A 57,671-nucleotide genomic window follows, 5' to 3' on the forward strand; every position below is an offset into this window, starting at 1 on the left:
GAGAATTGAGAACAGCGTGTACCATTTGGCGAGTAGAGGCTTCCCCTCCTAAATCATAGGTCACAATTTTTCCAGAACGAATAACCTGATCAATACTCTCAGACAATTGCCGTGCCGCATCCTGAAAACCTAAATGGTCTAACAATAAAGCCATGGTATAAAGCATGGCAGACGGATTTGCTTTATTCTGTCCTGCAATGCGCGGTGCACTTCCATGAACAGGCTCAAAATAAGCAATATCGCTTCCTACGTTTGCACTAGGCGCAAGTCCTAATCCTCCCATAACTCCAGCGGAAAGATCAGAGAGAATATCACCAAACATATTTTCAGCAACAATTACGCCAAACTGCTCTGGCTTTGTTGCAATCCATAAAGCAATTGCATCAACATTATGAATATCTGCTGTAATTTCAGAATAATTCTGTGCAACTTTCTCAAAGATTTCTTGAGCAAACTGACCACTTTCCCGCATAACATTTGGCTTATCCGCAAAAGTAACCCGCTTCAACCCATGTATCCGTGCATAAGAAAAAGCATATTCAAACAACCGCTCTAAACCAAAACGTGTTTGCAAACGTACCGTCCAGGCTGCCTCTTCAAGACCATATTTTTCCAAATTTGGGTGTCTTAACCATGCAGCCTTTTCAGGAGTTATTCCACAAAAATCCAATCCCGCATACAGACCTTCACTATTTTCTCTGATAACACAAAAATGAAACGGCTTTTTCGGACCAACAATATATCTGATCGGTCGTATATTCGCAAAGAGACCTAATCTTTGGCGAAGCTGGATAACAGGGGAAACATACGTAGGTTTACGCTCTCTCAAATGTGGTGCAAGTTCTTCTAAAGCAGTTTCTTTTCCTTTACTGGTTACAGCTCCAAGTAAAATGGCGTCACTCTGCGTGATTTTTTGCCAAGTTTCCTGAGGGACAGGATCTCCAATCTGTTTCCAACATTCCCAGCCAATATCGCCATAAGTGAATTCTATTGGCAATTTAAATTGCTCTAAAACCATCAGTGCTGCATCACAAACCTCTGGTCCTACCCCGTCACCAGGCAACACAAGAACTTTTTTCTTTTTCATAACCCATTCATCCATTCATCGATAATTGCATTTGTCATAACAGGATTATCATCCCATAGACGCATACCAGCATCAGGGATAACCTTATATTCATGGTGAATACAATGACTTCTCGTTTGATTGTCTATAGTTGCAAGTTGTGACTTTTCACCAATTAGCGCTAAAAACTTTCCACTATATTTGATAATCTCATTTCTAGCATCCATCTCTAGCAAGAATTGAAATCCTCTCGTCATACGTTCAATTGCCATGTTCCTCTGCGCATCAGGGATCTTCAATAAAGTTCTTTTTTTAATTGCCCCAATAGGTTGCACGAACATATCTAATATTTCCAGAGCACTTGATAAATCACCACCCTTCAATAAAGTAAGAAGATATCCAAGTCGCCGTTGTAAAAGCTCATCTGGATAGCCTGGTGCATTTACAACAAGCACAGCCCGAACATTTGGAAGTCTTGCTGCCAACATTTGTACCAATGTCCCAGCCATAGCAAAACCCACAAGAATAAAAGGCTCCCGAAAGCGATCTTTTAGCTCTGCTGTAAGTGAAGGAATAACTTCACTTGTAGAGTTACTAGAAAAAAGAGATAACGTGTCTAACAGTGTAACCCTAAATCCTCTTTCTAAAAATAGATTTTTAAGTGGAGAACAAAAGATTCCTTTGTCCCACACTGGCATTACAGGCGCAAGAATAACACTATGAAAACTCATATCGTTTTTAAATCCTCTACGCTTTTTGTTTTAAATTTTGTATAGTAACTAGCATCTCTTCTATACCTAAAGGTATTTTAGCTTCTAACAAAGCTTGATATTCAACGCTTAAGTTATTTAGTGCCAAAAGAAAATCAACAGAGCTTCTATACACCGATGAAAAAAAGGGTTGGCTCTTTAGCTTTTCTGTCTGTTGTAAAACTTGATCCACATTGTAATATGCTTCCTTTTTACGTAAGTTTAAAAGTGCTAACCATAGCTCCAAAGTAAGATTTCCTGCTCCTTTGCCCATTCCCAGTAACGAACTATCAATAAAATTTGCACCCGCGTCTACAGCTGCTATACTATTTGCCATAGCCATACCTAAATTATCGTGCGCGTGAAAACCAATCTCTAAAGGTGAGATATCTTTTATTTTTTGCACGAAATGCGTTACAGTTTCAGGTAAAAGACTTCCATTAGAATCAGCTAAATACAAAATATTAGCTCCACAATTAACTGCTTCTATTGCTATGCTCTGTAAATAATTTTCATCTATTTGGCTTACCCTCGTAATATTAATACTAGTAGATAACCCTAAAGAACTAGCATAATGGCAAAGCACAAATGTAGACTCAATATCATTTTTATTGAGACATAATCGTAAGAGTGTAATCCCTAAATTCTTTAGTTCCCAAATATCCGACTGGTCAATATTATGTGGATGCGCAATAATGACGAGCTTAGCATCTGGAATAGCATCATGTAATAGCTTAATATAATCATTAGAGCACAAAGCAGTTTGACCAACGTTATCCATCGGCTTAAACGAACCCTTACGATAACCGATCTCAATATATTCAACTTGAGCCTTTGTCAGACTTTTAATGTGCTCAATAATATAATCTAGTGAAAAAGAAAATTGATTCCGATATCCCCCATCACGCAAAGTAACATCAAGATTTTTAAGCATAGCCCCCCCAATTTGGTTATTTAACTTAATTTGTTTCCAATTTCATAAAATAATTTGATTTCCGAATGTAAATTATAAAACCCACCACACAGCATGCCGCTAATAAAATGGCAACACACCATGGATTATGTCCAGATATTTTCCCTATAACGGCAGCACTCAGCGCAGCACTCCCTAATTGCAAGCTCCCCATAACACCAGATGCCGCCCCAGCAGCTTGTGGATGTGATGAGATTGCCAACGCTGTTCCTAATGGCAACAAAAAACCATTGCCAAAAGTAAGAAAAGAGATGGCTATTAAACTCGTTACAAGTGGCCATGGACTTACATACATTTGTAAAGCAAACAATATACCCCCTATAACAAAAATAATGTATCCACGCCGAACAGTATGTTCCATAGATTCTCGCTTAAGCAACCTTCTTGCTACCAAGTTACCTAGGACATAGGTTAAAGAAACACCAATGTAACTATAACCAATATATAAAGATGATAATCCCAAAGCTGTGAGAAAAAAAGGCGATTCCACTATGTAAGCAAAGTAGGTTGCATATGCAAAACATGGGATTAAGGCGTAAAATATAAATTGTTTATTTCTAAGAACCCCTAAACTGCTCTTAATAACCCCCGCAGGAGAAAAAGATTGGCGCTTTATAGGAGAAAGAGTCTCTGTTAATACAAAATAACAGAGTAGAATTGTAAGAAATATAAAAAGGCTTAAAAATATAAAGGTAGCTTGCCAATTAAAAACCTGCAATAAGATTCCCCCAATTAATGGAGCAAGTGCTGGTGATGTACCAACAAAAGGGAAAATAACCAAATAAAGCCTTCCTGCCGCCTTTTTATCCATTAAATCATTAATAATAGCGCGACTTAAAACAATACCCGAACAAGCCCCAAGCCCCTGTAAAAAACGCAGTATGAAAAAAGCTTGAATATTGACTGTATAAACTATACCTAATGTAGTAAAAAGCCATAAAAATAAACCAAATAGAAGCGTTTTTTTACGCCCAAAATTATCACTGAGCGGTCCATAAATCAGTTGTCCAACAGCTAATGCAAGTAAAAAAACTGCTACTGCATTTTGAATTTGAGATTCCGTTACTTGGTAGTATTGGCGCATGTCTCCAAGTGCCGGTAAAAAGATATCAGTAGAAATCAAACCTCCAACTGATAAACAGATAATAAGTAGCACAAATAATAGTGTAGGTTTATAAAACACACCAAGACTCTTTTAATAAAATTCTATCTAATAAAAATAAATTTATGCTATTTTAAAAACATATTTTTCTATATTTTAACTTTATCCACAGCTTAATGTAGTGCATATTTTATTAAACATCTTCTGTATACAATAATTACTTTCTTACATCATTAAATTAAAAACAGCTTTCAATATAATAATTTTTAAATATACTTCTCACCTTAGTAAAGATATTCTTTTATCATCATATAATATCTTCTAACTTCTCAAACCTATTTAATTAATAATTTCAAAGCTTACAATTTAAGCTATATCGAAATCTTAAAATATTTTAAACGAATTCTTATGTTTTTCATAAATATGGGATTGTATTCTATGTATATCTTGCTGGCATAATACGTGTATCTTTTTTTTGATGTTTTAGCTTAAAAAACTTTTTTAAAATCCACTCCCAAAGATGCATCAAGATGCATCGCTTTGGGCAATTTTTCAAGACAACTGCGTGAATGTGCAATACAATGATACCTATTTTATATGAGGGACGTGACCTCTTTCAATTTTGTCATAAATCATGATTTGAATATTCTGTTTAACTTCATATGTCTACACTTGAGTGTCGTGTATAAGAAAATTGCAAATAGATAGAGATAATATTCTTATTTTAAAATATGAATGCAGTTTATATTACCGTATTGAAAAAAATATGTTATGGTGCTTATAAAATAATACATTGCCATCCCTTGATTATTTATCTTAATCAACAAAATTATAGGATCTATAAAACTCAGTGCATATGTAAAGCACTCTTTCATCCGTCCCTTGTTTTTACTTTTTTATCTCGTTAGTTGTTATGATTTTTACTGCTGCTTATCGTGCTTTACAGCGTCTTATCACCCCGCAATATCGTATTATGATATTAAAAGCCTTGGGAATTACTTTTGTTGTTCTCGCCATTCTATGGTTAGGTGTACGCCAACTTTTTATATCCTATTTTTGGCCTTGGGTTGCTGATTTTCTTCCTGGATTACCTAGTTGGGCCGGATGGATAGGATTGGGTATGCTCATTATTTTTAATATTGGTTTAGCTATGCTGATGGCTTTTTTTATTGCCCCAATCACTGCTATGATTGGTGGTTTTTTCATTGATTCTGCTGCTGAAATTATTGAAAAAGAAGATTATCCAAACGAACCTGTTGGACATGCTCTGCCGTTTGGGCGCTCTCTGATTCTCTCCTTGAAATTTCTTCTTTTGAGTCTTCTTGGTAATGGAATTGCTTTTATTTTGTTTTTCGTACCAGGTGTCAATTTGATTGCCTTTTATGTTATTAATGGCTTTTTGCTTGGTCGTGAATATTTTGTGTTTGCCGCCTACCGTTTTCGCTCAGAACAAGAAGCACACGCCTTTTTACACACCCATTACCTAACAGTTTTTGGTGCGGGTTTGTTAATCGCACTTTTTGTTTCAATTCCCATTCTTAATTTAACAACACCGCTCTTCGCAGCTGCCTTTATGACATACTTACACAAAATGCTTTCGCAAAAAACCACCGCACCTGTTTGGCAGAAATAATAGCACTTCCTGAAAACCCAAACAAAATTCATGCGGAAAGAGTATAAGCAATAGTTATATGCTTTTAAATGAGTGCTTTTATTTCTCTCATCCAAGAAATCTCTTGAAAAAAATCTTGCTCTGATGTTGGCGTTTCGATAACATAATGTTATCGTACCCGTCATTTTTATAGACTATTATAGTCCTGTGGGTATTTTATAAAGCTTCTTTGCTTCAAAGGCATTGGTGTTAATGGTTCATTGAATATGCGTTTTCATCAGAAGCAAATGAAAAATTTGCCAACCAGTGTAAGAAATGGATTTTGATATCAAAACAAAATAAATAACCTTAGTTATTAAAACTGTTGAGAGACTTGTTGTAAGGAATACTCTTAATGGAGAAAGTTGCTATGATATTAGAAAAAAGGACAGTAGAGTGGGAGCTATGCATATACTGGTAAAGATATTAAAGAAACTGGTTTATTCAGCTGGCAAAGTGAGTCTGAGATCTTAAGTTCTATATTCTTTGAAATCATGTAAAAACTGTATCATATTTAAAGAAAGGCTATACAGATGAACTGGATTACAAATTATGTTCGCCCTAAAATTAATTCTATATTGGGACGCCGTGAAATTCCAGATAATCTATGGATAAAAGATCCCACCAGCGGTGAAATGGTCTTTCATAAAGATTTGGAGATGAATCAATATGTCATTCCAAGTTCTGGTTATCACATGCGCATCAGCGCTAAAAATCGTCTTATGCATTTTTTTGATGATGGTGTTTATACGCCTCTGGAAAATCCAAAAGTTGTAACAGATCCTTTAAAGTTTCGTGATGAAAAACGCTATATTGATCGGTTAAAAGATTATCGTTCTAAACTTGGAGTTGATGACAATATTTTAAGCGCACGTGGTACTATTGAAGGCTTATCAATTATAGCTATCGTCCAAGACTTCGCCTTCATGGGTGGATCCCTTGGTATGGCTTCAGGAGAAGCCATCATCAAAGCTTTTGATACCGCCATTGCCGAAAAATGTCCGTTGGTTCTTTTTGCCGCTTCTGGTGGTGCACGCATGCAAGAAGGAACACTCTCCTTGATGCAAATGCCTCGTACAACTGTAGCCATTGAAATGCTCAAAGAAGCAAAACTTCCTTATATTGTGGTTCTTACCAATCCAACTACCGGTGGTGTTACTGCTTCTTATGCCATGCTTGGTGATGTTCACATTGCTGAACCCGGTGCTATGATTGGTTTCGCCGGACCACGTGTGATTCAACAAACTATACGTGAGACTTTACCAGAAGGTTTTCAGAGCAGCGAATATCTGCTCGAACATGGTATGATTGATATGGTCGTATCGCGTTTGGAAATGAAAACAACCATTGCACGACTTCTCCGCTTAATGATGAAACATCCTGCAGCTGTTAACCCTTCCAATCCATCTCCAACAGATTCTCATCCCTCGCTTTCTACAACAAAAGCGGCTTAACTTCATGAAAAAAAAACAAGTACAAAGGATGATCAATGAGTTACTGAAAAATTATCCCAAAAAGTTTGATCTCTCTTTAGAACGTATTCTTTACCTTTTAGAATACCTTGGTAATCCACATTTAAAACTCGCTCCTGTTATTCATATTGCTGGAACAAATGGTAAAGGCTCGGCCTGTGCAATTTGTCGTGCTCTTTTAGAAAGTGCAGGTTACCGCGTTCATGTATACAGCTCACCTCATTTGGTCAACTGGAATGAACGCTTCCGTATAGGACAAAAAGGAGGTGGTCAACTTGTTACAGAGAGCCAACTGGCTGAGACAATTCGTGAAATTATAAAGGTGTATCGTCAAAAACCAATTACTATTTTTGAAATTCTCACAGCTGCTGCTTTTATGCTTTTTAGTACACATCCAGCTGATGTCGTGATTTTAGAAGTTGGTTTAGGAGGACGTTTTGATGCTACTAATGTGATTAATAAACCAGCTGTCTCTCTTATTATGCCTATTGATTATGATCATGAGACTTTTCTTGGCAACACAATTGCACAAATCGCTTTTCAAAAAGGGGGAATTATCAAACCTGCTGTTCCAGTGGTTATTAGTAAGCAAGATCATGATGAAACGCTTTCTGTGTTAACGACACTTGCTGATAAAAACAAAGCACCATATTCTCTCTTTTGTCAAGATTATCAGAGCTATACAGAACATGGACGTATGGTCTTTCAAAATAATCAAGGTCTTATGGATCTTCCGCTCCCTAACCTTATTGGAACCCACCAAATTGCTAATGCTGGAGCTGCTCTTGAAGCTGTGCATCAAGCAGGTTTCAGGCTTTCAGAACACGCAATAAGTTATGCTTTACGAAAGATTTACTGGCCAGCACGGATGCAACATCTTACCCATGGATATTTGGTTGATCAGCTGTCTCCTCATATTGATTTATGGCTCGATGGTGGTCACAATCCTGCTGCTGGAAAAGCTGTTGCAGCAGAACTTACCAAGTGGAGAAAAAAAACAAACCGTCCTTTTATTATGATTGCTGGTATGCTCAATACCAAAGATGCTGTTGGTTATTTTCGTCCGTTAGCAAACCTCGTAGATAAAGTTTACACAATCCCATTAACTGAAAGTACTGCCGGTATTTGTCCAACGATTTTAGCTGAATCAGCACGAAAAGCAGGGATTTTTTCCACTCCACAACCACATCTAAAAGATACCTTACAGAAAATTAAGACAGAGCATCAAGATGCAATTGTCCTTATTGCTGGTTCCCTTTATCTTGCAGGTGATATTTTACGTGACAATAAAACACCACCATGTTAAAAATTGATTATTCATGGAGCTTTGAAAGATAGATTTTTAAATCATGCAACTCGATTATGCACTTTATCAACATCCTAAACTTATCACTGTTTTTGGTGGCTCTGGTTTTGTCGGACGGCATGTCGTGGAAACTTTAACCAAGCGGGGTTATCGTGTTCGTATTGCTGTTCGTCATCCGCAAAAAGCTTATTATATGCTCCAAATAGGAGAAGTAGGGCAAACCCAAATGCTGAAAACCAATATCAAGCATCGCGCCTCTGTTGCACGCGCATTGCTTGGAGCAGACGGTGCTGTCTTTCTTCCTGGTAGCTTAACACAAGCAAATCAATCAAATTTTCAAAATACACAAATTGATGGTGCAAAAAATGTCGCTGAATTAACAGCTCAAGCTGGCATTCCACTTATCTACATGTCTGCGCTTGTAGCCAATCAAAACGCTAAATTCCTTTATGCACGCGTTAAATTTATGAGTGAACAAATCGTCCAGAACACGCATCCTCAAGCAATTATTATGCGCCCATCCGTTATCTTTGGACCAGAGGATTGTTTTTTTAACACCTTAGCAAACTTGTCGTGTTTTTTACCAATCATGCCCCTTTTTGGTGGTGGACAAAGTAAATTACAGCCCGTATATGTTGGGGACATCGCTGAATTTGTCGTTCGTGCTTTAGAAGGACAAGTAATCTCTGGAAAAAGTTATGATCTTGGTGGTCCACAAATTATTACGTTCCGAAATGCCCTTGAAAATATATTAAAAATCATTCATCGTAAGAAAACCATTTTGTCTATGCCTCTTTCTGTAGGGCTATTGATGGGAAGCTTTTGGGGAATGATCGGTAAATTGCCTTTCTTGCCAACACTTGTGACAACTAACCAGATACACTTCTTACAAATGGATAATATTGTTTCTCAAGAAGCTATCAAAAATGGGTATACTTTAGAAGGTGCTGGTATTACCCCCAGAGCAATGGCTGCTCTCTTGCCAAGTTATCTCTGGCGATTTCGCCCACACGGTCAATTTTCCAAAAATTTACCAGCCTAGTGCATATTCTAGCAAGAATTAATCAACATATTGATTTTTAATTATTTGTTTCTTTCTTGAGATAGCAACGTATTGATTTATATAGATAATCTAGCGTTATTCATATTAAATGAGAATCTTGAATATCCTAAGACTCTCTCATTTAAAATCTCTCCCATGTTGAATCAATCAAAACCATTCGTTTGCACGTTACAAATGGGATGAGCGTATGGATAAAAACTATTAAGAAAGGAGTAAAATGGCTCTTATGAATCGTCTTAGATGTCAAGGTCTATAACAACATTGGGGGGTGGCAAGTATAATAATGGTACCGGCTTATTACTAAGCGTAAAGATAGAAGTGTTTAATTGAAACAGAGATATCAAAGAACGTTATATTTTCTCACTTTACTCTCCTCTCACGCAGAATCATAAAAAGGCTTGTACTTGCGCATCACATAAAAACTAGATATGTGAAGAAAAATCGTTCGAAAATGAATTAAATACATCTGAATTGTCTTCATGCAAGAACGGGAAAAATATTGAAGATAAAAAAATATCATTATGGTTTTGCTTAATTACCTTATAACCATAAGGATGCTAGTATCCTATAAATTTTGTATTACTGTACTATTCATAGGTAGTATTGCAAACGTGAAATGAGAAGAAAAATAAAATATTCCTTTAAAATAAATATACGAATAAGCAATACAATAAGGTATCGTTCTTTATAAACATGTATTTTTTTGTCATTTCATTCACTTGTCGTCTCTCGAAAGAAAAAGAGAAGCCTATTGATGAAATTTATATGTCTTAGTTTTTTTATAATATAATTTCGTCACAGTCTTTTTTTACTCTCCTGTTCTCACCACTTTAAAACAATAAATATTGATAAATTTTGCTTGCTCAATAAAATTTATGAGTCCCTTTATATTCTGTTTGTTACATTCATTGTTTCGATAGATAAAAGTGTCTTTATTGAACAAATTTATGGGGATTTTAATAAAGGATTTTTTACATAAAGAAGTCTTGCTATTGGCTTGCATTTTTTTTTAATTTCTCCTACCGTCTGGGGAAAAATGATTTTAAAGGAATAAAGAATGGCAACTCCAGATTATGTTGTCAAAGATATCGATCTTGCTGCTTATGGCCGTAAAGAACTGGATATCGCTGAGACAGAAATGCCTGGTTTAATGGCGTGTCGTAAAGAGTTTTCTTCTCTTCAACCTTTGCGTGGAGCACGCATTTCTGGTTCATTGCATATGACGATTCAAACAGCTGTTTTAATTGAAACATTAACAGCTATCGGAGCTGATGTGCGGTGGAGTTCTAGCAATATTTTTTCTACACAAGATCACGCAGCAGCGGCTATTGCAGCCACTGGTATCCCTGTTTTTGCAGTTAAGGGGGAAACATTGCAAGAATATTGGACTTATATAGATGCCATTTTCCAATGGCCAGATGGCAATCCTTCAAATCTTATTTTAGATGATGGAGCTGATGCTACAAATTATATTTTGATGGGATGCCGTGCGGAAGAAAATAAAGATATTCTCTCTCATCCTAAAACAGAAGAAGAAGGATTCTTTTTCAAACAAATCCAAAAGCGTATGGAGACTACACCAGGTTTTTTCACACGACAGCGCGCAGCAATCAAAGGTGTGAGCGAAGAAACCACAACAGGTGTAAACCGTCTTTATCAATTACAAAAGGAAGGGCTTTTGCCTTTTCCTGCCATTAATGTCAATGATAGTGTCACAAAATCAAAATTTGATAATAAATACGGATGTCGAGAATCACTCGTAGACGGTATTCGGCGCGCAACAGATGTTATGATAGCTGGTAAAACAGCCATTGTCTGTGGATATGGAGATGTAGGTAAAGGTTCAGCAGCCTCTCTTTCAGGTGCTGGAGCACGCGTTAAAGTGACAGAAATTGATCCAATCTGCGCCCTTCAAGCAGCTATGGATGGTTATGAAGTTGTGAATCTAGATGATGATGCTTCTAGTGCCGATATTATCATCACCACAACAGGCAATAAAGATATTGTCCGTTTAGACCATATGCGACAGTTAAAAGATATGTGTATCCTTGGAAATATTGGGCACTTTGATAATGAAATCCAAGTATCAGCTCTTAGAAATTTGCCATGGACGAATATTAAACCACAAGTCGATATGATTACCTTTCCCGATGGAAAACGCATCATTTTGCTTTCTGAGGGGCGTTTACTTAACCTTGGTAATGCTACGGGACATCCCTCTTTTGTCATGTCGGCCTCATTTACGAACCAAGTTTTAGCGCAAATCGAACTCTTTACCCGTTCAGTCCACTACAAAAATGAAGTGGCTGTTTTGCCGAAACATCTTGATGAAAAAGTTGCCCGCCTTCATCTTAATCGGCTAGGAATAAAACTAACCACTTTATCAGAAGAACAAGCGGCCTATATTGGAGTTACACCACAAGGACCTTATAAACCAAATCATTATCGTTACTAAAATGTTTTCTTGGGTTAAAAGAAAAAAGGAAAAGGCGCCGTGCTCCGCTGTGGTGATTATGTCCCTCTAAAAAAAGCTCAAAAAATGATGCGAATTTTCGCGTATATTTTTTGTCTTCTTTTCCTTTTTTTTCCAAAATGTGTTGTTGCTCAACCATTGGAAAGGCTTCTACCATTTACTTTTCCAGATGGTCCATGGCTCCTTTTAGCACTGTGTGGAGGAATCTTTTCCGCCTCACTTTTTATGTGTATAGCTGTTATTACGCGTGCAAAAAAAGCTGCATGGCAGCCTCTGCAAGCAACTCAAGTAGAGCTTTTTGAAAAACTTAAATATTATGAATGGCTTTTAAAAGAAACAGGACAATCTCTCCTTATTTGGGAAAACCCAAGCGCTTTACCTCGTGTTGTTGGTAACATTCCTGCATTACAAAATTTAGGAATTGATCAGAAAGATTTTCAGTGTTTTGAGCTCTGGCTTGAAGAAAATTCACGCCGAGAACTTGACTATGCATTAACACAATTACGTTACAAATCTCACCCTTTTGAATTGTCTATCACCACGATAAATAATACGCTATTACAAGTTACAGGGGTAATTGCTGGAACAGTAGCCATTGCACGCTTTCAAGATATTTCAACACAGCAGAGCGAAAATGCGCGCTTAAAAAAAGATATCTCTAAAATCCTTATCGAACTGAGAATGCAGCGTAATCTTCTTGATCGTATTCAAGAACCGGTATGGATACGAGATTGTGAAGGAAGAGTTTGTTTTGTTAATCGTGCCTTTAGAGAAATGACCGGCTTTCGAGAAGATAGTCATGAAATAGATGATCTTTTCAATGAAACAACACAACGGAAAACCGATGAGGTCGAAACAATTTTTCAAGAGCATGTTCATACGGTTATTGATGGAGAACGGCATTGTTTTCATCTCACACGAATTACAACAACCGAAGGAATGGCAGCTTTTGCACATGATGACAGCCCCTATGAAAATCTTGCCAATGAACTCAAACGTGTTCTGCAAAGCCATTGTGAAACACTTGATCAAATTTCAACAGCTGTCGCTATTTTTGATAGCAACCAAAAGTTAAAATTCTGCAATCATGCTTTTAAAATTTTATGGCCATTGGAAAGTACTTTTTTAGAAAGTGGACCAAGCCATACATTGCTTCTTGAACGTCTGCGTGAAAAAGGGCTCATTGCGGAACATCCTGATTGGCGCACATGGAAAGAAGAACTTTTTAAAGCCTATCAACAAACGGAAGCCAATCAACAAATTTGGAATCTTCCAGATGGACGCACAGTGCATGTTATTTCCAGCCCTCATCCACAAGGAGGAGTCACTTGGCTTTATGAAAATCTTACAGAAAAAATTGATCTTGAACGACGCTACAATACACTCATTAAAATACAAGGCGAAACGCTTGATAAACTTTCAGAAGGTGTGGTGGTTTTTGGCACGGATGGACGACTTCGTTTATCAAATCCTGTTTTATCAAAATTATGGTCTCTCCCTTATAACTTATTGGTAGAAGGTACCCATATTACCCAATTGCAAAGCCATTGTTCAACTTTAACCATGGGAAGAGAATGGGATCAATTTACCCAGTTTATTACAGGTTTTGCTGAAAAACGCGATATATATTCAGGTCGTATGGACCTTAAAAATGGCATGATCATTGACTATAAATTGGTACCGCTTCCTGATGGACAAACAATGCTTAATTTCGTTAATGTTACAGATACTGTTCATGTAGCACGTGCTCTTCAAGAAAAAAATGATGCCTTAGAAAGTGCTGATCGTTTGCGTAATGAGTTTGTTCAACATGTTTCCTATGAGCTGCGTACACCTCTCACCAATATTATTGGATTTTCTGATATTTTACGCGATCAAATTTTTGGCCCTCTTAATGAACGCCAAAAAGAATATCTTGGGCACATTCATTCAGAATCAGGCACCCTTTTAAATATTGTTAATGACATCCTTGACCTTGCAACTCTTGATGCAGGCATTATGGAGCTAGACGTACAACCAGTGAATATTGCCGATGCCATGATACAAGCAATCACACGTGTCGAAGAACGCCTTAATGAGCGCCATATCACGCTTTTACAACAAATTTCTCCTTCTTTAAATTGTATCTCTGCTGATGCAACACGTTTGCATCAAATTTTTGTTAATGTTCTCAGCAACGCCATTAATTTTGCACCAGAAGCAAGCACAATTGAATTTTGTGTTGATGAACAAGATGATAATATTATCTTTAGTGTTCACAACGAGGGCTCTGATATTCCAGAAGATATCTTAGATCGCATTTTCAAACGTTTTTCTTCGCATTCACATCATGGTGGGCGTGCGGGAGCAGGTCTTGGTCTGTCCCTTGTTAAAAGCTTTGTCGAACTCCACGGTGGACATGTTGAAATTCTTACCGGTATGGGAAAAGGAACAACAGTTAAATGTTTTTTCCCGATTTCCAAAGGAGATAAAGTTTTTTAATCTCGTCTTTTATTATTACAATTTTTTTTACCCATGGCATGGAATTGTTCATGAATTTTCGTTTTTTTCTTGAAAATGAAGAAGCAACTAGGCTTTTCGCGCAAGACTTAGCCCTTGCTTTAAAACCAGGTGATCTGGTGACGCTGCAAGGTGATCTTGGAGCAGGAAAATCAACTATTGCACGGACAATTATCCACACACTTGCCAACGACACAACTCTAGATGTTCCAAGCCCTACTTTCACTCTCGCCCAAAATTATCAACTTCCACAATTGGAAATTGTTCATGCAGACTTTTACCGCCTTTCTATGGCAGAAGAAATTGATGAATTAGGGCTTTATGAAGCACGTGAAAGCAGCGTTTTACTCATCGAATGGCCAGAAAAAGGTGCTGATCTTTTAGGACCAATTACCTTCGCACTTACTTTACAACATGAAGGTTGTGGGCGTCATGTGACTCTCATATCTGCACAAAATTCTCTTGAGCGTCTCCAGCGCTCTTTTGCAATTCGCACATTTTTAACAGCCCATGGGCGCGGTCAAGTTCATCGTCATTTTTTGGCTGGAGATGCCTCTGCACGCACCTATGAACTTCTGGATGATGGACAACACAGTGAAGTTCTCATGGATGCGCCAACCATGCAAAGGGAACAGAATTCTGATCTCTCTTACATAACAAGTGCACAACTTGCACAAGATATCCGCCAATTTGTCGGAATTAATCAGCTTCTTTTAGAGAATGGATTTTCTGCTCCCCATATCTTTGTCGAAGACTTTGAAAAAGGTCTTTTGATTCTAGAAAATTTAGGGTGTGATGGAATTTTAGATCAAAACCGTTATCCTTTAGAAGAACGCTATATCGCCTGTAGCGAATTGCTGGCTACCTTTCATCAAAAATCGTGGCCTGCAGAGAAGCAATTTGCAACATTTTTGTTGCAAATTGCCTCCTATGATTGCCAAGCACTACAAGCAGAACTTTCTTTATTGCTAGACTGGTATGTACCCTTTCAAACACAAAAAACTTTAGATCAAGAACAGCGTGAAACTTTTTTTGCTTGTTGGCAACCCTATCTCGATAGTCTTGCTCAAGGTGAAAAAACCTTCGTTATGCGTGATTATCATTCACCCAATATTCTTTGGTGTGCACAAAAAAAAGGAATGGATCGCATTGGTCTGATTGATTTTCAGGATGGCTTAATAGGTCCAACAGCCTATGACCTTGTTTCTTTAGGGCAAGATGCACGTGTGTTTATTTCCCCAACACTGGAGACAAAAATTCTCGATGCCTATTGCAATGCACGCTATCAAGCCCCACGCTCTTTTGATGAAAGCGAATTCCGCAAGCTTTATGCTTTTGCTGGTGCCCAGCGCGCTTCGAAAATTCTAGGGATTTTTATACGCCTCCATCAGCGTGATGGAAAATCATCTTATCTTAAATATCTCCCTTACGTGCAAAATTATCTTGTTCGCAATCTTTCAAACCCCATACTTGCACCTTTACAAAATTTTTATCAAGAATTGGGACTCCTTTCAAAAGTAGAATAGGTACAGGTACCCTTAACTTTTGTAAAAACACTTTCTCCTCCTATCATCCATTTTGACTGTAGAATATAAAACTACACATTCTTTTTTATTTTTTTTTCAAAATTTTCTATGAAAATTAACAAATATTCTCTGCAAAACTGATTTGTTAAAGTCTTACAAGGTTATAGGAAAAATTTTTTCAAAATAATATCATCTATAAGCAGTACTTTCATATTGCACCATATAATCTAGTACGCAACGTTTCTTATTTATGCTATGCAATGAATTACCAATATCCTTGCAAAGCAAAAGTTTTTTTAAATTTAACCGTTGCTCTTTATAGCGCCTGTTTGGATTCGATACTGAATCCTAATGCATTCTTTGTGCAAAAATTATGTGAAAAGTTCTTTATCTTCTTGCGCAAAAACTTAAACCATATGATCTATTACGATTTTTTATAGGATGAAACTCAAAATCTCCTGTAAAAAATGTAGCTTTTCGGTTTTTACCTTCATAAAAATTGTATAGAGTAGAAACAATACAAATAATCAATAAGATGGAATATTTCCACGCATTCTAAATGAGATCACATGACTTATAAACCACGTGTCTTTTCTATTTCTCCGGGAACATCTTTTCTACCGCATTTTGTCGATGCACTATTTTCTCACACTCTTATTGATAATTTTGCAACAAATGGGGATATCCAAACAGCTCTTGCGGATACCCTTATTTATGTACCAACGCGCCGTGCTGCTCGTGCTTTGCGTACAGCCTTTGTTGAAAGAAGTGAGACAAAATCAACCTTCTTACCAACTATTCGCGCTCTAGGAGACGTGGATGAGGAAAGCTTTCTTTTTGATGACAATCATATCCACATGCTAAATCCTCCCATTGGAGAAAGTGAACGTCTCCTGCTTCTCGCACGTCTCATTCGTCCATGGCGTGAAAATTTACCAGATCATTTGCGTGCCATGTTTGGTACAGAAGACGTGCTTATTCCTGCTCATACAGCTGATGCAATTTGGCTTGCTCAAGATTTAGCGCAGTTGATGGATGAAATGGAAACAGAAGCAGCAGATTGGTCAAAACTTAAAGAAATTGCTCCCGATATGGTTGCCGAATGGTGGCAAATAACGCTCAATTTCCTCACCATTGTTACAAAAAGTTGGCCACAAATCTTACAAGAGAGAGGGCAAAGTAACCCAGCTGCATGGCGCAATCAAGCACTCCAAATGCACACTGAAACTTTACGGCGGGCTTGGCCTGATAAGCCTATCATCGCCGCTGGTATATCAGGTTCTATTCCCGCAGTCTCTCATCTTTTAAAAGTCATTTCTTCTCTGCCAAAAGGCGCTGTTGTTCTTCCTGGACTTGATCTTTATATGGATGAAGGACAATGGGAGGCATTAGGCACAACTTATAGCGAAAAAACAACTGGTGATGTTTTCGATCATGCAACAAACGTTTTTAGCCATCCTCAATATCACTTAAAAAAACTTCTCTCTCTGATGGGGTGCCACCGCATTGATGTGCGCGAAATTGGTCAACAAAGCGCAATACAAAAAAGACGTGCTGCTCTTTTATCAGAAGCACTGCGACCAGCCTCAACAACAGAGCGATGGGTGCAAATTGTCCGCGATGATTATGAAAACCTTTGTGCAAATTGGTCATTCATTGAAGCTATAAATGAGCGTCAAGAAGCACTCGCTATTGCTGTTGCTTTACGTAATGCTATTGAAGAGCCTCAAAAAACTGCAGCTCTTATTACCAATGATCGCAATCTTGCACGCCGTGTCACAGCTGAATTACAGCGTTTTGGCATTGAAGCAAATGATTCAGGTGGAATACCACTTGCACAAACATTACCTGCAACCCTGTTACGACTTATTTTAGAAAATGTCTTACAATCTCATGATCCTATTGCTTTTCTTTCCCTTCTCAAACATCCTCTCACAACACTAGGACAAAACCGTCACCACTTACGTGAAATAGCAGAAAATTTTGAACTCTTTGTTCTTCGAGGAAATACGAGCTGTATTCATCTTTGCGAATGCGACCAATTCCTTGAAAAATGGATAGAAATATATTCCCATCATATTTTTGAAAACAACATTCTTGATCAACAAAACTATGAAGAAGCACGCCTGCTTTGTGATCTTTTGGTTAAAGCTGTGGAGCCTTTAGCATCTCTCATGACACAAGAGAGGGAATGTACCATCAGTGAGGCAGCGGTAGCAACAGTTGAAGTTTTTGAAAATTTTGGGCGTGATGAAAACGATTCTCTTGTGCATCTTTATCAACATGAAGCAGGACAAGCTCTTTTGGCTTTTTTGCGTGAATTGGTGAGTGATCAATCAGGATTAACATTCTCTCTTTGCGAATGGCCAGCTATATTTTCAGCCCTGATTGCAACGCGCTCTGTCACCCCTCCACCTGGAGGACATCCACGTTTATTCATCTGGGGCACTTTGGAATCACGTTTGCAAACCGTTGATACCGTGATTATAGGCGGACTTAATGAAGGATCATGGCCTATTACAACCCGCAATGATGCTTTTTTATCGCGACCAATGAAAATGATGTTAACGCTTGAACCCCCAGAACAACGTATTGGTCTTTCTGCCCATGACTTTCAGTGGGCTATGGGAATGAATAACGTGGTGATGAGCCGAGCAATACGAGTTAATCATACCCCTTCACTTCCTTCACGTTGGCTACAGCGCTTAGAAACAGTTATAGGAAAACAGGTTTGGCAACAAATTCGTGCACGTGGTGAAATATTCCTTCATTGGGCGACAATGCTTGATCATACAAAGAGCATTGCCGGTGCGACACGTCCTTGTCCTGTTCCCCCTCTTGAGGCGCGCCCACGCCATTTTTCCGTCACTGAAATCGCAACATTGCGCTATGATCCTTATGCTATTTATGCCAAAAAAATCTTGCGTCTCAAACCGCTTAAAGCACTCATTAATGCTCCTAGCGCTGCTGAGCGTGGAATGCTTTATCACGCTATTCTTGCTGCTTTTTGCACAAAAATAAAAAATCCAAATGCTGCAAATGCACTCGATGTACTCCTCAATATCGGACGTCAAGAATTTGATAAATTCAATTTGCCTGCCGATATTGAAGCAATCTGGTGGAACAATTTTGAAAATCTTGCTCCGTTTTTACTGCAATGGGAGCAAAGTTTAGGACCTCGAGAACGATATGCTGAAGTGGTATCGCAAAAAATACCTATAGGTACAACAGGTGTAACCCTTTCAGGGCGCGCTGATCGTATTGATGTCTTACCAAATAAAATGGTTGAAATACTTGATTTTAAAACCAGTACACCTCCCTCATCAAAACAAGTACGCGATTTATTGTTTCCACAATTGGCATTGGAAACAGCTTTGCTCATGCAAAGTGCTTTTACAAATTTTCAAAATCTTATCCCTGTCAATTTATTTTACATCGCTCTCAATAAAAAAGGCAAAATCACTTCCCAATCGATTCTTCTAAAGAGAGAAGAAAAAGAGCATCAAAGCGTAATTCATCTTGGTGAAAAAGCATGGGAACACCTTATCGCATTAATAAACCATTATCAAAATCCACAACAAGGCTATCTTTCACATGCCGTCCCCATAGCAACACGATATGAAGGGGACTATGACCATCTGGCACGCTTATGGGAATGGTCAAGTGGACTTCAAAAAGCGGATCAATCATGACTTTTTTTTCTATTCCTGAAACAGCCCTTGATGCACAATCAACAGCGACACATCCAAAAACAAATGTATGGGTTTCTGCAAATGCAGGATCTGGAAAAACCCACGTTTTAAGTGAACGTGTCATTCGTTTGCTTTTAAACGGTACCCCTCCTGCACGTATTTTATGCCTTACTTATACAAAAGCTGCTGCTGCTGTTATGCAATCGCGAATTTTTCGCACACTTTCCAGTTGGAATGAATTGGACGACACACAGCTACAACAAACCTTATCACAGCTTGAAAAGAAGCCCATCAATGCGCAAAAATTGACCTATGCACGTCAACTTTTTGCTCGTGCCTTAGAGACTCCAGGGGGCTTAAAAATTCAAACTATTCACGCATTTTGTGAATCTCTTTTGCATCAATTTATGCTAGAAGCAAATATCGCCGGACATTTCGAACTACTTGATGATATCAGTCGCAAAAAACTCCTCGAAGAATCCCGTCGCCAGCTTTTGGAGCATAAAGATGCACAAGCTTCTTTGAAACAGCTCCTTAAAGTTATCAGTGAGCACACTTTTAACCAATTGTTGTATGAAGCAACTGAAAAACAACATAAATTGTCTGGTTTTTTGACCTCTATTCTATCTGAAAATGGTGAGGAAAAATTGCGTGCGCTCTTTCAGTTAGCACCCAATGAAACAAATGAACAATTATTAGAAAACATTCAACAAACTGCCTGCTTACCTCTTTATGCTCTTACACATTGCCAAACCTATGGCAATAAGAGCCTTAAAGATATGATCGCGAAATTTTCCCAATTAAAAGACACTTGTGATGAAACAAATATTATCGATATTATTTCTGATATTTACTTTAAAACAACAGGAGAACCGCGCAATTTTTCACGTTTATCTTGTAAAAAAGCAGATGAAATCTGGCCTTTTATTCAACAAATGATTGCAGATAAACAAAGCAAACTTTCTGTTCTTTTAGAAAAATATCAATGTGTGAAAATCGCCACACTTAATAGAACTGCTTTTCATATTTGTGCTCTATATCTTAAAATCACCGCAAATCTTAAAAAAGCCAATGGCCTCTTAGATTTTGATGACCTCATTGAGCGCACACTCCATTTGTTAAAGCGTAAAGGTGCAAGCCAATGGGTGCACTATAAACTTGACAATGGTCTCGATCATATTTTGCTTGATGAAGCACAAGATACCAACCCTGAGCAATGGCAAATTATTCAGCTTTTGGTGCAAGAATTTTTCACAGGACATGGTCAACGTACAAATATCCGTACTCTTTTTGCTGTCGGAGATGAAAAGCAATCAATCTATTCTTTTCAAGGCGCGGCTCCAGAAAACTTTGCTGAAAATGGACGAATAATTCAAAAAAAAGTGCAGCAAGTCAATCAGAAATTTGAAAAAATACAACTCAATTATTCTTTTCGCTCTACAGCTGATGTCCTTAAAAGCGTTGACCTTGTTTTTGAAACACCAGAAAATTACAAAGGGCTTTCAGCAGAAAATACAAAGACAGTGCATGAAGCCATTCGTGTTCACAGCCCAGGTGATGTGACTGTATGGGATGCTTTCTCTAAAGAAAAAAATGAACTTCCTGATAAGTGGCATTTAAGCGTTGAGCATTTCGACACACCTGAAAGACGTTTGGCAGAAAAAATTGCTGAAACAATTGCCGACTGGTTGCACAATGGAGAAATACTACCAGCAAAAGGACGCTTTATGCGTGCCAGTGATATTATGGTCTTGGTACGCAAACGTGATCATTTTGTTTCTGCTCTCTCCCGCGCCCTTAAACAACGCAATATTCCTGTAGCGGGTGCTGATCGGTTACAACTCACCAATCATATGAGTGTGCGTGATTTAATGGCGCTGGCACGTTTTGTTTTGCAACCAAAAGATGATCTTTCTCTTGCTTGTGTTTTAAAAAGTCCACTTTTTGCTCTTAGCGAGGAGGAACTTTTTCAGCTTGCCGCTCATCGTCAAGACTCCCTTTGGCAAAGCCTTTGTATGCACGCTTCATCACAGGCATCTTTAAAAGATGCTTTTGAAAATTTGAATCACTATCGTACTCTCGTGGATAAAATACCGGTTTTTGAATTTTATAGCCATATTTTAAATAACGATAAGGGACGGCAGAAAATCTTAGCCCGCTTAGGAGTGGAAGCAAATGATGTACTTGATGCCTTTATGGATTATACACTCACTATTCAAAAAACTGGTTTACCAGGATTGCAAGCTTTTTTGGAAACACTTACTGCAAATGATCCAGAAATTAAACGCGAGTTTGATCAAAATCACGAAGAAATTCGTATTATGACTGTTCATGCCGCAAAAGGCTTAGAAGCTGCTGTAGTCTTTCTGGTTGATCCAGGAAGCACTATTTGGCATCCTCAACACGCACCTCATTTGCTTAAAGTGCCTTCAAGTCATAGGCAAGGTCGTGATCAACAAGCGTTTATTTGGCGTCCTAATGAAAAATTTGATACAAAACTCTCTAAACAAGCACTGTCATGCTTAAAAGAACGCGCTGAAGAAGAATATCGGCGTCTGCTCTATGTAGGAATGACACGTGCTGAAGATCGATTGTTCGTTTGTGGATATCGTGGTGAAAAAACCTCCCCTCAGACATGGTTACAATTGGTAAAAAATGCTCTTAAACCCCATGCCGTTGCTATAGAAGGTCCAGCAAAAGATATTGAGGCTTGGCGTTATTGCATTACACCTTCTTCTCCCTCTATAAATCAGGAAAGACCTTGTGCCGAGTGCCAAACACTCCCATCTTTGCCTGCTTTTTTTTCTCATACAGTTCCAGCAGAACCAGTTCTACCCAAACCGTTGAGACCCTCTGTTGCTAGCCTTTCTATTGAAGCTGATCCTGAGATTTCCTCTCATCCCAAATATCTTAGTATTTCACCTGTCTTAGGAGAAAAAAATACCAACAGAGCTTTTTTCATTGAATATGGTAATATTGTTCACCGATTGCTGCAACACTTGCCCAATTGCCCCCCTCAAAAACGTCGCGATTATGCCCAACACTATCTCAATAGCAAAGTCTCTCATTGGCAGGAAACACAAAGAGAAAAGGCACTTTGTCATGTTTGGAAAATTTTAGATCATGCCTATCTTGCCCCCCTCTTCTCTGAACATTCACGTGCTGAAGTTCCTTTAATGGGTATTGTCAAAATTCGTGGAAAAGAACAAGCAATTTCCGGACAAATTGACCGTCTCTATATCACAGAAAAGAGCATAATTTTTGCGGATTTTAAAACAGGCGCTCCACCTGAAAATGAAGCTGCTATCCCTCCACACCATTTGTTGCAAATAGCTCTTTACCACAAATTGCTGCAAGCTATTCATCCACACAAAGATATCCAAGCTCTTCTTGTTTACAGTAAAGAGGTGAAAGTTTTTAAGCTTCTTCCGGAAAAACTCGAGGTGCTTCTTGATGAGATTGCATGATAAACTAAAAAAACTTTTTCACAAAGCTCCTTATCATTTATCTTTGCAATAACTTGATATGAAGCGTTATCGTACCAATCTATAAAAGTGAATATAAAGGACAAATCAATGACATGTATAAAAGTTGATAAGAGCAGTTTTGAAAATGAAGTTCTGACCTCCTCTACCCCTGTTGTGGTTGATTTTTGGGCAGAGTGGTGTGGTCCTTGCAAAATGATTGCTCCGATTTTAGATGAAATTTCAATGGAAATGCAAAATCAAGTCAAAATTGCCAAAGTGAATATCGATGAAAATCCAGAACTAGCTACCCAATATGGAGTACGCTCGATTCCTACCTTATTGATGTTCAAAGGTGGAAATGTTGCATCAAATATGGTTGGTGCTGCTGCCAAAGGACGCATTTCTGAATGGATCAAAGGACTTCTTTAAATCTTCTTACAGGGATTTTTCTATAAAAAGGAGAGAGCGTATCTCTCCTTTTTCTATGATTTTTGAGAACAGTTTTTTCTTCTTTTAAAACTTATCTGTTAAAAAAACATCTCTTAAAAGAGCTTAAATCCATTTCCCGACAGTGTCCATGAATGATATCATGATAAAGCCTCTTGACTCGCCATCTTTACACTTATGAAAGGCAAATTGGCATTATACTCTTTTCTAGCTCACAATGTTTCTATAGCCCTTGGCACCTAAGGCGGTTCATAAGAAGTATTTTTATTTCTTGCTTATGTCATTTACCTACACGCCAGCCCCATCTGTGACGTGCAAGTGAACGGCTTTGATTGATTCTCCATGAGAGAGATTTGAAATGAGATAATTGTGGGAGATGGGGGGCCTTTATTCAAGATGAATAACGATTAATTATCTTTATAAATCAATTTATTGTAGTTTACTCAGAACGTATTTGATAATCCTTAAAAGCAGCAAATTTTATTTTCGGTGCTCGCTCTGTTTCATAATTTAGTGAAAAATGGTTTTCTGCTAAAAAAACCGGAGCACCTTCTAGATCATGGGCAATGGCAGAACGGTGATTGTTAAGAAACTTTTGCAGCTCATCTTTACTCTCTGCTGAAATCCAACGGCATATATTAAAACGTGCTGGTTCAAAATTTACTGGCAAGCCATATTCTATTTTAAGCCGTTCTTTGAGAACATCAATCTGCAAAGCACCAATCACACCAATGAGAGAAGGTGAACCATCATCAGGGATAAATAATTGCACAACCCCTTCTTCCGCCATTTGTTGTAAAGCTTCTTTCAATTTTTTTGCTTTCATTGGATCACCCAAACAAACACGACGCAAAATTTCCGGTGCAAAATTGGGCACACCTTTAAAGAGGATATCTTCTCCTTCTGTCAAGGTATCACCAATACGCAATGTTCCATGATTAGGAATTCCTACAATATCACCGGCATAAGCTTGATCAGCAATTTGCCGCGAACGCGCAAAGAAAAATTGTGGTGCTGAAAGTGTTATCGGTTTTCCTGTTCGGACTAATTTTGTCTTCATGCCACGTTCCAGTGTTCCCGAACATACCCGAAAGAATGCAATACGATCACGGTGATTAGGATCCATATTCGCTTGTATTTTAAACACAAACCCCGTCATTTTAGATTCTGTTGCAACAATATTGCGTTTATCTGCACTCTGATCACGAGGACTTTGACCAAAATCAACGAGCGCATTAATCAAATCACGAACGCCAAAATTTCGTAAAGCCGAACCAAAATAAACCGGTGTCATATGGCCTTCACGAAAAGCTTGAAGATCAAAATTTTTGCAAGCACTACGTGCAAGTTCTACGCCTTCCATAAAATTCAAGCGTTGATATTCAGGAAGCAAATTTGCAACCTCATCAAGCTTAGAAACTGTCTGTTGTGTTACCTCATCATCTTTTTGACGAAATCGATTATGATGAAGATCAAATGTTCCTACAAAATCTTTACCTGTACCAATCGGCCAAGTTATTGGTACAGTATCAAGGGCGAGCTTTTCTTCAATCTCATCTAAAAGCTCTATAGGATCACGTGCTTCACGATCCATTTTGTTGATAAAAGTAACGATAGGAATATCTCGCATTCGACACACTTCAAATAATTTTAGTGTTCTAGGCTCAATTCCACGTGCACCATCTAGCACCATAATAGCACTATCAACAGCGGTGAGAGTGCGATAGGTATCATCAGCAAAATCCTCATGCCCTGGAGTGTCCAGAAGATTAAAAATGTGATTTGCATATTCAAATGTCATCACGGATGTTACAACTGAAATACCACGGTCCCGTTCAATATGCATCCAATCGGAACGGGTTTGAATACGATCTTTTTTCGCTTTTACCTCACCAGCAAGCTGAATAGCACCACCGAATAATAACAGTTTTTCCGTTAGCGTTGTTTTTCCCGCATCTGGATGGGCGATAATTGCAAATGTGCGACGCCGTTTTACTTCTTGCACGCGCTTTTCCATCATTCCCCCACAGGTCGCGCAAGCGCTTCAGCAATCAGTGCACGCATTTCATCAATCCCGTATAAGGCAATAAATGATCCCAACCGTGGTCCTCGTTCTTGCCCTAAAAGAACTTCATACAACATTTGAAAAAAGACATTTGAAACACCAGGCCCCCCTTCAGGACTTTTTTTGCTATGATCTTGGTAGCGTTCCGTTAAACGTGCAACATCAAGAAGTGCATTTTGAATCGTGTTTCCATCAACAGCTTCAGGCAAACTGGCTAATTTTGCATCAATTCGCCTTAATGTTGCCCGTTCACTGTCATCTGCTGGTCGAAATTTTTTATTGGGTTTAACAAAAACATCAAAATATTTCAGGGCAAATTGCACCAATTGATCAAGTTCTGGATAAGTTTGTGCATTTGCTCCTTTAGCATAGCGAGAAATAAAACCCCAAAGAACCTCTTTATTCTCTGCATTTGAAGCGCTTACCAAATTGAGTAACAGAGCAAAGGGTACAGGCAAATCAACCAGTGGAGGACAACCATTATGGATATGCCATACCGGATTATTAAGCCGCTCTTTCCATTGTTGGCGACCATAAGCCGAAAGATGCGCATAATATTCATCAACGGCTTTGGGAATAACATCAAAATAAAGTCGTTTTGCTGTTTTGGGCTTTGCAAACATATAAAGCCCAAGACTCTCCGTTGGAGCATATGTTAACCACTCATCAATGGTTAAGCCATTTCCTTTGGATTTGGAAATTTTCTGACCCTTCTCATCCAAAAAAAGCTCATAATTAAATCCTTCTGGTGGTTTTCCACCAAGTACTTTACAAATCTTAGAAGAAAGGTTCGTGGAATCGATAAGATCTTTGCCTGCCATTTCATAATCCACACCAAGCGCTGTCCAGCGCATTGCCCAATCTACCTTCCACTGACATTTAACTTTTCCCCCCGTTACTTCCGTTTCAATGGTCTCTCCTGTTTCAGGCTCAATATAGGTGACCGTGCCTTTTTCAACATTACGAGCAATCATTGGCACCTGTAATACTTTTCCAGAAAATGGAGAAATCGGTAAAAAGAGTGAATAAGTAGCGCGCCTTTCTTCACCCAAAGTAGGCAAAACAATTGCCATCACCTTGTCATAACAAGCAAGAATTTTTAAGAGTGTTTCATCAAAACGACCGGAACTATAATAATCGGTAGCACTGGCAAATTCATAATCAAAACCAAAACGATCAAGAAAAGTGCGCAAACGCGCATTATTTGCTGCTCCAAAAGAAGGATAAATATCACCAAAAGGATCTGGGACGCGACTAAGCGGTTGACCAAGATAGCTTTCCATCTTCTCCCGATCAGGCACATTATCTGGAACTTTGCGCAAACCATCCATATCATCAGAAAAACAAAGCAATTTTGTTTTCACTTTATTCTCTGTGAGAATATGAAAAGCATGACGCACCATGGTGGTACGTGCTACCTCCCCAAAGGTACCAATATGTGGCAAACCAGAAGGTCCATAGCCCGTTTCAAATATTATATTTTTTGGATAACCTGTTTTTTCGTATCGTTTGATAATCTTACGTGCTTCTTCAAATGGCCAAGCTCTCGATTGAACAGCCGCATCTTTTAATTCTGGCGTAAGGCTAACGGTATCACAATGATCAGGCATCATTATCTTTATCCTAAAAAATTAAACTCTTTAATGGTATGGTGTATGGTTCTTGAATTCATTCGTCAATAATAGCAAGCAAAAAGCTGTCAAAAATCTTTCTATCAAGCTCTTGCTGTCACTAAGATCAACCTTGTTCTTTCTGTTGTATTTTCTTCTATTTTTATATCACTGAAATATAACTATTATTTCAATATCGTGGACTCGTTTTTGTTATTGGCATTTTAATTGCTGCTCTTCTAAAGTTTACTTATTACCATCAAGAAGAAATCTTCTAGAATTGGATAAAAAACAGACTATTAACCTCTTTTCTAACACCAATACGTTAGAAAAATAACAAAATTAAACATGTTATACAAAAAACACCCTTTTATGATACCTGTAAGAGTGAGATTTACTTACACTCTAGAGAACGCGCCGCTAATGTACGCAAACGCAGGGCATTTAATTTAATAAAGCCGGCAGCGTCTTTTGGATCATAAGCTCCTTCATCATCCTCAAAGGTAACCAATTGACTAGAGTAAAGTGACTTTTTGCTCTGGCGTCCTTCGACAATTACATTACCCTTATAAAGTTTGAGTGTCACTTCACCTTCAACATTTTCTTGAGATAAATCAATAGCAGCTTGCAACATTTTGCGTTCAGGTGAAAACCAAAAGCCATAATAAATGAGTTCTGCATAACGCGGCATTAACTCATCTTTCAAATGCGCAGCACCACGATCCAATGTTAAAGATTCCATTGCTCGGTGAGCCGCCAAAAGAATGGTTCCTCCTGGTGTCTCATAAATGCCACGCGATTTCATACCAACAAAACGATTTTCTACCAAATCTAATCGGCCGATACCATTATCGCGCCCATAATCATTCAATTCAGAAAGTAAATTTGCAGGAGAGAGACTTTTCCCATTGATCGAAACGGCATCACCTTTTTTAAAGCCAATAGTGATTATGGTTGCTTGATCTGGAGCAGCTTCCGGCGAAAGAGTCCGCATATGCACATATTCTGGAGCAGGCGTCGCTGGATCTTCCAAAATTTTTCCTTCTGACGATGAATGTAATAAATTTGCATCAACTGAAAAAGGTGCTTCGCCTTGTTTATCCCGCTCTATCAAAATTTGATGGGCATGTGCAAAATCAATCAAATCTGTTCGACTCTTAAAATCCCAATCACGCCAGGGAGCAATAATTTTGATATCAGGATTAAGTGCATAAGCAGAAAGTTCAAAACGTACTTGATCATTGCCTTTTCCTGTTGCTCCATGGGCAATGGCATCGGCTCCTGTTTCCTTAGCAATTTCAATAAGCCGCTTTGAAATAAGTGGACGAGCAATTGATGTTCCCAAAAGATAGGTTCCTTCATAAACGGCATTGGCTCGAAACATCGGAAAGACAAAATCACGTACAAATTCTTCACGTAAATCTTCTATATAGATTTCTTTAACACCAAGCATCTCAGCTTTACGACGTGCAAGTGCTAACTCTTCCCCCTGCCCCAAATCAGCTGTGAAAGTTACAACTTCAACACCTCGTTCACTTTGTAACCATTTCAAAATAATGGACGTATCCAAACCACCTGAATAAGCTAAAACAACTTTTCTCATATTTTGCCACTTTTTCATTTTAAAATTCCGTTTTCTTTTAATTTGAGAAATTAAAAAATATGCAAATAAACTCCTTTTGAACAACACTTAAAAGATGCAAAAACATACAAGAATGTGTAAAGAAGCACTTTTTGTAATTTGTAAGAAGTGTAAATTATTTAAACCTCTTTACACAACAACAAAAGGCTTTAAATAGCACTTCTCTCTGAATGAACTATCTTAATATAATTTTTTGTGGCATCATTAGCTTGAGCGCCTTTATCGAGAATGAAGAGGTTTATATGTCATTTTTTCCTGAATGGCCTATTTTAATACAATTTTTTGTGGCATCGTTGATTTTAGCTCTTATTCCAGGACCTGACATGATGCTCTCTATAGGACGAACTATTACACAAAGTAAAAAAGCCGGAATTATGTGTGTTCTTGGAAGCGCAACAGGTTTTGTCATTCAAGTGACTGGTGTAGCGCTTGGCCTCTCTGCTCTTATTTTTGCTTCACCACGTGCTTTTTCTTTTCTTAAAATTGCTGGCGCTTGTTATCTTTTATGGTTTGCTCTTCAAGCATTACGTAAACGCTCAACATTTTCTATTGAACAGAGCTCATCTCAATACAAGAGCTCTAAACGTAACTATCTTGCTGGTATTGGAATTAACCTTTTAAACCCTAAAGTTATTCTCTTTAACGTGACCTTCTTACCGCAATTTATTAATGCGAACGACCCTATGGCAACGCAAAAACTACTTATTTTAGGGCTTTCTTACATCGTTATTTCTCTCCCCATTGCAATTTCTATTGTTTTTATGGCACATGAACTTTTTAAAAATCTCAAGAAAAATCCTTTTTATCTTCGCTTTCTTGACTGGCTTATCGCAGGTACTTTTACCAGCTTTGCCCTTCATCTTCTCATAACAGAAAATTGAGTTTATTGACTACCTACCGCATCTTCAAACTGCAAACGTTCAGATTTACGTAAACGCTCTGATGCTGATTTAAGTTGACCACATGCTGCTAAAATATCGCGCCCGCGCGGTATTCGAATAGGAGAAGCATAACCTGCTTGATTAACCACATCAGCAAAACGCTCAATTTGTTCCCAATCAGAGCATTGATAATTACTCCCAGGCCATGGATTAAAAGGAATTAAATTGATCTTCGCTGGAATCCCTTTTAGTAATCGAATCAACTGCTTAGCATCATCTAAACTATCATTTATGTCTTTTAACATAACATATTCAAATGTAATTCGTTTGGCATTGGAAAGGCCAGGATAATTACGGCAAGCATCCATCAACAAAGCAAGCGGATATTTTTTATTGATTGGAACAAGCATATCCCGAAGTGTATCGTGCACCGCATGGAGTGAAATCGCTAACATAACGCCAATTTCTTCTCCTGTTCGGATAATGCCTGGAACCACTCCACTGGTTGAAAGCGTAATCCGACGTTTTGATAAAGAGAGTCCCTCTCCATCCGAAGCAATCAATAAAGCCTTTTTGACTGCTTCAAAATTATAAAGTGGTTCTCCCATTCCCATCATAACGATATTGGTAATTTTGCGTCCTTCAACGGGAACAATTGCCCCATCAGGTGTATCCTTATCAGGGAAATCACCTAGACAATCACGCGCAACGAGTAATTGCGCTAAAATCTCTTCTGCTGTGAGATTGCGAACAAGTACTTGTGTTCCCGTATGACAAAAAGAACAGGTTAACGTACATCCTACCTGTGATGAAAGACACAAAGTACCACGACCCTCTTCAGGGATATAAACCGTTTCAATTTCCACAGGTCTTCCAGCACCACGCGCTGGAAAGCGTAAAAGCCATTTACGCGTACCATCTTTTGAGATTTGTTCTCCAACAATCTCTGGGCGTGCAATGGAAAAATGGCTGTTAAGCATCTCTTGCATAGGTTTAGAAATATTTCGCATCTCATCAAAATTTGAAACACCACGCACATAAAGCCAATGCCAGAGCTGACGTACACGCATTCGCGTTTGGCGCTCTGGGACACCAACTTCCTTTAAAGCTTGTGTCATTTCATCTTGAGATAAACCAATTAAAGAAAGCTTAGAGTACTCCTTCACGATAACATGACTTGTTTCTCGTGCTGGACATGAGCCAACGGGTCTAAGGTCATAGGAAATAGCCATTGTTTCCCAATTTATCCCATAGGTTAGAGTTAAAAAAGCCTTAATGGCATTTCTGAGTTGCATTTAATGCTGCGGTTATCCCTTTTAAGGAATAAGTATAGGTGGTCGCAGTTCCCCGTTTTGAAACGGCTTTCACTGTCATATTCATTCCAGCACGCATAGCAGAAACAAGCTGCTTTTCTAGCTCTGATGAGGCTAACCAAGCCGATGAATCTTTCGTGAAAAAATCAAAATCCTTATCTCCAATGGTAACAGTAACTTTTGATCCTTCCTTAAGTGTGTAACCTGCCATGAATTGTGGTTCAAATGAGAAGGGAGAATGAGACCGCTTGGTAACTAAAAAGAAATTATCACCATGTTTAACTGTCGTTGGAAGAGACTGTAAAGGTACCGACAACACATAGCAAATAGTCTTTTGGGGCGATTTATAAGTATAGGCTCCCCAAGCTTCAAATTGATTTAAACGACTTGGCGTTTGTGCAAATACTGCTCCGGCAGAAACCAGAACCATTATAAATACAGCAATAACAGTCTTTTTAAACATCTTCATTTAGCTCACTTCTTTAATCTCTAACAAGATTCTCTTCATCGGAAAAGCTCAACAAAAACTCGTCGATACCTTAGTGTTGTCGTCCCAATCTTTTCAATAAGCGAAATATTTTAACGTTCATTCGAACCGTTTCTTAATTTCTAATTATGACCTCTTAGTTATTACAAAAATATGAATTTTTTGTTCAACAGCAAGACTAAAAAACAACATTTTGATTTTATGCAACAAATGTTGTTTCTCATGCAAAAACTCTTTCTTTAAGCAATTGAAAGCTAGAAAATATACCATTACCCTCTTAAGAAATAAACCACTCTCTTTTACAAAAAACAATTTGCTACAAAATCTTGGCAACGCATCCCATAAAAAATATTCCAAATTTCACAGTTTTTCGAATCTCCCTGATAACCTTTATATATTCAACCTTTTACTTTCATAAAAACTGCTAAATACACACTGTCTTTCATCAACTATAGTGTGTCCATACTTTGTCTTCAATATCGTTGAGATACCACCTCATCATGATCTTAAAGCCCTAGAGCATAAAGCTCCTGCATCAACCATCGTAAATCATTTTGCTTACTTCAATATTATTTAATCGTACTATATGCCTTATCATATTAATTTACCAATTTTTGAAGTGATTCTAGAAATCTACACATGCTTAATTGTTTTAATACATCCGATAACCTTCCTTCTCTTGCACAATTTTTAAAAAAATTGATTTGGCAAATCTCGCTATCTTTTTTTTGATGTCATTTATAAACAAAAATATCAAACTTTTTTCGCAACCGTTTCTAAACTCTCTACCTTATCGTTTTTTGACAACCTCTTTATCAAATCATGATTGAATAAGCTTATACACGCATAAAAAATCTTTTTGTTTCACTTAAAATCTGTAATTTTTATTCTTTACCGTATGGAATCCTTTTTTAATATTAGCTTTCTAGAGTAGCTGCCATTTAGTCTAAGCCTATCTTTAAACAGTTAATTTTTCTCATAATCAAAGGATACAGCATTTCTCATTCTTCTTTAGAACTTCAATACCCATGTCATAAAAAATACTCAAACCGATTTGATTTATGAAAAAATTCAACTCATAGGTGCTTTAAAGAAAAAGTATTTGGAAATATAATCACAAATGCTCTGTAGAGGAAAACAACAAAAATCAGGTGTTCTTTCTGTTTCTCATTCTTTTAAAAAACGATTCTCTTGAGAATGCGTTTTCAAAATTACATGACGCGACCTACGCTTCTTCGTTCTTTAAATGCACATTGGATTATTTCCTAGCCTACTCTGTGGTGCACTATCCGCAAGCCAGCACCATCATTATATTTGCCAGCTCCCAATGTTGCGACAAATCTTGGCACCTAAGACGATTCATAAGAAGCATTTTTACTCCTTTCTTGTCCAGTTTTTACCCACACACAAGCCCCGCTTATGACGTGCAAGCAAGTGATATTTATTGATTCAAGATAAACAGATTTGAAATGAGAGAATCTTACGTTATTCGGATTTCTAATTCAATATAAATAACGCTAGATTATCATTATAAATCAATGTGTTATTGCAACAACACCACACCATCCTTATCCTTTAAGCTACATTCGATTCTGAATTTTGAATCAGTAAAGTATAAAGCCCATTGGCATCATAAGTGTTGCGCAATTTTTGAACAACATCGCTATGACGTAAGACACGTGCAATTTGCGACAAAGCTTTCAAGTGATCTGCACCTGCATTCTCAGGTGCTAAAAGGAGAAAAACAAGATCAATAGGCTCATCATCAAGAGCTTCGAAATCAACTGGGCTTTCAAGACGTGCAAATATACCAATAATTCTGTTAATATCCGGTAATTTTCCATGAGGAATTGCAATACCACCACCCAGCCCCGTCGAACCTAATTTTTCACGTTGTAAAACAATATCAAAAATCACATGTTCACTAAGACCTGTCAGCTCAGCAGCTTTTTCAGCCAAAACCTGCAAAACTTGTTTCTTCGAATTCGCCTTAAGAGCCGGAATAATTGCTTCCGGTGCAATTAACTCACTCAAATTCATACTTTAATTTTCCTTTTACATGCTCAAATGCTCACCTACAAACTTGTAAATGGTGTTATCTAAAGTTCTTCCACTTTCTTGCATCATCACATGTGATATTACTTTTCAATTTATAACGGGGGATGGCTTAATTTATTTCCCATCACTCTCAGCGCATCACAATAAATAGTCATTCAGCTCTTAAATTAACAGCATGAGAAAACAAGGAAATGAGATTCTCTATAAAATTAATTTCCCTATAATACTAGCAAAAGCCATTTTTCATAAATTTATCTATCCTTTAATTACAACAGTTAGTGTACAATTCCTTATCCGGTCTTTTTCTGTCTTTTAAAAGCTAGCTTCTCTAAAATAACAAACATATCGAGGAAAAAGGCACTCTATTTTGACAATCACCGTGCAGCTTGAACTCCGCCAAACGACAAACATCTCAAAGGCTTTAAATCATTCAATGGTTATTAAAAAAGATTCACAGATTTGGTCTGATATCGGCAGCCATGCGACCGGCTTTAAATACGCAATGCAAGCCAGCAAAATATCATAAATCCTACTTGATAACCATAATATATATAACCCATGGCATTACCATCAAAATATCCGAAATAGCATTATCGATATGTTGTTTGATTCGACAGAGAAAATATTATTAATATCTATACCTTCTAACAACACGCGTACTCATTTACAGCTCCGTTTACCATTCATTATAAGCTTAATCTAGTGATATCTTTTCCATGGGTATCATCAAAAGCAAACTAAACCTATAAAACAATGAAGTCATTCCATCTTCATGAAGACTTTTCTACTCTTTAGAAAAATCTCATTTAAGATTATAATTATAAAAGAGATTTTGGTACAAATTAAGGTGGATTTCAGCAAGAATAATATGAATACAATCTTCTTGAAAAAATATTGCCTAACACAACTACAAAAGCCTATTTTTCTTTATCCCTCAAACAATTCTATCTACTCTCTTTATTTAAATCTCTTAACAACATTGTCATCCTTTTTGCAATGAAGCAATAAATTTTGATTATGTAGCGGAAATGCGTATCGAGCATATTTTATAAAGAATCACGCGAAGTTTTATATTCCTCTCATGAATGTATAAAAATAGCGCTTATGTCCATTATGTTGGTCTGTTTAAGGGTAACTAAGAACGAATAAAAACTGTACAATCAGAGAGAAAATTGATTTCCTAAATAAATTCTGCGCACATCAACATTGTTGATAATATCGTTAGGACAACCGTGAACTAATACTTGTCCAGCGTGAATGATATATGCACGGTCGACAAGCCCTAATGTCTCACGTACATTATGATCCGTTATCAAAACACCAATGCCACGCCTCGTTAAATGACGAATAAGCTGCTGAATATCAAAAATAGCGATAGGATCAATTCCTGCAAAGGGCTCATCAAGTAACATAAAACTGGGACGAGAAGCTAAAGCGCGAGCAATTTCAAGTCGTCGACGTTCCCCCCCAGATAAAGAAAGTGCTGGCATTTTGCGTAAATGATCAATTTTGAATTCATGTAAAAGACTATCTAATTCTTCTCGTCGTTTAAGACGATCTTTTTCAACAACCTCCAAAACAGCTTTAATGTTATTTTCTACTGAAAGACCACGAAAAATAGAAGCTTCTTGAGGAAGATAGCCAATACCTAAACGAGCACGTCGATACATCGGAAGGTGGGTAATATCAAATCCGTCAATTTTAATGGAGCCTCCATCAGACTTAATGAGACCTGTAACCATATAAAAACACGTCGTTTTTCCCGCACCATTGGGACCTAAAATGCCGACAGCTTCTCCAGTACGAATGCCAAAAGAAACACCCTTAACAGCCTGTCTTCCACGGTAAATCTTCATTAAATGACTAGCAATTAAAGTCCCCTTTAAGCGCTTTTTTAAAGCTTCACTTGCTAGATCAGGTCTGTCTGTCTGTTTTTTTCTTTTGATTCCAAACATGAAACCTTAATGGCCATTCTTTTGACTTTGTTTAAAAATAATAGAAACACGGCCCTTTTTCTTAGACTTCTCACAACCTTCTAGAAAAGCCTTTCCGCTTTTCATATCTGCCGTTAATTTGCACCCTGTTGCTACATTATCACCATCGGTTAATACAACATTATTGCCTGTCAAGCTCATTATTTTTGATTTTCCATCAAAAACACCTTTATCACCCGTAGCGATTTGTGTCGCAATTTTTATATAAACCTTTCCTAAAGCTTCCATTTTCTTAACACCCGTTGAACCAAACCAAGCAGGCGATAATGCCTTTGTATCTGTTTGGGATTTGTCAGCAACATTGTGCTTCTTATTATCATAGTAAACAACTAATTTTTCCGTTCGCAGAAGACGTTCACCTTGAGCCACAGAAACATCACCACTAAAAAGCGCTATCCCCTCTTTGTCACGTATTTCTAAAGAATTGGCATAAAGTTCTACCGGTCCTTTGTCATTTGATAAATTAATGCCAAAATGGGCAACTTCAGCATATCCCAAAACTGTTCCAATCCCTAACATCCCCATGCTCAAAGCCAAAGAACCCCCTATCCATTTTTTGTATGTTCCCCTCAGCTTCATTTCATTACTTCTCACTCTTCTTCTCTTCACAGATACGCATATTTCTTTTTCATAAAAATCACTTATGATTCCTATTGATATGACCTTATTGTTTATCAAGCACTAAATGCACACCGCCATGAAAATAGATATTTTGCCCTTTTTCTCGAATTTGCAAAGCATTTGCTGCGAGATGCAAACCAACACGCTTAATATTGACACGTTGATCTGTGTTTAATTGCCCCTCAGATAAATTAATATTTGCAGCCATAAATTGTGCAATCATACCGTCATTTGTTGTAATAGTGAATGGCTTATCCAATCGTAAGAAACCCTTGATATTATCGTAAAATCCCCCTTGTGCATCAAGAAAAACTCGTCGTTGTTTGCCAATAAGCGTTTCAGCTGTAATGTTTTGCAGCCCAATTGTCCCAGAACGTGTAGAATCTTGAAATGCCTTTTCTGCTTTAAGCCAATAAGGTTCATGAGCGCGCGTGTAACCTTCTAATTTAGGATTAAGCATTGTCAATTTCGTTACCTCTTCTTCTTCGTTATTCAAAGTCACTGGCTCAGAAGCCGTGGGTGTGAAGAAAAATGTAAACCAGCAAAAAGCAAGGGTAGCAGCCAATGCCAACAAAGGTAAAAAAAACTTTAATATAATAATACGACGCGAATGACGGGATGCTTTTTTAAAAACATCCCCCAACGGTGATTGTGCCGAAAAGGCTTCATAATGATTGTGTACGGACATATTCTCCTAATCTCTTAAATATTCCGTGTTTTTCAACTTGTATAACCTCTCTAAAAGGTATTTTCAAATTTTGTTTCTTGCAATTTGTTTTTTCTTGGTTTTATTTTATTTCCATTCGTTTATATATTGTAATGTGCATGCATGAAATGCACAATTATAGAAAATCTTTTTGGTGTGAAAGTGAGGCTATTTTGGTTAAATCAGAGCTTGTACAGATTATTGCACGTCAAAATCCGCATCTTTTTCAACGTGATGTGGAAAATATTGTGAACGCTATTTTTGAGGAAATTTCAACAGCGCTTGCAAATGGTAATCGTGTTGAACTGCGTGGATTTGGAGCTTTTTCTGTCAAGAGTCGCTCAGCACGTAATGGTCGTAATCCACGAACAGGTGAAGCCGTTGCTGTTGAAGAAAAATGGATTCCTTTTTTCAAAACTGGCAAGGATTTACGTGATCGACTTAATCAATGAGTAAATTCATGACAATTAAACGTATCCTTTTTGCAATTACTTTGCTGATTCCGACAGGACTTTTGCTTGCTTTTATCGTAGCTAATCGTCAAATGGTTACGCTAACACTTGATCCTTTTCAGACAAACTCGGAAAATTTTACTTACAACGCTCCTTTTTTTATATGGCTCTTTATTTTTTTCGGTCTTGGTATTTTACTTGGAAGCTTAAGCAATTGGTTTGCATATCATAAATGCAAAAAAGCCCTCAAAAAAAGCAAAGCTGAGCTCGAGAAATTAAAAAAATCAATCACAGATATCGTATGATCTTCGTGAAGTCTTTTCTTTGTTGTATTCAATACAGAAAAAAAATGAACTTTTTCTTTTTTTCTATACATGCTTTAATAGACTACAGCCCTTTTTACTATTGGGAAAAATTGAAGAGCTTTGTAACATAAACTTGTAAAAACCTGTATCGCGATACCAAATATGCCTGCACAATTCTTTCAATCTTGCCATAATGATAGATATCCGCAGGAGAACGTACCTGTTATTTTAGAAACAGGGGCAAGTGCAGATTATGCTCTTATTGACTCTGGTAATGGACAAAAATTAGAGCGTTATGGAGCTTACCGCATTATTCGACCAGAAGGTCAAGCGTTGTGGAAACCCGCTTTATCACAAAAGCAATGGGCTGATGTCGATGCTCTTTTCACAGGAAACCTCGATGAAGAAGGTGTTGGTCGTTGGCATTTTCCTAAAAAAACACTTGGTGAAACTTGGCCACTTTCTTGGAATGGATTATCTTTTCTAGGCCGTTTTACTTCCTTTCGTCACGTAGGGGTTTTTCCTGAGCAAGACGCTCATTGGCGCTTTATAGAAGAACAAATTGTAAAAGCAACGCGTCCTATCAAATTGCTTAATCTTTTTGGTTATACAGGTATTGCTTCTCTGATTGGCGCACGTGCGGGTGCAAATGTTACACATGTGGATGCTTCTAAAAAAGCCATCGCTTGGGCAAAAGCCAATCAAGAAAGAGCAGGATTATCAGATTATCCCATTCGCTGGATTTGTGATGATGCCGTAAAATTTGTCGACCGCGAAATACGTCGTAAAAAAAGTTATGATATGATTCTTCTCGATCCTCCTGCCTATGGACGTGGACCCCATGGTGAAATTTGGCAATTGTTTGATCATTTACCTGCTATGATCACAAATTGTCGTAAACTTCTCTCGGATAAACCTCTTGCCATAGTACTTACCGCTTATTCCATTCGCGCTTCTTTCTATGCACTTCATACTTTAATGCGTGATGAATTGATAAATCTTGGTGGTACACTCGAATCAGGAGAATTGATCTTACGTGAAGAAACCGCAGGACGCGCCCTTTCTACTTCTCTTTTTAGCCGTTGGATTGCCTGAACATGTGTATACCCAAAATTGGTAAAGTTAAAGAAATCACCTCTGTTAGCAATCCTCTTATCAAAGACCTGCGCGCACTCAGCCAGAAAAAAAACCGTAATCGAGAAGGTGTTTTCATGGCAGAGGGACTAAAATTGGTCATTGATGCTCTCAATCTCGGTTGGACAATACAAACACTCATTTTTTCGAAAAGCAAAATTGGTAATAGTTCTATCGAAAATATCGCTGCACGCACTGTAGCCAATAGCGGCTTTGTCATTAAAGCTTCACACAAGGTGATGGAATCACTAACTAGGCGTGATAATCCACAAACAGTTATTGGTATCTTCAAACAACAGTGGCACCCCCTTGAAACGATAAAAAAACAGGTCGAAGATGTGTATATTGCGCTTGATCGAGTGCGTGATCCTGGCAATCTTGGCACTATTATTCGTACAGCCGATGCCGTAGGCGCTAAAGGCGTTATTTTGATCGGTGAAACAACAGATCCTTTTTCACCTGAAACCGTTCGTGCAACAATGGGATCAATTTTTTCTATACCACTTTATCATTGTGATGAAACTGCTTTTTTAAACTGGTCTGATCACTTCAAAGGCACGATTGTTGGTACGCATCTTAAAGGATCTACCGATTATCGTACAATTGATTTTAAACATGGTCCCGTCATACTTCTCATGGGAAATGAAAAACAGGGGTTACCAGAGTCTCTTGCAAATCATTGTGATAAGCTTGCGCGCATTCCACAAAGTGGACGCGCGGACTCACTTAATCTCGCGATAGCAACAGCTATCATGCTTTACGAAATTCGCCGTCCTTATTTAACGCTAGAACCATGCGAGACCAGAATATGATACGTAAATCACTGCTTTTTTTTCTTCTTGGTTTGGTCATGACAATAGGACTTGACCAAGCCGTCAAATACTGGGTTATGCACAATATACCCCTTGGAACAGCGAACCCACTTCTTCCTTTTCTTTCTCTTTATCATGTGCGTAATTCTGGTATTGCATTTTCGTTTTTTTCTTCCTTTTCTCACTGGGGACTTATTGCTATTACGCTTGCTATTATTGTGTTCCTCTTATGGTTATGGAAAAATACTGCATGTGATAGGTCTTTAATGCGCTTCGCTCTTACCCTCATCATTGGTGGAGCAATTGGCAATCTTATTGACCGTATTCGTTTTCATCATGTTACTGATTATATCCTTTTTCATATCGATGACATTTTTTATTTTGCTGTTTTCAATCTTGCTGATAGCTTTATCACAATCGGTGTCATTGCTATCCTTATCGATGAATTGCGTATCTGGATTAAAAGCAAAAGCGTCTCCAATAGCACTTCTTCTGAATAAAAGTGTTTCTTCTTCCCCTCGATAGCGAAATCAAAACAGAGCGGTATATTGTCAGTTTTTATGCATAAATTTCGATTAAAAAAATTTAAATCCATTCATCTCTAAAAGCGTATATCTTTTAGATTTATGCTTCTTCTTTTCAATTTCTTCGTTAAATTACATGGATCAAATATCAAAGCTTATTCTGATATGTTATTTTTTCTTCATTCCAACGTCTTAATCGGTAGCAGTTAAAAACCGTTCTCTCGCCAAAAGTACGATAAAACTATCATGTTCCTATTCTTTTAAGCTCTTACACTTATCTGAAAACATCAAGCAACTTAAAATTGAACTGTGGATAGTATGTACAAAGCTGCAATTAATTCTAATAGTTTTTTGTTTTTCTAACCTCTTTATACTTATTCATCTAAATAGGAAATACAGCCCCTTTTTTGACTTGAAATCAAAAAAACATATTATTTTTTTCTCTTTTGCTTGGAAATGTACTGTCTCTTTTACTAAAGTATAAAACTCAATGATAAGGAGAAGAAAGATGAATGAAAAGAATTCGCCTCCTTCGAAAAGTTTCCTAAACGCAGATGATCGTTCTTTTTTATTGAATTCGCGTGCTTTTGCACCTTTGTTTTGGAGCCAATTTTTCGCTGCTTTTAACGACAATTTTGTTAAAAATACTTTGGTTTTTCTCATTATCACATGTAGTACTTTAGAATACCAACCAAGTCTTATTAGCTTAACAAATGGCGTTTTTTCACTTCCTTATCTTTTATTTTCTGCAACAGGAGGCCAATTAGCTGATTGCTTTAGTAAAGCAAAGGTAGCTCGTTTGATTAAATTCTTTACTCTCTTTATTGCTTTAGCAACCGCGGGCTCTCTTTTTCTATCTTCTATCACTTTGCTGATGATATGTTTATTCCTTTTTAGTTCTGCTTCAGCACTTTTTGGACCTATTAAGTATGCAACATTACCAGATCATATGGCAAAATCTCACTTACCACGTGCCAATGCATGGATGGAAACAGCAACATTTATTGCTATTTTATTAGGAACATTGTTGGCTGGCCTTAGTTTCGATTTTCAAGACCAAACACAAATTATTCCAGCAATCATTATAATAACTTTTGCTCTATTTTCTTGGGCTACAAGCTGCTTTATGCCAGAAAACATTCCTGTACAATCGAACTTTATTGTTGACTATAACATCATACGTGCCACTAAATCTATTCTTAAACACTGTATCCAAGAAAAGCGCTTACTGATTGTAAGCCTTATGATCTCGTGGTTTTGGTTTATAGGTGCCACATTACTATCCATCATTCCAATACTCACTGCTTCTCTCAATTGCCTTCCCAATGGAACTATCATGTTTTTAACATTGTTTTCCATTTTTGCTGCTGTTGGTTCTGCGATGGTGGCTTGGCTTTCAGCGGAACGAATTAATTTATTATTAGCAGTTATAGGAACTTTTATCTTTGGCCTTGTTTGTCTAGACTTAAGTGTTGTTCTGAACGATATTTATCCCAAATTAAAAGCTGAAAAGCTTATTGATTTCCTTTCTCATCCGAAATTATTGCATATTACGTTTGATTTTGCCTTGGCAGCAATTTCAAGTACTTTTCTTGTTGTTCCTGGATTTTCTGCACTGCAAGCTTGGGCTAAACCTCATAAACGCGCACGTGTTATTGCTGCTAATAACATCCTCAATGCTGCTATTATGGTTATTGGAGCAGGTATTATCACTTTTATCCAATATCTTGGTGCTTCAATTGATAAAATCGTTCTTATTCTTAGTATCAGCTCTTTCATAACTGCAATTGCTACGCTAAAATATTTGCCTACGGATTCTCTTCGCGACTTTATTTTTATTTTTTTCCGATTATTTTTTCGTTTAGAAATCAAAGGGATAAAAAATCTTTCCAAAGCTGGGAAATCCCCCATTCTTGCTTTTAACCATCTCTCTTTTCTCAATGTTTTTCTGGCTCTCGCTCTTTGTGAAATAATAAACTTGCGAAACCCAGTTATTGTTATTGACGCTCATACTGCAAAACTTTGGTGGATGCGTCCGTTTGCTAAATATATAAATGCTTATCCTACCGATCTCACTAAACCGTTCACAAATCGCTATTTTATAAACACCCTACTACAAAAGAAACCTGTGGTTGTTTTTCTAGAAAAAAATATCTCTGTGACGAAATATTTCATGAAGACTTCTGAAAAGAGCACCATTATCATTGATAAAGCAAAAGTGGTTCCTATTAAAATTTATGGTTTTAAAAAATCTTTTTTTTCAAATTTTTCTGATATTCATAAACGCCGTAAGCTTTTTCCTAAAATAACAGTTGTCATCTATAAGCCTGTTGATTTTAATACGGTATAAAAAGTCTTGCCTACCACTTAACTTACTGGCAAATAATTGTTTTATATCGTCTTTTTAATTTCAGAATTAAAGTGATCAATTTATTCAAAAATTCATTAGATATTCTCATAATCATAGGGTGTGTACAAATACTATTAAAGTTTCTCTTACTTAAAGACAGTGGATTCATGAGGGGAGGAGACGAATAAAAATATTAAAAATCTTATAAACACTATAAATTATGAATTATATTCTTAACTCTTATAAATTCCTTTTAGCTCTAAAAACTGCTGCCCTTACCCTAAATATCATGAACATTTTGCTGACTACCAATGATACTATGCAAAAAACAAATTTCTGATATTTGCGCATTAAGCAAACATTACTAAAATAACTTCTCTCACTTTGTAAAAATTTACTAAAAAGACTCAATTTTCTCGATCAAACATCTTCTTTCATTACCAATTTTTAAGGTTTCTTGCCAAGAGAAGTCTCTTGTAATTTTAAAATAAATCTCCATAATAAGGAAAGGTATGCTGGAATTTCGCCAGCGGCGCCTGGAGTTTTTTGTATATGCTAAATAATGGCTTATACAAAATTGCTGTTATCTGTTATAATGACAGGGATTCTTTTAAACTCCAAAATCTGGCGGAACATATACTAAAGGACTTTATATTATGGCTGATTTCAAAAATTTACGTTCGGCGTCTGTTTCCCATGCCGATGCATCAATTGATCTAGGACTGCGCAGTTATATGCTGGGTGTCTATAATACAATGGCCATTGGTTTGCTTATTACAGCCGCTGCTGCTTATGCAGTTGCATCATTAGCAATGACAACAGATATGAGCCAGGCAGCCGCTCAAATCAATAGCAGTGTTTACTTAACTCCCTTTGGAGTAACGTTTTATACATCGCCGCTTTCTTACATTGTTATGTTTGCACCACTTGTGGCGGTATTTTTCCTTAGTTTCAAAATAAACACTTTGAGTACAAGTGCAGCCCGTAGCCTCTTTTTTGGTTATGCTGCTCTCGTTGGATTCTCCCTATCTTCGATTGTTTTGCGTTATACAACGGAAAGTATTGTACAAACCTTTGTTATTACCGCAGCATCTTTTGGTGCTCTTTCACTTTATGGTTACACGACAAAGCGTGATCTTACAGCAATGGGATCATTCTTTTTTATAGGGTTGGTCGGTTTGATGCTTTCCATGTTTGTGAATATCTTTCTGGCATCAAGTGCCTTGCAATTTGCTATCTCCGTGATTGGCGTACTGATCTTCGCTGGTCTAACCGCTTACGATACACAGAGTATTAAGTTGATGTATTATGAAGGAGATCAAGGCGATACAAAGGGGCGTAAAATTATTATGGGAGCTCTGAGTCTTTACCTTGATTTTATCAATATGTTTGTCTTTTTGCTGCAGTTTCTCGGCTCAAACCGTGACTGATTGCAAAAAACAGCGCCTCATTGAAAAACCTTGTTTCTTAAAAGAAACAAGGTTTTTTTGTTTTTAACGCAAACTTTTATTTTTCCCTCTTGATGCACCAACCTTCATAAAATGACAAAAATGCCTTACAAGCAAAGATTTTCTCGTTTCTCCGCATTGATCCAGCAAAAACTTCCTCGCTCTTTTTTAAATGCTATCCATAATCATTCGCGTCATCAGGAAAATACAATCAATCAGAACAATCATTACGATCTTACCGTTGCATCCTATAATGTTCATAAATGTGTCGGTATTGATAAAATTTTTAATCCTACGCGTATCGTACGTGTTATTACTGAACTCCAAGTTGATATTCTTGCTCTTCAAGAAGTAGATAAACGTTTTGGTGAACGCGTTGGTTTGATTGATCTTCAACTATTAAAAAACCAAACAGGTCTTACTCGAGTACCCTTAAATACCATGTCACCTGATGGTCATGGCTGGCACGGTAATGCTCTTTTTGTGCGAAAAGGACATGTACGTGATATTTTACAAATCACGCTTCCTGGGATTGAACCACGTGGTGCTGTGATTGTAGAGCTAGAAATGGACGTAGGTCTTATTCGTATTATTGCCGCTCATTTCGGCTTATTACGTCACTCTCGCAATCAACAAACTAAAACGCTTCTTGCTCTTCTGCAAAAACGCTCTCTCATGCCCACACTCCTCATTGGTGATTTTAATGAATGGCGAACAGGAAAAGGTTCCTCTTTAAAGCATTTTTCTTCCTATTTTGATAGCACATTTGGAACTGTACCAAGTTTTCCTTCTCGCTTTCCTTTTCTCGCTCTTGATAGAATTTTTGCTTTTCCTCATCAATTAGTGACAAATATTGAAAATCATTATTCACCGCTTTCACGCATTGCCTCAGATCATTTGCCTATTAAAGCTTATCTTGACCTTGCCAATGCAATGACCATTCTTAAAAACAAAATAAACGAAAAAGACTAATGTGCTTCATCCCAATTTTGTGCAACCATGACTTTTACTTCAAGGGGTACTGATAAAGAGAGAACAGGCATTGTGGCATTTTCCATAACCTTTTTAACAACAGACATGGTTTTCTCACTCTCGTCTTCTGGTACCTCAAAAATCAGTTCATCATGCACTTGCAGTAACATTTTTGCTGACAATTTCTCTTTTTGCAAAGCATCTTCCATGTGAATCATGGCACGGCGAATAATATCTGCCGCCGACCCTTGAATCGGTGCATTAATAGCAGCGCGCTCATTAAAAGAACGAACTTGTAGATTCGCTGCTTTTATTTCTGGATAATGGATACGACGTCCAAAAATTGTTTCTACATAACCATTTTGACGTGCAAAGATTTTTGTTGTTTCCATATAGTCTTTAATTCCTGGAAACCTTTCAAAGTAGAGCTGAATATAACGCCCCGCTTCCTGCCGTGAAAGACCCAATTGGTTGGCTAATCCAAAAGCTGAAATGCCATAAATAATACCAAAATTAATCGCTTTTGCACGCCGTCGTACGTCTGATGGCATTCCCTCTATTGCTACTCCAAACATTTGTGATGCTGTTATAGCGTGAATATCCTGCCCCTTAGCAAAGGCTTCTTTTAATGCCTTGATATCGGCAATATGTGCAAGAATACGCAATTCAATTTGACTATAATCTGCCGAAAGCAAGACATAACCTTTTGGAGCAACAAAAGCTGTGCGAATTTTACGTCCCTCAGTCGTCCGTACTGGAATATTTTGCAAGTTTGGTTCTGATGATGATAACCGCCCCGTTGATGTTGTTGCTAAAGAATAATTCGTATGAACCCGCCCTGTTTTTGATAAAATATAAGAGGGTAAAGCATCTGTATAAGTCGATTTTAGTTTTGCAAGTTGACGCCAATCTATAATTTTACGTGGTAAAACATGACCTTCAGCTGCTAATTCCTCTAAGGTTTGTGCAGAAGTTGACCACTGTCCGCCCTTAGTTTTAGCTCCGCCAGGTAATCCCATTTTACCAAAAAGGACATCACCTAATTGCTTTGGTGAAGCAATATTAAATTTCTCATCTGCCAGCTGATAAATTTCCTCTTCTAAAATAGCAGCAGCTTGCGCTAATTCTCCTGAAAGACGCAACAGAATCTGTCTATCAACAAGAATGCCACGTTCTTCCATTCTTGCAAGAACTTCTATCAGTGGTCTATCAAGACGTTCATAAATTTTCGTCATTCCTTGAGAGACAAGTTGTGGTTTTAAAACTTGCCACAACCGAAGTGTTACATCCGCATCCTCGGCAGCATAAAGCGTTGCCTGTTGTAAATCTACCTCTGCAAAAGAAGTAATCTTTTTTCCGTTATATGTTAAATCCTTGTAGGCAATAGGTTTGTGTCCAAGCCAACGCTTAGATAAATCGTCCATATTATGTGTTAGTGTTCCTGCATCTAAAGCATAGGACAACAGCATGGTGTCATCAAAACAGCGCATCACGATACCATATTGTTTCATCACTAACCAATCATACTTTATATTCTGACCAATTTTTAAAATTGCTTGATTTTCTAAGAGTGGTTTTAAAAGTGCCAAAGCCTTCTCGGTTTCAATCTGCAGGGCAATACGCCCCCCTCCCAAAAGATCATCTCCCCCTTCCACATGTTCAAGAGGTATATAAGCTGCTTTTTCCGGTTGTAATGCCAATGAAAAGCCAACAAGCTTTGCTTGCATGGGATCAAGAGATGTTGTTTCAGTATCAAATGCAAAAAAGCCTTGCTCTTCTGCTTGCCATAACCATTCTTGCAAAATTTTTTCATCAAGAATCGTTGTATAAGCGTCTCTTGTAATTTTTTGAGTTAATGCTTGATCTTTACGTTTTTCTGCTAACTGCTGGGGAGAGTTCTCTGAAAAATTATGGGGAAGTGCACTATCTTCTTTTTTTGTATCAGAATCACGCTCATACTCAGGCTTTTCCCACTCAACATCTATATCAATCGCATCAATAGCTGATGCCACACATGTTGTTGCTTCTGCCACACGACGCGTGAGTGTTGAAAATTCCATAGCTTTAAGAAAACCAATTAAACGTGGACCATCTTGGGGTTCCAAAATGAAATCATCTAAATCATTGTCTACAGGGACATCTATTTTAAGACGAACAAGCTCACGAGAAATTTTAGCTTGTTCACTATATGCTTGAATATTTTCACGCCGTTTTGTTTGTTTAATTTCTGTCACACGCTCTAACAAAAGATCAAGAGAATCAAATTGATCTAGTAATTGAGCAGCAATTTTGGGACCAATGCCTGGAATACCTGGTATATTATCCGTTGTATCTCCAATCAAAGCTTGCAAATCAATCATTTTTTCAGGTGTAACACCCCATTTTTCTATAACTTCAGAAATACCTATATGTTTGTCTTTCATTCCATCATACAAAGAGACATACGTATTTACGAGTTGCATAAGATCTTTATCCGAAGAAATAATGGTTGTTTTTGCTCCAGCCTTTGTTGCCAATGTTGCATAGGTGGCAATTAAATCATCTGCTTCAAATCCTTCCTTTTCTATACAAGGCAAATTAAAAGCCTTTGTGGCTTGGCGTATTAATGCAAATTGAGGAACAAGATCTTCAGGTGGTTTTTCCCGATTGGCTTTATATTGTGGATAAATTTGTTTTCGAAAAGTATCAGATGAATAGTCAAAAATAACCGCAAAATGTGTTGGAACAACACCCGTAGCGGTGTCGCGTGCATCACAGAGCAATTTCCACAGCATATTACAAAAACCAGCTACAGCTCCTACAGGAAGTCCATCCTTTTTACGCTTTAAAGGCGGTAAAGCATAATAAGCACGAAAAATATAGCCCGATCCATCAACCAAAAAAAGATGATCTGTTGCTTTCATGATAATTTTATTTCTCCATTTCAGCCTAAAAATAATGCACTCTTATACATTTTTTTTGCTCTTATGATAAAATTTATAAAGCTGCCTCTAAAAAGCCATTTTTTGTTTTCATAAAGTATGAAGTCGTTACACTTTATATTCGGTACCTAGAGCTTTTCTTTGCTGTTACAGGATATAATAGCTTTCATTTTGCTCCTCCTATGATAGCTGAGGTACGATGTAGCGACAAGGTCGTTGTGGTGTTCCCCTCCCCACAACGACCATTTTTTTAGAGTTTTTTTCTTAAATTTTTGGACAATTTCTTTAGGAAAAAGAGAGAAGCTATTCAGGGATTTTGAAGTCATTCCACAGAGCTTTTTCTCCTATTTTTCTGATAAAATCAGCATGCATAGTTTTTTCTTGTGTGCTTAATCTTGAAGGTAAGGGCTGTGGACGACTTTTAATAGCATAAAGGGCGTCTTTATTGTTTTTTATATCCTCATCATCCCTTTTCTTGTTATTAAAACCTAATACTCCCTGTTTGCCACCAATGAGTTCAATATAAACATCGGCGAGAATCTCCGCATCAAGTAAAGCACCATGAAGAACACGATGACTATTATCAATTCCAAAACGTTTGCACAAAATATCAAGAGAATTAGGACCCATAGGAAATTTACGCCGAGCCATAGCCAATGTATCAAGAATATTATCAACACTGATAAGCGGTTTATTTGCTCGTCCTAATTCTGCATTAAGAAAGCCAATATCAAAACTTGCATTATGGGCAATCATTGTTGCACCATTGATAAATTCCAAAAATTCATCAGCAATATCACTAAAACTTTTTTCATTCTTTAAGCGTTCATTGGTCAATCCATGAATTGCTACAACTTCATCAGGAATAATGACACCTTGAGGATTCAAATAAACATGAAAGCGGTTTCCCGTAAGATAACGATCAACCATCTCCACACAACCAATTTCGATTATGCGATCTTTCTCTTTATCTAAACCTGTTGTTTCTGTATCAAAAATAATTTCACGCATGACTTTCATTCTTTAGTAAATTTTTTATCACGTAAAAAACTTGTTCACGTGTATTCTCTAAATCTTTTCCTGTATTAATAACAAAATCAGCACGTTTATGTTTTTCTTCATCAGACATTTGCCTAGCATTAATAAAGGTAAATTTTTCTTCATTCATATTTTGTCGAATCATTGCACGTTCTTTTTGTATTGCTCTTGGTGCAGAGACAACAACAACACTGTCTACACGTTTTTCACCATTTGTTTCAAAAAGAAGTGGAATTTCAAGAACAACTAATTTTTTTCCCTGTTGGTGAGCTATCTCAATGAATTCTTCTTCCTCTTTCTGCACTAAAGGATGTATTATTTTTTCTAAGGTTTCTAATTTCTCATGATCTTTTATCAAAATTTCAGAAAGTTTTAGGCGATTAACCTTACCATCCTCAACAACACTAGGAAATATACGTGCTATCAGCGATACAGCCGGTTCACTCTTATAAAGTTTGTGTACTGCATCATCAGCGCTAAAAACAGGAATACCCGCTTGTTTGAAAAAATTAGCAACTGTGGATTTTCCCATAGCAATTGACCCGGTCAGCCCTATGATTTTCATTCTGCCTTTTCACCCATATCCTGTAAAATTGCTGTTCGTAATGCCTTTGTAACCTCAGGTCTTATTCCAAACCATCGTTCAAAACCGAAAACAGCTTGATGCAAAAGCATACCAAGTCCATCAACAGTCCTTAAACCATGCGCTTTTGCTTGTTGTAGAAAAGGTGTTATTAACGGCGTATAAACAATATCTGTTACCAATGCCGTTGCTTTTATGTTATGAAAATCGCAAAAAACAGAATCCGTTTTTTTCTCATGAGAGTTTTTCATACCTAAAGAGGTCGTGTTGACAATTAAATCAGCTTGGTAAAGTATTTTATCTATATTCTGCCAATCGTGAACTTCAACAGGTTTTCCGAAATGTTGTGCTAAATTTTCTGCACGCCCCTTTGTACGATTAACCAAGCAAATACGTTCAAATCCACGTTTTTTTAAGGCGTAGAGAACAGCACGTGCTGCACCACCTGCACCAAAAATAAGCGCTGTTTCCCCTCCCCAATCAGGAGCATAATCATCAAGATTAGCACTAAAACCATAAGCATCACTATTGGTGGCGCAAAGTTTATCTCCTTCATACCAAAGCGTATTAACAGCACCAATCATTGTTGCTACATCATCTTTATAATTCGTTAAATGAAAAGCTTCCTGTTTATGGGGTATAGTGATATTCCCTCCACAAAAACCTTTTCTTTTTATAGATGTGAAAAAATCTCTAAATTTTTCAGAGCTTACTTCCTGTGCTAGATATTCACCTTGTAGATTATATTGTTTAAGCCAAAAATTATGAATTTTTGGTGATTTTGAATGATGAATAGGAGTACCTACAACAAAGGCCCGTGGAATGAGTTCTTCTTTATAGTTTATTGTAAAATCAACCATCAATTACCCCTAAATGACGCAGTTTTATGAGTAACGGCAATAAAGGTAAACCAATAATGGTAAAAAAATCTCCATCAATTTTATCAAAAAGATGGATTCCTTCTCCTTCAATTTGATAAACTCCAACACTGTTTAAAACATCTGTTCCAACACGTGCTAAATAACGTTCAATGAATTCTGATGAGAGAGGACGTACTGACATATGTGCACTAAAAGCTTCTGTCCAAATTTCTTGCCCATTGTGAAATAAAGACACTGCACTATGAAGAGAATGAGTTTCTCCTGATAAATCACATAAACGCTGATATGCTTCCCTTCTACTTGTGACTTTATGAAAAACTTGGCCTCTCAAATCAAGAACTTGATCACACCCAATGACAAAAGCATTGGAAAAACGATCAGAAACATTTTTTGCTTTTGCACTTGCAAGAAAACAACTGAGTTCTTTAGGTGTCTTTGTTTTTGCTGTTTTTTCTTCCTCTCTTTCATCAAAAGAGGCCCCTTCAATAAAAAAAATTAAACCCGCTTTTTTTAACAATTGCGCACGATAAGAACTAAGAGATGCTAATATTAACCTATCTGTTGCCATGGGATTCTTTCATTTTCTTTCACGAAATCGCGACAAAAGTTCAAATACAGCGGCTGCTGTTTCTTCAATAGAGCGCCTTGTAACATCAATAATAGGCCAACCAAAACGTTCGCAAATGCGCTTTGCATAAGTTAATTCTTCAGCGATACTCATACGATTCGTATAACTTTCAATGGCAAAATTATCTCCTAAATGTCTATTTTGACGAATATGTGAGATTCTTTCAGCGGAAGCAATTAAACCGATTATCAAAGTATTCTTTGCCTCCAAGAGAGCTTCCGGTAAATCAATACCTGAAATAAGAGGAATATTAGCTGTCTTTATTCCACGATTTGCTAAATAAATGCTGGTTGGTGTTTTAGAGGTTCTTGAAATTCCAACAAGAATTACATCAGCATTCGATAAATCATTGGAACATTGTCCATCATCATGTTCTATTGTAAAATCTAGCGCCTCAATACGACGAAAATAATCTGCATTAAGATCATGCTGCGCACTGGCACGCAAATTTATTGGTGTTCCAAGATAAGACTGAAAAGCATCCAAAACAGGATGTAATATATCTATACAAGGAACTTTCATTGTTTCACACCTTCTCTTAAGAAGGAGCTTAATTTTTTTATCAATAATTGTGTAAAGAACAATACCAGGTTCTTGTTGTATCTCATCAAGAGCTCTTTGTAACTGTATTTCATTACGAATCATCGGATAAATATGTTCTGTTGCTTGACTCATTGTATATTGGGATGCAACAGCTCTTCCCACAGAGATTAACGTTTCCCCTGTTGCATCAGAAAGCATGTGCAAATGAAAGAGTTTTTTTTCTTTTGTCACAAAAATATTAACTCCTTGTTAACAAATGTGTATATATGCTTGGTCCTTTTCATAAAACTAAAATTTAGAAAAAAATATCAATTTTTATGCACAAATTGAACAGTTGTGATATTTTATCTCCTCTTATGAGGAAAGTATGGGGATAATACCTTTAACGTAATGTTATATCTGTTTTTTTATTTTTTTTATTTGTGGATAAAATTGAGGATAAATAAAGTATAATTAATAATTCACATTAAACACAGACTCTAATAAGAACAATCACATCTTTTAAAATCTATTTAATAAAGAAATAACTGTAAAAAAATAAAAATGATTTTTAATATTTGATTATTAATGATATAGAAATTATATTGATTTAGTTTAATAATTCTTAAATAGATTTTAATTATATAAATCTATTTAAAAATATTTTTTAAAAATTTTTCATATTAGAAATTTTCAATTTACGTAATTGATTTTTTATACATTTATTTCCTCATCTATAAAAGTAATTGATATAAATGGTGCTTGCAGATTTTTAAAATTTGTGTACAATACTTTTTTCTTAGATAAGAATATTCCATTCTCGAGATTTTCCGTAAATTAATTCAAGAACAATTCTCCATCACTTAAAGAGCATATTTCATGCAAGAAATGAAACTACAAGAACTAAAAAGTAAAAATCCCGTTGAACTTGTTTCTTTTGCTGAAACATTAGAAGTTGAAAATGCTTCCTTGATGCGCAAACAAGAATTAATGTTTGCTATTTTGAAAAAACTTGCATCGCAAGATGTAGAAATTATCGGAGAAGGAGTTGTTGAAGTTTTACAAGATGGATTTGGATTTTTACGATCTGCCGATGCTAATTATCTTCCAGGACCAGATGATATTTATCTTTCACCTGCACAAATTCAATCTTTTTCTTTAAAAACAGGTGATACTGTTGAGGGGCCTATACGGAGTCCAAAAGAAGGAGAGCGTTATTTTGCTCTTCTTAAAATTAATACAATTAATTTTGAATATCCTGAGAAAATTCGCTATAAAATCCATTTTGATAATCTCACTCCCCTTTATTCGAATGAACGTTTTCAAATGGAAATACAAGATCCTACAGAGAAGGATATGTCATCACGGGTGATTGATTTGATATCTCCATTGGGAAAAGGTCAGAGAGGACTCATTGTAGCACCTCCTCGGACAGGAAAAACGGTTTTACTTCAGAATATTGCACATTCTATTACCACTAATCATCCTGAATGTTATCTTATAGTTCTTTTAATTGATGAACGACCAGAAGAAGTAACTGATATGCAACGTTCTGTAAAAGGAGAAGTTGTTTCTTCTACCTTTGATGAACCAGCAATACGTCATGTGCAAGTAGCTGAGATGGTTATTGAAAAAGCAAAACGTCTTGTTGAATATGGGCGTGATGTCGTTATCCTTCTTGATTCTATTACACGTCTTGGGCGTGCCTATAATACGGTTGTTCCTTCATCAGGTAAGGTTTTGACAGGTGGTGTGGATGCAAATGCTCTACAGCGTCCTAAACGTTTTTTTGGTGCAGCACGCAATATTGAAGAAGGTGGATCTTTAACGATTATTGCAACGGCTTTGATTGATACTGGTAGTCGTATGGATGAGGTTATTTTCGAAGAATTTAAAGGAACAGGTAATTCGGAAATTGTTCTTGATCGTAAAGTTGCAGATAAACGTATTTTTCCTGCTATGGATATTCTAAAATCAGGAACGCGTAAGGAAGAGCTTTTAGTAGCACGACAAGATTTGCACAAAATCTTTGTACTTCGTCGTATTTTAGCACCCATGAATGTAACGGATGCAATTGAATTTTTAATTGATAAATTAAAACAAACAAAAAACAATAGTGAATTTTTTGATTCAATGAATACGTAGAAGTATTATTTTTTGATTAGGATATATCCTGTGGATACAATCTTTGCTGTTTCGAGTGGATTGTTGCCTTCAGGGGTTGCGGTCATTCGACTTTCTGGTCCTGATGTTGTGGAGGTTGTTAATGCGCTTTGTGGTTGTTTACCCAAAGCACGATTTATGCATTATGGAAATCTCACAGCGCGTGATGGTAGCTTTTTAGATGCTGCTTTGACTGTTTTCTTCCCTGCTCCTCATAGTTTTACAGGAGAAGATTGTGCGGAATTCCATTTGCATGGAGGAAAAGCGGTTGTAAATCGTTTTCTCGATGAATTATCTACATTTTCTGGATGTCGTCTTGCAGAGGCAGGTGAATTTTCTCGTCGTGCTTTTGTGGAGGGGAAATTAGATCTTGTTCAAGCAGAAGGTCTTGCTGATTTAATAGAAGCAGAAACGGAAAGTCAAAGACGTTTGGCGGTTATGGGTGCTAATGGGCATTTAACAGCACTTTATCGCAATTGGCGCCATAAACTTATGAAGGCACGTGCTTTTATTGAGGCAGAGCTTGATTTTTCTGATGAAGCTGATGTTCCAAATTCGTTATCTGATAAAGTTTGGAAAGATTTGGAAGATTTTTGTAGTTCTCTTAAAAAACATATTGATGATGGAGAACGTGCTAGTATTTTACGTGATGGATTGAAAATTGTTATTGCTGGTGCTCCTAATTCTGGAAAATCAAGCATCATAAATCGTTTAGCTGGAAAACCTGTTGCTATTGTGACAGATGAAGCAGGGACAACACGTGATGCTTTAGAAATGAGGCTTGTTTTTGGTGGTTTACCAGTTTTTTTGACAGATACTGCTGGTTTTAGAGAAACAGAAAACAAAATTGAGCAATTGGGAATAGAAGTTGCAAAGCAGCATGTTAAGGATGCTGATTTGGTTATTTTGGTTTACGATATGGCAAAGCCAAAGGAAATTGAATTACCAGAAACTTCAGCTGAAATATGGCGTGTTGGTAATAAACTTGATCTTTATAAAGAAAATAGAGCAAATTTTTTTATACAGTTTTCTGCATCAACAGGTTTAAACTTTGATTGTTTTATAAAAGAGCTTGAATCATTTTGTTCACGTCGTGCTTCTGAAATTGGTAATCTTGTGCCAGCACGTAAAAGACAAATTCAGTTGTTAAAAGAGGCTGTTAAAGAAATAGAGGCTTCTATAAATTATCAATCTCTTGATCTCAGTTTACGTGCAGAACATCTTCGTCGTGCCAGTGATTTTCTTGGAAAAATTACAGGAGATATAGATGTTGAGGATTTACTTGATATTATTTTTTCAGAATTTTGTATTGGCAAATAATGATTCACGTGAAACATTGATTATTTGATAGACAGATTTTAAAGATTATGTATTTTATATATTCTGTTTCACGTGAAACTTGACAGTAAGATTCTTTATGGAATGAGTCCTAATGCACTCGTATGATGTTATTGTTGTTGGTGGTGGTCATGCTGGCTGTGAGGCAGCGTATGCTTCAGCACGTGCTGGAGCACGGACAGCTCTTGTTACACATAAAATATCGGCATTGGGAACAATGTCTTGTAATCCTGCTATTGGTGGGCTTGGAAAAGGGCATCTGGTTCGTGAAATAGATGCTTTGGATGGTCTTATGGGACGCGCAGCAGATGCATCTGGAATTCAATTTAGACTTCTTAATCGACGGAAAGGACCAGCAGTAAGAGGACCACGTACTCAAGCTGATCGACAGCTCTATAAAGAAGCTATTCAAAATCTCTTGCAAGAACAAGAAAATCTTATTCTCATTGAAGATGAGGCTGTTGATTTGATTGTTAAAGATAAGAGTATTTCAGGTATTGTTTTAAAAAAACAAGGGACTTTTTTTTCTGGTGCTGTTGTTTTAACAACAGGAACATTTTTAAATGGTCTTATTCATATTGGTGATAAAACATGGAGGGCGGGACGTATGGGAGATCAGTCAAGTGTTCAACTTGCTGAACGCTTGAAAAGTTATAATATAAAACTTGGAAGATTAAAAACAGGAACGCCTGCACGCCTTAGTAAAAAAACAATTCGTTGGGAATCTCTAGCAAAACAGCAAGCTGATGAATATCCAGTTCCCTTCTCTCTTTTGACAGAAAAAATTAAGCAGCCACAAATTGAATGTGCAATAACACGGACAAATGCACAAACACATCAAATTATTCGTGAAAATATTCATCGTTCTGCGTTATATTCTGGAAATATTGAAGGACTAGGTCCGCGCTATTGTCCTTCTATTGAAGATAAAATTGTTAAATTTGGAGAACGTGATGGACATCAGATTTTTCTGGAACCAGAAGGATTAAATGATGATACTATTTATCCAAATGGGCTCTCTACTTCTCTTCCTGAGGATGTACAAATCTCTTTATTGCGAAGTATTGAGGGATTAGAAAATGTAACAATTTTACAATCTGGTTATGCTATTGAATATGATTTTGTTAATCCACAACAGTTGACTAAAACTTTAGAGTTACGCTGTTTACCGGGTTTATTTTTAGCGGGGCAAATTAATGGTACAACAGGATATGAGGAAGCAGCGGCACAGGGGCTTTTGGCTGGATTAAATGCTGCACATAAGGTTGGTGGGTTAGATGAAATAATGATAAGTCGTTCTACAGCTTATATTGGTGTGATGGTCGATGATTTGGTTTCACGTGGAGTTTGTGAACCTTATAGAATGTTTACATCACGGGCTGAATTTCGTTTGTCTTTGCGATCTGATAATGCTGATATTCGTTTAACGCCTTTAGCACAGCAATGCGGTATTGTCAGTAAAGTACGTTGGGACTGTTATCAGAAAAAACAACAACGTCTTGATCAAGCACGGTCATTATGTCAAGAGCTTTTTTTAACACCTAATGAAGCATCTGCTCATGGATTACAAATAAATCGGGATGGTGTTCGGCGTTCGGCTTATGATCTTCTTGCTTACCCTCATATGAGTTTAGAGCGTCTTTCACATTTTTGGCCACAATTACAGTCAATTGACTCTAAAACCGTTGAAGCTTTAGAAATTGAAGCACAATATGCTGTTTATTTAGAAAAACAAGCACAAGATATTGTAGCTCTTCAGCGGGATGAACGTTTAGAAATTCCCTCCTCTCTTGATATTCAGTCAATTTCTGGTCTTTCAAATGAGCTCAAAACAAAAATTCAGGAAATTTCTCCGCGTTCAATTGCTGATGCACAAAAAATTGATGGTATGACACCCGCAGCATTGTCGCTTATTATTACATATATTCAACGTCAACGACGTGAAAAGGCTAAAACAGCTTAATGAATCTTTCTACAGAACGAAAATATAAAGCACTCTTAGAGATCGTTCCTTCTGTTTCACGTGAAACGATGGAAAATTTAATACAATTTGAGGCTTTAATAATGCAGTGGAATAAGCATATTAATTTAATATCCACTGCAACAATACCTCTTTTGTGGATACGTCATATTTTAGATTCAGCACAAATCTATCCTTTATACAGCGATTTTCTGCATTGGTGTGACCTTGGATCAGGTGGTGGATTTCCCGCAATCGTAATTGCTATTTTTTTGAAAGAAAAAAACAGAGGACATATTGATCTTGTTGAAAGTAATGGAAAAAAAGTTGCTTTTTTACGAACAGTTATTGCTGAGCTTAATCTTCCAGCAACAGTTTATCACTGTAGAATTGAGGATGTGTACAAAAAAATAGCAAGACCAGAAATTATAACAGCACGGGGATTGGCTTCACTTGATAAGCTTTTATGTCTTATTTTTCCTTTATTAACACAAAAAACAAGAGCTGTTTTGCAAAAAGGACGGGATTACTCTACAGAAATAAAAAAAGCCTCTGCCAATTGGCAGTTTGATCTGCTAAAACATAAAAGTAAAATTGATGAAAGTTCTGTTATTTTAGAAATTTCTCATCTTCGATCATGTAGAGGGTAAAGCAAAATGAGCGAAACACGGATTATCGCTATTGCAAACCAAAAGGGTGGGGTCGGAAAAACAACCACAGCAATTAATCTTGCAACAGCTTTAGCAGCTATTGGGGAAAATGTTCTTATTATGGATG

General features: G+C 37.1%; 44 protein-coding genes (1 of these 44 running past the window's edge). 25 read left to right on the forward strand and 19 right to left on the reverse strand.

What is annotated here, in order from left to right:
- From PVV69_RS01445 to PVV69_RS01460, 4 genes are all read right to left on the reverse strand, one after another.
- Nucleotides 1–1,087 (reverse strand): isocitrate/isopropylmalate dehydrogenase family protein (locus tag PVV69_RS01445; protein ID WP_273756181.1); only part of this gene is annotated, 1,087 nt, incomplete at its 3' end.
- On the reverse strand, nucleotides 1,084–1,797 hold the full coding sequence (locus PVV69_RS01450; protein ID WP_273756182.1) for an alpha/beta hydrolase: 714 nt from the start codon (nucleotides 1,795–1,797) through the stop codon (nucleotides 1,084–1,086). The genes PVV69_RS01445 and PVV69_RS01450, both read right to left, overlap by 4 nt.
- Before the next feature lie 16 nt (nucleotides 1,798–1,813).
- A complete protein-coding gene (locus PVV69_RS01455) occupies nucleotides 1,814–2,749 on the reverse strand; it encodes a hypothetical protein (RefSeq protein ID WP_273756183.1) in 936 nt (311 codons plus the stop codon).
- A gap of 25 nt (nucleotides 2,750–2,774) precedes the next feature.
- A complete protein-coding gene (locus tag PVV69_RS01460) occupies nucleotides 2,775–3,971 on the reverse strand; it encodes a multidrug effflux MFS transporter (protein WP_273756184.1) in 1,197 nt (398 codons plus the stop codon).
- 832 nt (nucleotides 3,972–4,803) lie between these two features.
- Between PVV69_RS01460 and PVV69_RS01465 the strand changes: the two genes are divergently transcribed.
- The 10 genes from PVV69_RS01465 to trxA all read left to right on the forward strand — a co-directional run bounded on the left by PVV69_RS01465 (nucleotide 4,804) and on the right by trxA (nucleotide 23,468).
- Entirely contained in the window at nucleotides 4,804–5,523 is a 720-nt protein-coding gene (locus PVV69_RS01465) for a sulfate transporter family protein (protein ID WP_273756185.1), read from the forward strand.
- Between the two features lie 551 nt (nucleotides 5,524–6,074).
- Nucleotides 6,075–6,995, forward strand: coding sequence for an acetyl-CoA carboxylase, carboxyltransferase subunit beta (gene accD, locus PVV69_RS01470; protein WP_273756186.1), 921 nt, complete (start codon nucleotides 6,075–6,077; stop codon nucleotides 6,993–6,995).
- Between the two features lie 4 nt (nucleotides 6,996–6,999).
- Nucleotides 7,000–8,319, forward strand: a complete 1,320-nt coding sequence (locus tag PVV69_RS01475; protein WP_273756187.1) for a folylpolyglutamate synthase/dihydrofolate synthase family protein — start codon at nucleotides 7,000–7,002, stop codon at nucleotides 8,317–8,319.
- 43 nt (nucleotides 8,320–8,362) lie between these two features.
- Nucleotides 8,363–9,361 carry a complex I NDUFA9 subunit family protein gene (locus tag PVV69_RS01480; RefSeq protein ID WP_273719638.1) on the forward strand — a complete coding sequence of 333 codons (999 nt, stop codon included), beginning with the start codon at nucleotides 8,363–8,365 and terminating at the stop codon, nucleotides 9,359–9,361.
- A 1,078-nt stretch (nucleotides 9,362–10,439) separates the two neighbouring features.
- The gene (gene ahcY, locus PVV69_RS01485) at nucleotides 10,440–11,837 is read left to right on the forward strand and encodes an adenosylhomocysteinase (RefSeq protein WP_273756188.1); all 1,398 of its coding nucleotides are present in this window, start codon (nucleotides 10,440–10,442) and stop codon (nucleotides 11,835–11,837) included.
- Nucleotides 11,838–11,876: 39 nt separating this feature from the next.
- Nucleotides 11,877–14,336, forward strand: a complete 2,460-nt coding sequence (locus tag PVV69_RS01490; RefSeq protein WP_273756189.1) for a PAS-domain containing protein — start codon at nucleotides 11,877–11,879, stop codon at nucleotides 14,334–14,336.
- Between the two features lie 50 nt (nucleotides 14,337–14,386).
- On the forward strand, nucleotides 14,387–15,880 hold the full coding sequence (tsaE, locus tag PVV69_RS01495) for a tRNA (adenosine(37)-N6)-threonylcarbamoyltransferase complex ATPase subunit type 1 TsaE (protein WP_273756190.1): 1,494 nt from the start codon (nucleotides 14,387–14,389) through the stop codon (nucleotides 15,878–15,880).
- Between the two features lie 569 nt (nucleotides 15,881–16,449).
- Nucleotides 16,450–19,572 (forward strand): double-strand break repair protein AddB, encoded by a 3,123-nt coding sequence (addB, locus tag PVV69_RS01500; RefSeq protein WP_273756191.1) that lies wholly within the window; start codon nucleotides 16,450–16,452, stop codon nucleotides 19,570–19,572.
- Nucleotides 19,569–23,039, forward strand: a complete 3,471-nt coding sequence (gene addA, locus PVV69_RS01505) for a double-strand break repair helicase AddA (RefSeq protein WP_273756192.1) — start codon at nucleotides 19,569–19,571, stop codon at nucleotides 23,037–23,039. Before addB ends, addA begins: the two co-directional genes overlap by 4 nt.
- A gap of 108 nt (nucleotides 23,040–23,147) precedes the next feature.
- Entirely contained in the window at nucleotides 23,148–23,468 is a 321-nt protein-coding gene (gene trxA, locus PVV69_RS01510) for a thioredoxin (RefSeq protein ID WP_273756193.1), read from the forward strand.
- Between the two features lie 457 nt (nucleotides 23,469–23,925).
- Here the strand turns inward: trxA and PVV69_RS01515 are convergent, their stop codons facing one another.
- The 3 genes from PVV69_RS01515 to PVV69_RS01525 all read right to left on the reverse strand — a co-directional run bounded on the left by PVV69_RS01515 (nucleotide 23,926) and on the right by PVV69_RS01525 (nucleotide 28,782).
- On the reverse strand, nucleotides 23,926–25,503 hold the full coding sequence (locus PVV69_RS01515) for a peptide chain release factor 3 (protein WP_273756194.1): 1,578 nt from the start codon (nucleotides 25,501–25,503) through the stop codon (nucleotides 23,926–23,928).
- A complete protein-coding gene (locus PVV69_RS01520; protein WP_273719645.1) occupies nucleotides 25,503–27,164 on the reverse strand; it encodes a lysine--tRNA ligase in 1,662 nt (553 codons plus the stop codon). Before PVV69_RS01520 ends, PVV69_RS01515 begins: the two co-directional genes overlap by 1 nt.
- 391 nt (nucleotides 27,165–27,555) lie before the next feature.
- On the reverse strand, nucleotides 27,556–28,782 hold the full coding sequence (locus PVV69_RS01525; protein WP_273719646.1) for an argininosuccinate synthase: 1,227 nt from the start codon (nucleotides 28,780–28,782) through the stop codon (nucleotides 27,556–27,558).
- A gap of 263 nt (nucleotides 28,783–29,045) precedes the next feature.
- Here PVV69_RS01525 and PVV69_RS01530 point away from each other — a divergent pair, with 263 nt between their 5' ends.
- Entirely contained in the window at nucleotides 29,046–29,684 is a 639-nt protein-coding gene (locus PVV69_RS01530) for a LysE family translocator (RefSeq protein WP_273719647.1), read from the forward strand.
- 2 nt (nucleotides 29,685–29,686) lie between these two features.
- Here the strand turns inward: PVV69_RS01530 and rlmN are convergent, their stop codons facing one another.
- The 3 genes from rlmN to ptsN all read right to left on the reverse strand — a co-directional run bounded on the left by rlmN (nucleotide 29,687) and on the right by ptsN (nucleotide 33,524).
- The gene (gene rlmN, locus PVV69_RS01535; protein WP_273719761.1) at nucleotides 29,687–30,916 is read right to left on the reverse strand and encodes a 23S rRNA (adenine(2503)-C(2))-methyltransferase RlmN; all 1,230 of its coding nucleotides are present in this window, start codon (nucleotides 30,914–30,916) and stop codon (nucleotides 29,687–29,689) included.
- A 40-nt stretch (nucleotides 30,917–30,956) separates the two neighbouring features.
- Nucleotides 30,957–31,460 carry an invasion associated locus B family protein gene (locus PVV69_RS01540; protein ID WP_273719762.1) on the reverse strand — a complete coding sequence of 168 codons (504 nt, stop codon included), beginning with the start codon at nucleotides 31,458–31,460 and terminating at the stop codon, nucleotides 30,957–30,959.
- A gap of 1,599 nt (nucleotides 31,461–33,059) precedes the next feature.
- Entirely contained in the window at nucleotides 33,060–33,524 is a 465-nt protein-coding gene (gene ptsN, locus PVV69_RS01545) for a PTS IIA-like nitrogen regulatory protein PtsN (RefSeq protein WP_273719648.1), read from the reverse strand.
- A 385-nt stretch (nucleotides 33,525–33,909) separates the two neighbouring features.
- On the opposite strand from ptsN, the gene PVV69_RS01550 reads away from it, so the two are divergent.
- The gene (locus tag PVV69_RS01550) at nucleotides 33,910–34,068 is read left to right on the forward strand and encodes a hypothetical protein (RefSeq protein WP_273719649.1); all 159 of its coding nucleotides are present in this window, start codon (nucleotides 33,910–33,912) and stop codon (nucleotides 34,066–34,068) included.
- A 634-nt stretch (nucleotides 34,069–34,702) separates the two neighbouring features.
- Here PVV69_RS01550 and lptB read toward each other — a convergent pair.
- From lptB to lptC, 3 genes are all read right to left on the reverse strand, one after another.
- Nucleotides 34,703–35,497 (reverse strand): LPS export ABC transporter ATP-binding protein, encoded by a 795-nt coding sequence (gene lptB / locus PVV69_RS01555; RefSeq protein ID WP_273719650.1) that lies wholly within the window; start codon nucleotides 35,495–35,497, stop codon nucleotides 34,703–34,705.
- A gap of 6 nt (nucleotides 35,498–35,503) precedes the next feature.
- Entirely contained in the window at nucleotides 35,504–36,115 is a 612-nt protein-coding gene (locus tag PVV69_RS01560) for an LptA/OstA family protein (protein ID WP_273756271.1), read from the reverse strand.
- An 85-nt stretch (nucleotides 36,116–36,200) separates the two neighbouring features.
- Nucleotides 36,201–36,845, reverse strand: a complete 645-nt coding sequence (gene lptC / locus PVV69_RS01565; RefSeq protein ID WP_273756195.1) for an LPS export ABC transporter periplasmic protein LptC — start codon at nucleotides 36,843–36,845, stop codon at nucleotides 36,201–36,203.
- Between the two features lie 191 nt (nucleotides 36,846–37,036).
- On the opposite strand from lptC, the gene ihfB reads away from it, so the two are divergent.
- The 8 genes from ihfB to PVV69_RS01605 all read left to right on the forward strand — a co-directional run bounded on the left by ihfB (nucleotide 37,037) and on the right by PVV69_RS01605 (nucleotide 44,860).
- The gene (ihfB, locus tag PVV69_RS01570; protein WP_208442056.1) at nucleotides 37,037–37,315 is read left to right on the forward strand and encodes an integration host factor subunit beta; all 279 of its coding nucleotides are present in this window, start codon (nucleotides 37,037–37,039) and stop codon (nucleotides 37,313–37,315) included.
- Nucleotides 37,316–37,323: 8 nt separating this feature from the next.
- Entirely contained in the window at nucleotides 37,324–37,620 is a 297-nt protein-coding gene (locus tag PVV69_RS01575) for a lipopolysaccharide assembly protein LapA domain-containing protein (protein ID WP_273756196.1), read from the forward strand.
- 162 nt (nucleotides 37,621–37,782) lie between these two features.
- A complete protein-coding gene (locus tag PVV69_RS01580; RefSeq protein WP_273756197.1) occupies nucleotides 37,783–38,715 on the forward strand; it encodes a class I SAM-dependent methyltransferase in 933 nt (310 codons plus the stop codon).
- 2 nt (nucleotides 38,716–38,717) lie between these two features.
- A complete protein-coding gene (locus PVV69_RS01585; protein WP_273756198.1) occupies nucleotides 38,718–39,566 on the forward strand; it encodes an RNA methyltransferase in 849 nt (282 codons plus the stop codon).
- Nucleotides 39,563–40,066, forward strand: a complete 504-nt coding sequence (lspA, locus tag PVV69_RS01590; protein ID WP_273756199.1) for a signal peptidase II — start codon at nucleotides 39,563–39,565, stop codon at nucleotides 40,064–40,066. The genes PVV69_RS01585 and lspA overlap by 4 nt, the downstream gene beginning before the upstream one ends.
- A gap of 532 nt (nucleotides 40,067–40,598) precedes the next feature.
- Nucleotides 40,599–42,440 carry an MFS transporter gene (locus PVV69_RS01595; RefSeq protein WP_273756200.1) on the forward strand — a complete coding sequence of 614 codons (1,842 nt, stop codon included), beginning with the start codon at nucleotides 40,599–40,601 and terminating at the stop codon, nucleotides 42,438–42,440.
- Between the two features lie 656 nt (nucleotides 42,441–43,096).
- Nucleotides 43,097–43,870, forward strand: a complete 774-nt coding sequence (locus PVV69_RS01600; RefSeq protein WP_273756201.1) for a Bax inhibitor-1/YccA family protein — start codon at nucleotides 43,097–43,099, stop codon at nucleotides 43,868–43,870.
- A gap of 111 nt (nucleotides 43,871–43,981) precedes the next feature.
- Entirely contained in the window at nucleotides 43,982–44,860 is an 879-nt protein-coding gene (locus tag PVV69_RS01605) for an endonuclease/exonuclease/phosphatase family protein (protein WP_273756202.1), read from the forward strand.
- Here the strand turns inward: PVV69_RS01605 and polA are convergent.
- The 6 genes from polA to PVV69_RS01635 form a co-directional block, all read right to left on the reverse strand.
- Nucleotides 44,857–47,763, reverse strand: coding sequence for a DNA polymerase I (polA, locus tag PVV69_RS01610; RefSeq protein ID WP_273756203.1), 2,907 nt, complete (start codon nucleotides 47,761–47,763; stop codon nucleotides 44,857–44,859). The two genes, PVV69_RS01605 and polA, sit on opposite strands and share 4 nt — an antisense overlap.
- A 321-nt stretch (nucleotides 47,764–48,084) precedes the next feature.
- Nucleotides 48,085–48,792, reverse strand: a complete 708-nt coding sequence (gene dnaQ / locus PVV69_RS01615; RefSeq protein ID WP_273719660.1) for a DNA polymerase III subunit epsilon — start codon at nucleotides 48,790–48,792, stop codon at nucleotides 48,085–48,087.
- Complete coding sequence (coaE, locus tag PVV69_RS01620) at nucleotides 48,785–49,384, reverse strand: dephospho-CoA kinase (RefSeq protein WP_273756204.1); 600 nt, start codon at nucleotides 49,382–49,384, stop codon at nucleotides 48,785–48,787. The genes dnaQ and coaE overlap by 8 nt, the downstream gene beginning before the upstream one ends.
- A complete protein-coding gene (locus PVV69_RS01625) occupies nucleotides 49,381–50,262 on the reverse strand; it encodes a shikimate dehydrogenase (RefSeq protein ID WP_273756205.1) in 882 nt (293 codons plus the stop codon). The genes coaE and PVV69_RS01625 overlap by 4 nt, the downstream gene beginning before the upstream one ends.
- The gene (locus PVV69_RS01630) at nucleotides 50,255–50,851 is read right to left on the reverse strand and encodes a Maf family nucleotide pyrophosphatase (protein WP_273756206.1); all 597 of its coding nucleotides are present in this window, start codon (nucleotides 50,849–50,851) and stop codon (nucleotides 50,255–50,257) included. The genes PVV69_RS01625 and PVV69_RS01630 overlap by 8 nt, the downstream gene beginning before the upstream one ends.
- A 9-nt stretch (nucleotides 50,852–50,860) precedes the next feature.
- Nucleotides 50,861–51,685 carry a pyruvate, water dikinase regulatory protein gene (locus PVV69_RS01635; protein WP_273756207.1) on the reverse strand — a complete coding sequence of 275 codons (825 nt, stop codon included), beginning with the start codon at nucleotides 51,683–51,685 and terminating at the stop codon, nucleotides 50,861–50,863.
- A 627-nt stretch (nucleotides 51,686–52,312) separates the two neighbouring features.
- Between PVV69_RS01635 and rho the strand changes: the two genes are divergently transcribed.
- The 5 genes from rho to PVV69_RS01660 form a co-directional block, all read left to right on the forward strand.
- Nucleotides 52,313–53,578: a transcription termination factor Rho gene (rho, locus tag PVV69_RS01640; protein ID WP_273719665.1), complete on the forward strand. Its 1,266-nt coding sequence runs from the start codon at nucleotides 52,313–52,315 to the stop codon at nucleotides 53,576–53,578.
- Between the two features lie 30 nt (nucleotides 53,579–53,608).
- Nucleotides 53,609–54,916: a tRNA uridine-5-carboxymethylaminomethyl(34) synthesis GTPase MnmE gene (mnmE, locus tag PVV69_RS01645; RefSeq protein WP_273756208.1), complete on the forward strand. Its 1,308-nt coding sequence runs from the start codon at nucleotides 53,609–53,611 to the stop codon at nucleotides 54,914–54,916.
- 112 nt (nucleotides 54,917–55,028) lie between these two features.
- Nucleotides 55,029–56,897, forward strand: coding sequence for a tRNA uridine-5-carboxymethylaminomethyl(34) synthesis enzyme MnmG (gene mnmG / locus PVV69_RS01650; protein ID WP_273756209.1), 1,869 nt, complete (start codon nucleotides 55,029–55,031; stop codon nucleotides 56,895–56,897).
- On the forward strand, nucleotides 56,897–57,544 hold the full coding sequence (rsmG, locus tag PVV69_RS01655) for a 16S rRNA (guanine(527)-N(7))-methyltransferase RsmG (protein ID WP_273756210.1): 648 nt from the start codon (nucleotides 56,897–56,899) through the stop codon (nucleotides 57,542–57,544). The genes mnmG and rsmG overlap by 1 nt, the downstream gene beginning before the upstream one ends.
- Before the next feature lie 6 nt (nucleotides 57,545–57,550).
- Nucleotides 57,551–57,671, forward strand: partial view of a ParA family protein gene (locus PVV69_RS01660; RefSeq protein WP_273719669.1) — the start only. Its footprint extends 677 nt past the window's final position; only the first 121 of its 798 coding nucleotides appear in the window; it begins with the start codon at nucleotides 57,551–57,553; the stop codon falls past the right edge of the window.

This window comes from Bartonella sp. MM73XJBT, from assembly GCF_028618465.1.
GTDB lineage: Bacteria > Pseudomonadota > Alphaproteobacteria > Rhizobiales > Rhizobiaceae > Bartonella.

Excerpts from the sequence above, each read along its gene's own strand:
- PVV69_RS01450 (WP_273756182.1), bottom strand. The coding sequence starts at position 1,797 with ATGAGTTTTCATAGTGTTATTCTTGCGCCTGTAATGCCAGTGTGGGAC.
- PVV69_RS01455 (WP_273756183.1), bottom strand. The coding sequence starts at position 2,749 with ATGCTTAAAAATCTTGATGTTACTTTGCGTGATGGGGGATATCGGAAT.
- PVV69_RS01465 (WP_273756185.1), top strand. The coding sequence starts at position 4,804 with ATGATTTTTACTGCTGCTTATCGTGCTTTACAGCGTCTTATCACCCCG.
- accD (WP_273756186.1), top strand. The coding sequence starts at position 6,075 with ATGAACTGGATTACAAATTATGTTCGCCCTAAAATTAATTCTATATTG.
- PVV69_RS01475 (WP_273756187.1), top strand. The coding sequence starts at position 7,000 with ATGAAAAAAAAACAAGTACAAAGGATGATCAATGAGTTACTGAAAAAT.
- PVV69_RS01480 (WP_273719638.1), top strand. The coding sequence starts at position 8,363 with ATGCAACTCGATTATGCACTTTATCAACATCCTAAACTTATCACTGTT.
- ahcY (WP_273756188.1), top strand. The coding sequence starts at position 10,440 with ATGGCAACTCCAGATTATGTTGTCAAAGATATCGATCTTGCTGCTTAT.
- tsaE (WP_273756190.1), top strand. The coding sequence starts at position 14,387 with ATGAATTTTCGTTTTTTTCTTGAAAATGAAGAAGCAACTAGGCTTTTC.
- addB (WP_273756191.1), top strand. The coding sequence starts at position 16,450 with ATGACTTATAAACCACGTGTCTTTTCTATTTCTCCGGGAACATCTTTT.
- addA (WP_273756192.1), top strand. The coding sequence starts at position 19,569 with ATGACTTTTTTTTCTATTCCTGAAACAGCCCTTGATGCACAATCAACA.
- trxA (WP_273756193.1), top strand. The coding sequence starts at position 23,148 with ATGACATGTATAAAAGTTGATAAGAGCAGTTTTGAAAATGAAGTTCTG.
- PVV69_RS01515 (WP_273756194.1), bottom strand. The coding sequence starts at position 25,503 with ATGGAAAAGCGCGTGCAAGAAGTAAAACGGCGTCGCACATTTGCAATT.
- PVV69_RS01520 (WP_273719645.1), bottom strand. The coding sequence starts at position 27,164 with ATGATGCCTGATCATTGTGATACCGTTAGCCTTACGCCAGAATTAAAA.
- PVV69_RS01525 (WP_273719646.1), bottom strand. The coding sequence starts at position 28,782 with ATGAAAAAGTGGCAAAATATGAGAAAAGTTGTTTTAGCTTATTCAGGT.
- PVV69_RS01530 (WP_273719647.1), top strand. The coding sequence starts at position 29,046 with ATGTCATTTTTTCCTGAATGGCCTATTTTAATACAATTTTTTGTGGCA.
- rlmN (WP_273719761.1), bottom strand. The coding sequence starts at position 30,916 with ATGGCTATTTCCTATGACCTTAGACCCGTTGGCTCATGTCCAGCACGA.
- PVV69_RS01540 (WP_273719762.1), bottom strand. The coding sequence starts at position 31,460 with ATGTTTAAAAAGACTGTTATTGCTGTATTTATAATGGTTCTGGTTTCT.
- ptsN (WP_273719648.1), bottom strand. The coding sequence starts at position 33,524 with ATGAATTTGAGTGAGTTAATTGCACCGGAAGCAATTATTCCGGCTCTT.
- lptB (WP_273719650.1), bottom strand. The coding sequence starts at position 35,497 with ATGTTTGGAATCAAAAGAAAAAAACAGACAGACAGACCTGATCTAGCA.
- PVV69_RS01560 (WP_273756271.1), bottom strand. The coding sequence starts at position 36,115 with ATGAAGCTGAGGGGAACATACAAAAAATGGATAGGGGGTTCTTTGGCT.
- lptC (WP_273756195.1), bottom strand. The coding sequence starts at position 36,845 with ATGTCCGTACACAATCATTATGAAGCCTTTTCGGCACAATCACCGTTG.
- PVV69_RS01575 (WP_273756196.1), top strand. The coding sequence starts at position 37,324 with ATGACAATTAAACGTATCCTTTTTGCAATTACTTTGCTGATTCCGACA.
- PVV69_RS01580 (WP_273756197.1), top strand. The coding sequence starts at position 37,783 with ATGCCTGCACAATTCTTTCAATCTTGCCATAATGATAGATATCCGCAG.
- PVV69_RS01585 (WP_273756198.1), top strand. The coding sequence starts at position 38,718 with ATGTGTATACCCAAAATTGGTAAAGTTAAAGAAATCACCTCTGTTAGC.
- lspA (WP_273756199.1), top strand. The coding sequence starts at position 39,563 with ATGATACGTAAATCACTGCTTTTTTTTCTTCTTGGTTTGGTCATGACA.
- PVV69_RS01595 (WP_273756200.1), top strand. The coding sequence starts at position 40,599 with ATGAATGAAAAGAATTCGCCTCCTTCGAAAAGTTTCCTAAACGCAGAT.
- PVV69_RS01600 (WP_273756201.1), top strand. The coding sequence starts at position 43,097 with ATGGCTGATTTCAAAAATTTACGTTCGGCGTCTGTTTCCCATGCCGAT.
- PVV69_RS01605 (WP_273756202.1), top strand. The coding sequence starts at position 43,982 with ATGACAAAAATGCCTTACAAGCAAAGATTTTCTCGTTTCTCCGCATTG.
- polA (WP_273756203.1), bottom strand. The coding sequence starts at position 47,763 with ATGAAAGCAACAGATCATCTTTTTTTGGTTGATGGATCGGGCTATATT.
- dnaQ (WP_273719660.1), bottom strand. The coding sequence starts at position 48,792 with ATGCGTGAAATTATTTTTGATACAGAAACAACAGGTTTAGATAAAGAG.
- coaE (WP_273756204.1), bottom strand. The coding sequence starts at position 49,384 with ATGAAAATCATAGGGCTGACCGGGTCAATTGCTATGGGAAAATCCACA.
- PVV69_RS01625 (WP_273756205.1), bottom strand. The coding sequence starts at position 50,262 with ATGGTTGATTTTACAATAAACTATAAAGAAGAACTCATTCCACGGGCC.
- PVV69_RS01630 (WP_273756206.1), bottom strand. The coding sequence starts at position 50,851 with ATGGCAACAGATAGGTTAATATTAGCATCTCTTAGTTCTTATCGTGCG.
- rho (WP_273719665.1), top strand. The coding sequence starts at position 52,313 with ATGCAAGAAATGAAACTACAAGAACTAAAAAGTAAAAATCCCGTTGAA.
- mnmG (WP_273756209.1), top strand. The coding sequence starts at position 55,029 with ATGCACTCGTATGATGTTATTGTTGTTGGTGGTGGTCATGCTGGCTGT.
- rsmG (WP_273756210.1), top strand. The coding sequence starts at position 56,897 with ATGAATCTTTCTACAGAACGAAAATATAAAGCACTCTTAGAGATCGTT.